This window comes from Streptomyces sp. NPDC085524, from assembly GCF_044541755.1.
In the GTDB taxonomy this organism is placed as follows: domain Bacteria; phylum Actinomycetota; class Actinomycetes; order Streptomycetales; family Streptomycetaceae; genus Streptomyces.
Genome location: NZ_JBITTH010000006.1, coordinates 159,343 through 215,316 on the forward strand (window position 1 = coordinate 159,343; position 55,974 = coordinate 215,316).

At 72.0% G+C, this 55,974-nt stretch carries 49 protein-coding genes and 1 tRNA gene; 20 read left to right on the forward strand and 30 right to left on the reverse strand.

The genetic code is table 11. The annotated features are described in order from the left end of the window. Positions 1–337: 337 nt before the first annotated feature. From topA to bldG, 7 genes are all read right to left on the reverse strand, one after another. Positions 338–3,142, reverse strand: a complete 2,805-nt coding sequence (topA, locus tag ACIGFK_RS11160; protein WP_376659091.1) for a type I DNA topoisomerase — start codon at positions 3,140–3,142, stop codon at positions 338–340. 302 nt (positions 3,143–3,444) lie between these two features. Then, complete coding sequence (locus tag ACIGFK_RS11165; protein ID WP_376659092.1) at positions 3,445–3,642, reverse strand: hypothetical protein; 198 nt, start codon at positions 3,640–3,642, stop codon at positions 3,445–3,447. A 126-nt stretch (positions 3,643–3,768) separates the two neighbouring features. Continuing rightward, positions 3,769–5,298, reverse strand: a complete 1,530-nt coding sequence (locus ACIGFK_RS11170) for a methyltransferase (RefSeq protein WP_376659093.1) — start codon at positions 5,296–5,298, stop codon at positions 3,769–3,771. A gap of 180 nt (positions 5,299–5,478) precedes the next feature. After that, the gene (locus ACIGFK_RS11175; RefSeq protein ID WP_376659094.1) at positions 5,479–6,039 is read right to left on the reverse strand and encodes a small secreted protein; all 561 of its coding nucleotides are present in this window, start codon (positions 6,037–6,039) and stop codon (positions 5,479–5,481) included. Positions 6,040–6,201: 162 nt separating this feature from the next. Continuing rightward, the gene (locus ACIGFK_RS11180) at positions 6,202–8,604 is read right to left on the reverse strand and encodes a sodium-translocating pyrophosphatase (RefSeq protein ID WP_376659095.1); all 2,403 of its coding nucleotides are present in this window, start codon (positions 8,602–8,604) and stop codon (positions 6,202–6,204) included. Between the two features lie 261 nt (positions 8,605–8,865). Continuing rightward, positions 8,866–9,306, reverse strand: coding sequence for an ATP-binding protein (locus tag ACIGFK_RS11185; RefSeq protein ID WP_386464499.1), 441 nt, complete (start codon positions 9,304–9,306; stop codon positions 8,866–8,868). A gap of 134 nt (positions 9,307–9,440) precedes the next feature. Continuing rightward, positions 9,441–9,782: an anti-sigma factor antagonist BldG gene (bldG, locus tag ACIGFK_RS11190; RefSeq protein WP_030199598.1), complete on the reverse strand. Its 342-nt coding sequence runs from the start codon at positions 9,780–9,782 to the stop codon at positions 9,441–9,443. Positions 9,783–9,863: 81 nt separating this feature from the next. Here bldG and ACIGFK_RS11195 point away from each other — a divergent pair, with 81 nt between their 5' ends. Further along, positions 9,864–12,335 (forward strand): DEAD/DEAH box helicase, encoded by a 2,472-nt coding sequence (locus ACIGFK_RS11195; protein ID WP_400051316.1) that lies wholly within the window; start codon positions 9,864–9,866, stop codon positions 12,333–12,335. Positions 12,336–12,591: 256 nt separating this feature from the next. Here ACIGFK_RS11195 and ACIGFK_RS11200 read toward each other — a convergent pair whose 3' ends face one another. The 7 genes from ACIGFK_RS11200 to ssd are packed head-to-tail and all read right to left on the reverse strand — an operon-like array spanning position 12,592 to position 17,536. Further along, positions 12,592–12,957, reverse strand: coding sequence for an Rv3654c family TadE-like protein (locus ACIGFK_RS11200; RefSeq protein WP_400051318.1), 366 nt, complete (start codon positions 12,955–12,957; stop codon positions 12,592–12,594). Beyond that, positions 12,954–13,283, reverse strand: a complete 330-nt coding sequence (locus ACIGFK_RS11205) for a TadE family type IV pilus minor pilin (protein ID WP_400051320.1) — start codon at positions 13,281–13,283, stop codon at positions 12,954–12,956. Before ACIGFK_RS11205 ends, ACIGFK_RS11200 begins: the two co-directional genes overlap by 4 nt. A 43-nt stretch (positions 13,284–13,326) precedes the next feature. Further along, positions 13,327–13,524 (reverse strand): DUF4244 domain-containing protein, encoded by a 198-nt coding sequence (locus ACIGFK_RS11210; RefSeq protein WP_376659100.1) that lies wholly within the window; start codon positions 13,522–13,524, stop codon positions 13,327–13,329. Between the two features lie 49 nt (positions 13,525–13,573). Beyond that, the gene (locus ACIGFK_RS11215) at positions 13,574–14,347 is read right to left on the reverse strand and encodes a type II secretion system F family protein (RefSeq protein ID WP_400051322.1); all 774 of its coding nucleotides are present in this window, start codon (positions 14,345–14,347) and stop codon (positions 13,574–13,576) included. After that, entirely contained in the window at positions 14,347–15,243 is an 897-nt protein-coding gene (locus ACIGFK_RS11220) for a type II secretion system F family protein (RefSeq protein WP_376659102.1), read from the reverse strand. Before ACIGFK_RS11220 ends, ACIGFK_RS11215 begins: the two co-directional genes overlap by 1 nt. Then, positions 15,240–16,388, reverse strand: a complete 1,149-nt coding sequence (locus ACIGFK_RS11225; protein ID WP_376659103.1) for a TadA family conjugal transfer-associated ATPase — start codon at positions 16,386–16,388, stop codon at positions 15,240–15,242. Before ACIGFK_RS11225 ends, ACIGFK_RS11220 begins: the two co-directional genes overlap by 4 nt. Beyond that, complete coding sequence (ssd, locus tag ACIGFK_RS11230) at positions 16,385–17,536, reverse strand: septum site-determining protein Ssd (protein WP_376659110.1); 1,152 nt, start codon at positions 17,534–17,536, stop codon at positions 16,385–16,387. The genes ACIGFK_RS11225 and ssd overlap by 4 nt, the downstream gene beginning before the upstream one ends. A 510-nt stretch (positions 17,537–18,046) precedes the next feature. On the opposite strand from ssd, the gene ACIGFK_RS11235 reads away from it, so the two are divergent. Further along, positions 18,047–18,922 carry an HAD family hydrolase gene (locus tag ACIGFK_RS11235; RefSeq protein ID WP_376659104.1) on the forward strand — a complete coding sequence of 292 codons (876 nt, stop codon included), beginning with the start codon at positions 18,047–18,049 and terminating at the stop codon, positions 18,920–18,922. 394 nt (positions 18,923–19,316) lie between these two features. Here the strand turns inward: ACIGFK_RS11235 and ACIGFK_RS11240 are convergent, their stop codons facing one another. Beyond that, positions 19,317–20,138 (reverse strand): oxidoreductase, encoded by an 822-nt coding sequence (locus tag ACIGFK_RS11240; protein WP_376659105.1) that lies wholly within the window; start codon positions 20,136–20,138, stop codon positions 19,317–19,319. A gap of 109 nt (positions 20,139–20,247) precedes the next feature. Between ACIGFK_RS11240 and ACIGFK_RS11245 the strand changes: the two genes are divergently transcribed. Then, positions 20,248–21,279, forward strand: a complete 1,032-nt coding sequence (locus ACIGFK_RS11245; RefSeq protein ID WP_376659106.1) for an ATP-binding protein — start codon at positions 20,248–20,250, stop codon at positions 21,277–21,279. Here ACIGFK_RS11245 and ACIGFK_RS11250 read toward each other — a convergent pair. After that, positions 21,233–22,540 carry a hypothetical protein gene (locus ACIGFK_RS11250; protein ID WP_400051325.1) on the reverse strand — a complete coding sequence of 436 codons (1,308 nt, stop codon included), beginning with the start codon at positions 22,538–22,540 and terminating at the stop codon, positions 21,233–21,235. The two genes, ACIGFK_RS11245 and ACIGFK_RS11250, sit on opposite strands and share 47 nt — an antisense overlap. Positions 22,541–22,830: 290 nt before the next feature. Here ACIGFK_RS11250 and ACIGFK_RS11255 point away from each other — a divergent pair, with 290 nt between their 5' ends. From ACIGFK_RS11255 to ACIGFK_RS11275, 5 genes are all read left to right on the forward strand, one after another. Further along, positions 22,831–25,158: a SulP family inorganic anion transporter gene (locus tag ACIGFK_RS11255; RefSeq protein WP_376659108.1), complete on the forward strand. Its 2,328-nt coding sequence runs from the start codon at positions 22,831–22,833 to the stop codon at positions 25,156–25,158. Between the two features lie 186 nt (positions 25,159–25,344). Next, entirely contained in the window at positions 25,345–27,342 is a 1,998-nt protein-coding gene (gene acs, locus ACIGFK_RS11260; protein WP_376659109.1) for an acetate--CoA ligase, read from the forward strand. A 216-nt stretch (positions 27,343–27,558) separates the two neighbouring features. After that, a complete protein-coding gene (gene nhaA, locus ACIGFK_RS11265; protein WP_376660732.1) occupies positions 27,559–28,968 on the forward strand; it encodes a Na+/H+ antiporter NhaA in 1,410 nt (469 codons plus the stop codon). Between the two features lie 71 nt (positions 28,969–29,039). Continuing rightward, positions 29,040–29,498 carry a phage holin family protein gene (locus ACIGFK_RS11270; RefSeq protein ID WP_400051327.1) on the forward strand — a complete coding sequence of 153 codons (459 nt, stop codon included), beginning with the start codon at positions 29,040–29,042 and terminating at the stop codon, positions 29,496–29,498. Further along, positions 29,495–30,463 carry an alpha/beta fold hydrolase gene (locus tag ACIGFK_RS11275; RefSeq protein WP_386464528.1) on the forward strand — a complete coding sequence of 323 codons (969 nt, stop codon included), beginning with the start codon at positions 29,495–29,497 and terminating at the stop codon, positions 30,461–30,463. Before ACIGFK_RS11270 ends, ACIGFK_RS11275 begins: the two co-directional genes overlap by 4 nt. A gap of 324 nt (positions 30,464–30,787) precedes the next feature. Here the strand turns inward: ACIGFK_RS11275 and ACIGFK_RS11280 are convergent, their stop codons facing one another. From ACIGFK_RS11280 to nth, 3 genes are all read right to left on the reverse strand, one after another. After that, a complete protein-coding gene (locus ACIGFK_RS11280) occupies positions 30,788–31,990 on the reverse strand; it encodes a MarP family serine protease (protein ID WP_376660735.1) in 1,203 nt (400 codons plus the stop codon). Positions 31,991–32,003: 13 nt separating this feature from the next. Continuing rightward, entirely contained in the window at positions 32,004–32,726 is a 723-nt protein-coding gene (locus ACIGFK_RS11285; RefSeq protein WP_376660736.1) for an NUDIX hydrolase, read from the reverse strand. Positions 32,727–32,897: 171 nt separating this feature from the next. Next, on the reverse strand, positions 32,898–33,797 hold the full coding sequence (gene nth, locus ACIGFK_RS11290) for an endonuclease III (protein ID WP_376660737.1): 900 nt from the start codon (positions 33,795–33,797) through the stop codon (positions 32,898–32,900). Between the two features lie 254 nt (positions 33,798–34,051). On the opposite strand from nth, the gene ACIGFK_RS11295 reads away from it, so the two are divergent. Together ACIGFK_RS11295 and ACIGFK_RS11300 are read left to right on the forward strand one after the other, a co-directional pair. Continuing rightward, positions 34,052–34,726, forward strand: a complete 675-nt coding sequence (locus ACIGFK_RS11295; RefSeq protein WP_003981529.1) for a Crp/Fnr family transcriptional regulator — start codon at positions 34,052–34,054, stop codon at positions 34,724–34,726. Positions 34,727–34,834: 108 nt separating this feature from the next. Continuing rightward, positions 34,835–35,641 carry a nucleotidyltransferase domain-containing protein gene (locus tag ACIGFK_RS11300; RefSeq protein ID WP_376660738.1) on the forward strand — a complete coding sequence of 269 codons (807 nt, stop codon included), beginning with the start codon at positions 34,835–34,837 and terminating at the stop codon, positions 35,639–35,641. A gap of 34 nt (positions 35,642–35,675) precedes the next feature. Here the strand turns inward: ACIGFK_RS11300 and ACIGFK_RS11305 are convergent, their stop codons facing one another. The 4 genes from ACIGFK_RS11305 to ACIGFK_RS11320 form a co-directional block, all read right to left on the reverse strand. Then, a complete protein-coding gene (locus ACIGFK_RS11305; RefSeq protein ID WP_376660739.1) occupies positions 35,676–36,524 on the reverse strand; it encodes an MBL fold metallo-hydrolase in 849 nt (282 codons plus the stop codon). Continuing rightward, positions 36,521–37,477: an NUDIX hydrolase gene (locus tag ACIGFK_RS11310; protein WP_400051331.1), complete on the reverse strand. Its 957-nt coding sequence runs from the start codon at positions 37,475–37,477 to the stop codon at positions 36,521–36,523. Before ACIGFK_RS11310 ends, ACIGFK_RS11305 begins: the two co-directional genes overlap by 4 nt. 266 nt (positions 37,478–37,743) lie before the next feature. Then, positions 37,744–38,220, reverse strand: coding sequence for a RidA family protein (locus ACIGFK_RS11315; RefSeq protein ID WP_376660741.1), 477 nt, complete (start codon positions 38,218–38,220; stop codon positions 37,744–37,746). After that, positions 38,217–38,378, reverse strand: a complete 162-nt coding sequence (locus ACIGFK_RS11320) for a DUF4177 domain-containing protein (RefSeq protein ID WP_007264966.1) — start codon at positions 38,376–38,378, stop codon at positions 38,217–38,219. The genes ACIGFK_RS11315 and ACIGFK_RS11320 overlap by 4 nt, the downstream gene beginning before the upstream one ends. 53 nt (positions 38,379–38,431) lie before the next feature. Between ACIGFK_RS11320 and ACIGFK_RS11325 the strand changes: the two genes are divergently transcribed. Together ACIGFK_RS11325 and ACIGFK_RS11330 are read left to right on the forward strand one after the other, a co-directional pair. After that, the gene (locus tag ACIGFK_RS11325) at positions 38,432–39,415 is read left to right on the forward strand and encodes an ArsA family ATPase (RefSeq protein WP_376660742.1); all 984 of its coding nucleotides are present in this window, start codon (positions 38,432–38,434) and stop codon (positions 39,413–39,415) included. Then, positions 39,412–40,701, forward strand: a complete 1,290-nt coding sequence (locus ACIGFK_RS11330; protein ID WP_376660743.1) for an ArsA family ATPase — start codon at positions 39,412–39,414, stop codon at positions 40,699–40,701. The genes ACIGFK_RS11325 and ACIGFK_RS11330 overlap by 4 nt, the downstream gene beginning before the upstream one ends. Before the next feature lie 29 nt (positions 40,702–40,730). Here the strand turns inward: ACIGFK_RS11330 and ACIGFK_RS11335 are convergent, their stop codons facing one another. Beyond that, positions 40,731–41,081 (reverse strand): WhiB family transcriptional regulator, encoded by a 351-nt coding sequence (locus ACIGFK_RS11335; RefSeq protein ID WP_030648100.1) that lies wholly within the window; start codon positions 41,079–41,081, stop codon positions 40,731–40,733. A 397-nt stretch (positions 41,082–41,478) separates the two neighbouring features. Between ACIGFK_RS11335 and ACIGFK_RS11340 the strand changes: the two genes are divergently transcribed. Further along, entirely contained in the window at positions 41,479–43,746 is a 2,268-nt protein-coding gene (locus tag ACIGFK_RS11340) for a transglycosylase domain-containing protein (protein ID WP_376660744.1), read from the forward strand. Between the two features lie 69 nt (positions 43,747–43,815). Here the strand turns inward: ACIGFK_RS11340 and ACIGFK_RS11345 are convergent, their stop codons facing one another. Continuing rightward, positions 43,816–44,277, reverse strand: coding sequence for a GatB/YqeY domain-containing protein (locus ACIGFK_RS11345; protein ID WP_376662450.1), 462 nt, complete (start codon positions 44,275–44,277; stop codon positions 43,816–43,818). A gap of 68 nt (positions 44,278–44,345) precedes the next feature. Between ACIGFK_RS11345 and ACIGFK_RS11350 the strand changes: the two genes are divergently transcribed. The 3 genes from ACIGFK_RS11350 (at position 44,346) to ACIGFK_RS11360 (ending at position 46,139) form a co-directional block, all read left to right on the forward strand. Further along, on the forward strand, positions 44,346–45,284 hold the full coding sequence (locus ACIGFK_RS11350) for a metallophosphoesterase (protein ID WP_376662449.1): 939 nt from the start codon (positions 44,346–44,348) through the stop codon (positions 45,282–45,284). Between the two features lie 34 nt (positions 45,285–45,318). Further along, positions 45,319–46,026, forward strand: coding sequence for a Pr6Pr family membrane protein (locus ACIGFK_RS11355; protein ID WP_400051334.1), 708 nt, complete (start codon positions 45,319–45,321; stop codon positions 46,024–46,026). 39 nt (positions 46,027–46,065) lie between these two features. Continuing rightward, positions 46,066–46,139 (forward strand) — tRNA-Pro (locus ACIGFK_RS11360). 134 nt (positions 46,140–46,273) lie between these two features. Here the strand turns inward: ACIGFK_RS11360 and ACIGFK_RS11365 are convergent. Both ACIGFK_RS11365 and ACIGFK_RS11370 read right to left on the reverse strand, forming a co-directional pair. Continuing rightward, positions 46,274–47,845 (reverse strand): M4 family metallopeptidase, encoded by a 1,572-nt coding sequence (locus ACIGFK_RS11365; protein ID WP_376656619.1) that lies wholly within the window; start codon positions 47,843–47,845, stop codon positions 46,274–46,276. A gap of 212 nt (positions 47,846–48,057) precedes the next feature. Further along, complete coding sequence (locus tag ACIGFK_RS11370) at positions 48,058–49,098, reverse strand: M4 family metallopeptidase (RefSeq protein WP_400051336.1); 1,041 nt, start codon at positions 49,096–49,098, stop codon at positions 48,058–48,060. A gap of 242 nt (positions 49,099–49,340) precedes the next feature. Between ACIGFK_RS11370 and ACIGFK_RS11375 the strand changes: the two genes are divergently transcribed. From ACIGFK_RS11375 to ACIGFK_RS11390, 4 genes are read left to right on the forward strand one after another with little or no spacing between them, the layout of a single operon-like run. After that, the gene (locus tag ACIGFK_RS11375) at positions 49,341–49,970 is read left to right on the forward strand and encodes an RNA polymerase sigma factor (RefSeq protein WP_376656618.1); all 630 of its coding nucleotides are present in this window, start codon (positions 49,341–49,343) and stop codon (positions 49,968–49,970) included. Continuing rightward, a complete protein-coding gene (locus tag ACIGFK_RS11380; RefSeq protein WP_400051337.1) occupies positions 49,967–50,839 on the forward strand; it encodes a hypothetical protein in 873 nt (290 codons plus the stop codon). Before ACIGFK_RS11375 ends, ACIGFK_RS11380 begins: the two co-directional genes overlap by 4 nt. 15 nt (positions 50,840–50,854) lie before the next feature. Further along, the gene (locus ACIGFK_RS11385) at positions 50,855–51,379 is read left to right on the forward strand and encodes a hypothetical protein (protein ID WP_376656614.1); all 525 of its coding nucleotides are present in this window, start codon (positions 50,855–50,857) and stop codon (positions 51,377–51,379) included. 41 nt (positions 51,380–51,420) lie between these two features. After that, the gene (locus tag ACIGFK_RS11390; protein WP_386464550.1) at positions 51,421–53,565 is read left to right on the forward strand and encodes a bifunctional polysaccharide deacetylase/glycosyltransferase family 2 protein; all 2,145 of its coding nucleotides are present in this window, start codon (positions 51,421–51,423) and stop codon (positions 53,563–53,565) included. Here ACIGFK_RS11390 and ACIGFK_RS11395 read toward each other — a convergent pair. The 3 genes from ACIGFK_RS11395 to codA are packed head-to-tail and all read right to left on the reverse strand — an operon-like array spanning position 53,562 to position 55,973. Further along, positions 53,562–54,065: a DUF5956 family protein gene (locus ACIGFK_RS11395; protein WP_376656612.1), complete on the reverse strand. Its 504-nt coding sequence runs from the start codon at positions 54,063–54,065 to the stop codon at positions 53,562–53,564. The two genes, ACIGFK_RS11390 and ACIGFK_RS11395, sit on opposite strands and share 4 nt — an antisense overlap. A gap of 9 nt (positions 54,066–54,074) precedes the next feature. Then, entirely contained in the window at positions 54,075–54,665 is a 591-nt protein-coding gene (locus ACIGFK_RS11400) for an HD domain-containing protein (protein WP_376656611.1), read from the reverse strand. Positions 54,666–54,671: 6 nt separating this feature from the next. Next, positions 54,672–55,973 (reverse strand): cytosine deaminase, encoded by a 1,302-nt coding sequence (codA, locus tag ACIGFK_RS11405; RefSeq protein ID WP_400051340.1) that lies wholly within the window; start codon positions 55,971–55,973, stop codon positions 54,672–54,674. Position 55,974: the final 1 nt, after the last annotated feature.

Sequence of the window (55,974 nt, forward strand, 5' to 3'; positions counted from 1 at the left end):
GTTCACCGCACCCCCCCCGGGGGGGGCGGCCTTTTTTTTTTTTTGGGGGGGGGGGGGGGGGCCCCCCCCCCGCGCCCGGCCCCGGCGGCCCCCGCGCGTACGGGCCGCTGCGCGGGGCCTTCCCCCACCCCGCCCCTTCCCGAAACCGGGGGCTCCGCCCGGACCCTCCCCCAGCTACCGCTGGGAGGTGCCCCCATCCTCAAACGCCGGACGGGCTGGATGGTGCGGCCGGACGCGGAAACGGGCAGGCCCCGTGCGGATCGCACGGGGCCTGCCCGAAGTCGGCCGAGGGCCGGAGCCCGGGGCCGGAAGCCAGCGGCCACCGGCCCGGTCGTGGCTACTCGTCCGCCGGAGCGGCCGTCGCCTTCTTGGCCACCGTCTTCTTGGCGGCGGTCTTCTTCGCCGCCGTGGCCGTGGTCTTCTTCGCCGCCGTCTTCTTGGCCGTGGCGGTCTTCTTCGCCGGGGCCTTCTTGGCGGGGGCCTTCTTCGCCACCTTCTTGGCCGGGCCCTTCGCCCGCTTCTCCGCGAGCAGCTCGTAGCCCCGCTCCGGCGTGATGGTCTCGACGTCGTCGTCCCGCCGCAGCGTCGCGTTCGTCTCGCCGTCCGTCACGTACGGGCCGAACCGGCCGTCCTTGACCACCACCGGCTTCTCACTGACCGGGTCCGTGCCCAGCTCCTTCAGCGGAGGCTTGGCCGCCGCCCGGCCCCGCTGCTTCGGCTGCGCGTAGATCGCGAGGGCCTCGTCCAGCGTGATCGAGAAGAGCTGGTCCTCGGTCTCCAGGGAGCGCGAGTCCGTGCCCTTCTTCAGGTACGGGCCGTAGCGCCCGTTCTGGGCCGTGATCTCCACGCCCTCCGCGTCCGCGCCGACGACGCGCGGCAGCGACATGAGCTTGAGGGCGTCGTCCAGGGTGACCGTGTCCAGGGACATGGTCTTGAACAGCGAGGCCGTCCGCGGCTTGACCGCGTTCTTGCCCGTCTTCGGCGTGCCCTCGGGCAGGATCTCCGTCACGTACGGCCCGTAGCGGCCGTCCTTGGCGACGATCTGGTTCCCGCTCACCGGGTCGGCGCCCAGCTGGAACTCACCGCTCGGCTTCGCGAAGAGCTCCTCCGCGTACGCGACCGTCAGCTCGTCCGGAGCCATGTCGTCCGGTACGTCGGCCCGCTGGTGGCCCTCGGCGTCCTTCTCGCCCCGCTCCACGTACGGCCCGTAGCGGCCGACGCGCAGCACGATGCCCTCGCCGACCGGGAAGGAGGAGATCTCCCGGGCGTCGATCGCGCCCAGGTCCGTGACCAGCTCCTTCAGGCCGCCGAGCGCGTCACCGTCGGCCGGAACGACCTCGCTCGCGTCCTCCGAGCCGAAGTAGAAGCGCTTCAGCCACGGCACGGACTGGGCCTCGCCCCGCGCGATGCGGTCGAGGTCGTCCTCCATCTTCGCGGTGAAGTCGTAGTCGACGAGCCGGCCGAAGTGCTTCTCCAGCAGGTTCACGACGGCGAAGGACAGGAAGGACGGGACGAGCGCCGTGCCCTTCTTGAAGACGTAGCCGCGGTCGAGGATCGTGCCGATGATCGACGCGTACGTCGACGGGCGGCCGATCTCCCGCTCCTCCAGCTCCTTGACCAGCGAGGCCTCGGTGTAGCGGGCCGGCGGCTTGGTGGAGTGGCCGTCCGCCGTGATCTCCTCGGCGGCGAGCGCGTCGCCCTCCGCGACCTGCGGCAGCCGCTTCTCGCGGTCGTCGAGCTCGGCGTTCGGGTCGTCCGCGCCCTCGACGTACGCCTTCATGAAGCCGTGGAAGGTGATCGTCTTGCCGGAGGCGCTGAACTCGGCGTCACGGCCGTCCGAAGCGGTGCCGCCGATCTTCACGGTCACCGAGTTGCCGACCGCGTCCTTCATCTGCGAGGCGACGGTCCGCTTCCAGATCAGCTCGTACAGGCGGAACTGGTCGCCGGTCAGACCCGTCTCGGCCGGGGTGCGGAAACGATCACCCGAAGGCCGGATCGCCTCGTGCGCCTCCTGCGCGTTCTTGACCTTGCCCGCGTAGACGCGCGGCTTCTCCGGCAGGTAGTCGGCGCCGTAGAGCTGCGTGACCTGCGCGCGCGCCGCTGACACCGCGGTGTCGGAGAGCGTGGTGGAGTCCGTACGCATATAGGTGATGAAGCCGTTCTCGTACAGCTTCTGCGCCACCTGCATCGTCGCCTTGGCACCGAAGCCCAGCTTGCGCGAGGCCTCCTGCTGGAGCGTCGTCGTGCGGAACGGGGCGTACGGGGAGCGGCGGTACGGCTTGGACTCGACCGAGCGGACGGTGAACGAGGCGCTCTCCAGCGCGGCGGCGAGCGCCCGCGCGTTCGTCTCGTCGAGGTGCAGCACCTCGCCCTTGAGCTGCCCGTTCGCGCCGAAGTCGCGGCCCTGCGCGATGCGCTTGCCGTCGACCGTGTTCAGGCGGGCGACCAGCGTCGAGGGGTCGGAGGCGTCACCGGCACGGCCGGTGGAGAAGGTGCCGGTGAGGTCCCAGTACTCGGCGGAGCGGAAGGCGATGCGCTCGCGCTCCCGCTCGACGACGAGGCGGGTGGCGACCGACTGGACGCGGCCGGCCGACAGCCGCGGCATGACCTTCTTCCACAGGACCGGCGAGACCTCGTAGCCGTAGAGGCGGTCGAGGATGCGGCGGGTCTCCTGGGCGTCGACCATGCGCTGGTTCAGCTCGCGCGGGTTGGCGACGGCGTCGCGGATCGCGTCCTTGGTGATCTCGTGGAAGACCATCCGGTGGACGGGGACCTTGGGCTTGAGGACTTCCTGCAGGTGCCACGCGATGGCTTCGCCCTCGCGGTCCTCATCGGTGGCGAGGAAGAGTTCGTCGGACTCGGCCAGCAGGTCCTTGAGCTTCCTGACCTGGGCCTTCTTGTCCGCGTTGACGACGTAGATCGGCGCGAAGTCGTGCTCGACGTCCACGCCGAGGCGGCGGACCTCGCCGGTGTACTTGTCGGGGACCTCCGCCGCGCCGTTCGGGAGGTCGCGGATGTGCCCGACGCTCGCCTCGACGACGTATCCCGGGCCGAGGTAGCCCTTGATGGTCTTCGCCTTGGCAGGGGACTCGACGATGACGAGTCGGCGGCCGCCCTTTGCGGTCTCGCTAGTCGGGGACAACTTGGCTCTTCTCTCCGGTCGGCACTCGGTCGCGGTACGGCGACGCTGCGGAGTGTGACGGTACAACCCGCCCCCGTGTCAAACGGGAGAAGCCCGCAACGGCCACTCGAACGGTAACCCGACAAGTGCCGGTTCTGCCGCCCGGATGCCGCGGCGGACCCTTCGCGATCACCGGGCCGAGTGGCCGGGGGGCCGTCTGGCCCCGCCCCGGCGACGGCTTCCGGATGTGGTCCCCCGGGTGGTTCCGCCCCGGGTGTCGCGTGTGCCCCCACCAGGGGATACGGGCGGCCTTCCGCCCCGCGTCAGAGCCGCGTGAGGCACCACGCGCCGAGGGCGATCGACACCCCGCCGCCGAGCAGTGCCAGTGGTACCGCCAGGACGGGGCGCACGCCCTCGGCCACCGGCGCGCCCTTGAGGACACGCGCCCCCGTCCAGGCCAGCAGAGCGGCTCCGAACAGCAGGAACACGGTCGCCGCGAAGATCGCAGGACCGGTGTCCATGCCGCTTCCCCCATCCCCCGGACCACTCTCGGGACCCCCCCGGATCCCTCTGGGCAGAACCCTTTCAGCCCCCGGCGTACAGCGGGCGAACCCCAGGTGACATTCAGGTTCCGCTCCCGGGCGCGGCTACGGCGCGGAGCCCGCCACCGGCTCCAGGAAGCCCTGCTCGACCAGCATCCGGATGGCCTCCGGCGTACGGTCGCGCAACACGACCGGGTCCTCCTGCATGAGCTGCGCGATCGCGTCCAGGATCCGGCCCGCGCTCAGTGAGCCGTCACACACTCCGGCGAAGCCCGCACCGACCGTGTCGACCTTGGTCGCGCGCCGCATTCCGCGGTTCTGCCGGAGCACCACGTGTTCCGGATCCTCCGCGCCAGGCGCCCCGACCTGCTCCTGGACCACCTCGGCGGCCAGCACGAAGCGGCCTTCGAGCAGGGCCGCGTCGTCGTGCTCGCGCAGGTAGTCCTGGCGGGCGAAGTGGGCCAGGACGGCCTCGCCGAGCGGCTGCTCCACCGAGTGCGGCCATTCCTCGACCACGATCGAGGGCTCGGCCGCGTCCGTCCGGCGCAGGGTGATCCATCCGAAGCCGACGGCCTTGGTCTTGCGGGCCTCGAACTCGTCCAGCCAGTCCTCGTAGCGCCGCTGGTACTCGGCGGGGTCGGTGCGGTGGTCGCCCGCGTCGCGCAGCCACAGCTCCGCGTACTGCGTCACGTCCTGCACGTCACGCTGCACGATCCAGGCGTCGCAGCCGCGCGGCACCCAGGCGCGGACCCGGTCGTGCCACTCCTCGCCCTCCACGTGCTGCCAGTTGCCGAGGAACTGTGCGTACCCGCCGGGGTTGAGGTGCGCGCCGGCCTCCTGGACCAGGGTCCGGCACAGGTCGTCGCCGCCCATGCCGCCGTCCCGGTACGTGAGCCGGGCGCCGGGGGAGATCACGAAGGGCGGGTTCGACACGATCAGGTCGTACGTGGCCCCGCCGACCGGCTCGAAGAGGGACCCGGCGAGCAGCTCGGCCTCCGGGGCCCCGGACAGCGCCAGCGTCAACCGGGTGAATTCCAGGGCCCGGGGGTTGACGTCGGTGGCGGTGACCCGGGTGGCGTGCTGGGCGGCGTGCAGCGCCTGGATTCCCGAACCGGTGCCGAGGTCGAGGGCCGAGCCGACCGGGATCCGGACGGTGATCCCGGCCAGGGTGGTGGAGGCGCCGCCCACCCCGAGGACCACGCCCTCCTCCCGGCTGCCGATCCCGCCGGCCCCGCCGACGGCGCAGCCGAGGTCGGAGACGATGAACCAGTCCTCGCCGTCCGGGCCGCCGTACGGGCGTACGTCCACGGTCGCGCGCACCGTGTCCCCGCCTTCGGCGGCATCGTCGCGCCGGAGCCACCCGTCGGCCAGGGCGGCCTCGACGGGCAGGGCGGCTGCGGCGAGCGCGTACGCCACGGGCTCCTGGAGCAGGAACAGCCGGACCAGGCTCGGCAGCGGGCCGTCACCGCCGTTCCGCGTGGCGCGCAGGGCGGGGACCGTCTCGCTGCGGGCGAGCGCGGCGTAGGCGGGGGCGCCGAGCAGGTCGAGCAGCCCGTCGGCGGTGAAGCCGGCGGCGAGCAGGGCGGTGCGCAGCTCGGCGGCGCGTTCGGGCGTGGGAAGGCTGCTGGTACTCACCCGTCCATTGTGGCCGCTGGGGGCGGTAATCCGTGCGCCGCGCGGGTGTGCTCCCGGGCGGCGCGCCGGACCCCGGGCGCGTCCGGGTGTACGGCAGGGCGGCCGGAGCCCTTCCGGGCCCCGGCCGCCCTGGCCGGCGTACTGTCCGGCCTGCTTGCCGGCTTTCTGCCCGACGCGGGGCTACTTGGGCGACGGCGCCGTGACCTGGCAGCCCTTCTGGGCGTTCATCGACTTGTCCAGGCCGCCCGACTTCAGCTGGTCGAGGGCGTCCTTGCCGCCCTTGGTGGCCTCTTCCAGGCCGCCCGCGAGCTCCTTGAGGCCCTCGGCGAACTTCGTCTGGTCCTTGGGGTCGAGGGCGTCCATCTTCGTCTTCAGGTCGGCGTAGCCCTTGGAGGTCGACTCGAAGCCCTGGACCGCCGCGCCGAGGGTCTTCTCGCCGTCCTTGACCGGCGGGACACCCGCGTTCTGCAGGGCACTGCCCATCGTCTTGTACGACTCGGACATCGTCGCGAAGGCGGCCGAGTCCGTCTTCTGGACGTCCTCGGGCTTGCTGCTCTCCGTCGCCACCCGCTTGATGTCGGCGTTGGCGGCCTCGATCTTCTTGAGCTCGGGCGACCACTGGTCACAGACCTTCTTGGCCCAGGCGTTGCCCTTCGCGTCGCTGTCATCCCCGCCGCAGCCGGACAGGACGAGCATCAGCACAGCACCGCCCGACAGCGCGGCCGCAAGCTTCTTGTTCACCGGATTGGTCCCTTCGAAGGCTCTCGGCCCGGAAGATACACGGCTCCCCTCCGGCGGCGTACAAAGGCGGACGGACGGCGCGTCAGTCCGCGCCGCCCGTCCGCCGTTCGGACGTACCGCCGGCCCTGCCCGGCTCCGCCCGTACCGCTCGTGGCGAGAAGGTCAGGAGACCGTCGCCGGGTCGGCCGACTGGGCCACCCGCTCGGCGGCTCCGCCCTCGCCGTCCTCGCCCACGGCGATGCCGCGGCGCTTGGACACGTACACGGCGGCGATGATGACGCCGATCGCGAGGACCGCGACGATCGCCCGGATTCCGGCGCTGGTGTCCTCGCCGAAGCTGAACTGCACGACGGCGGGGGCGATCAGCAGCGCCACCAGGTTCATGACCTTCAGCAGCGGGTTGATCGCGGGGCCGGCGGTGTCCTTGAACGGGTCGCCGACGGTGTCGCCGATGACCACGGCCTCGTGGGCCTCGCTGCCCTTGCCGCCGTGGTGGCCGTCCTCGACGAGCTTCTTCGCGTTGTCCCACGCGCCTCCGGAGTTGGCGAGGAAGACCGCCATCAGCGTGCCCGTGCCGATGGCCCCGGCGAGGAAGGAGCCGAGCGCGCCGACCCCGAGGGAGAAGCCCACCGCGATCGGGGTGAGGACGGCGAGCAGGCCGGGCGTGGCGAGCTCGCGCAGCGCGTCCTTGGTGCAGATGTCGACGACGCGCCCGTACTCGGGCTTCTCGGTGTAGTCCATGATCCCGGGGTGCTCGCGGAACTGGCGGCGCACCTCGTAGACGACCGAACCGGCGGAGCGGGAGACGGCGTTGATGGCGAGTCCGGAGAAGAGGAACACGACGGCCGCGCCCAGGATCAGCCCGACGAGATTGTTGGGCTGTGCGATGTCGAGGCTGAGGTTCATCTCCCCGGCCTTGGCGCCGACTTCCTTGACCGCGGTGGCGATGGCGTCGTTGTACGAGCCGAAGAGCGCGGCCGCGGCGAGCACGGCGGTGGCGATGGCGATGCCCTTGGTGATGGCCTTGGTGGTGTTGCCCACGGCGTCCAGGTCGGTCAGGACCTGCGCGCCGGCGCCCTCGACGTCGCCGGACATCTCGGCGATGCCCTGGGCGTTGTCGGAGACGGGCCCGAAGGTGTCCATGGCGACGATGACACCGACGGTCGTGAGCAGCCCGGTGCCGGCCAGGGCCACCGCGAACAGCGCGAGCATGATCGACGTGCCGCCGAGCAGGAACGCCCCGTAGACACCGAGGCCGATGAGCAGCGCCGTGTAGACGGCGGACTCCAGACCGACGGAGATGCCGGCGAGGACGACGGTGGCCGCGCCGGTGAGGGAGGACTTGCCGATGTCCCGGACGGGACGGCGGTTGGTCTCCGTGAAGTAGCCGGTGAGCTGCTGGATGAGGGCGGCGAGCACGATGCCGATCGCGACGGCGACCAGGGCCAGGACGCGCGGGTCGCCGGAGTGGTTGGTGATCGCGGCGTTGTCGACGCCGACGAGGTCCTTGTAGCTGGCCGGCAGGTACGCGAAGACGGCGATCCCGACCAGCACCAGGGAGATCACCGCGGAGATGAAGAAACCGCGGTTGATGGCGGTCATGCCGCTGCGGTCGCTGCGGCGCGGGGAGACCGCGAAGATGCCGATCATGGCCGTGATCACGCCGATGGCGGGGACGATCAGCGGGAAGGCCAGGCCCAGGTCGCCGAAGGCCGCCTTGCCGAGGATGAGTGCGGCCACGAGGGTGACGGCGTACGACTCGAAGAGGTCGGCGGCCATTCCGGCGCAGTCGCCGACGTTGTCGCCCACGTTGTCGGCGATGGTCGCGGCATTGCGCGGGTCGTCCTCCGGAATGCCCTGCTCGACCTTGCCGACAAGGTCGGCGCCGACGTCGGCGGCCTTGGTGAAGATGCCGCCGCCCACGCGCATGAACATCGCGATCAGGGCGGCTCCGAGGCCGAAGCCCTCCAGCACCTTGGGGGCGTCGGCGGCGTAGACCAGGACGACGCAGGAGGCGCCGAGGAGGCCGAGGCCGACGGTGAACATGCCGACGACGCCGCCCGTGCGGAAGGCGATCTTCATCGCCTTGTGGGAGACCTCGGTCAGGTCTCTGGCGGGCTCTCCCTCGGCGGGGGTGGCCTCGCGGGCGGCCGCGGCGACGCGGACGTTGGCGCGGACCGCGAGCCGCATGCCGATGTAGCCCGTGGCCGCCGAGAAGAGGGCGCCCACGAGGAAGAACGCCGACCGGCCCGCCCGCTGCGACCAGGTGTCGGCGGGGAGCAGGAAGAGCAGGAAGAACACGACGACGGCGAAGACGCCGAGGGTGCGCAGCTGGCGGCCGAGGTAGGCGTTGGCGCCTTCCTGGACGGCGGCGGCGATCTTCTTCATGCTGTCGGTTCCCTCGTCGGCGGCGAGCACCTGGCGGACCAGGATCTGCGCGACGACGAGTGCGGCGAGTGCCACGGCCGCAATGACGATCACGATGAGCCGATTGTCATCGGTGAGTACCGCGGATGCCAGATCGATCGTGTGATCCGGCGCATTGGGGGTGAAGAGCCCCGTCATTCGTCCTCCTTGACGTGATGAGCTCAAGATGTGGACGGATTGTAGGGAGCGCGCCCCGATCAAAACAGTACGCAGCAAACGGAATTGGCGTTCTCTTGCCCCTCACCAATAGATCGCGTCACTCCAATACCCTCGAAAGTGGTAATGGGGCAAAGGCATTGACGCCTGGTCATTGATCTACGGGCATGAAAAAGGCCCTGCTCAGCAGGGCCTTGATAAAGATCGGAAGATAGGACCGAATGCGCCCTGCGTTCCGTTGATCTAGTGAAGATCGGAGGACCCGGACACGGGCCAGCTCATCCGGATCGTGCCGCCGGACTCCCCGGTGCTCACCTCGACGTCGTCGACGAGCCCGCTGATCACGGCGAGACCCATCTCGTCCTCGCCGTCCCCGTCGGATTCCAGGGCGGCCTCGAGGCCGGGCACGGCGGAGTCCGGGCCGCCGCCCGGCCCGGGAACCTCGTCGCCGACCTCGATGGAGAACACCTTCTCCTCCTCGGTCAGCACGACCCGGACGGGCGCGGTCAGCCCGTTGCTGCGGTGGAGTCCGACGGCGCGCGAGCAGGCCTCGCCCACGGCGAGGCGGACCTCGTCGAGGACGGCTTCCTCCACGCCGGCCCGGCGCGCCACGGCGGCCGCGACCAGGCGGGCCGTCCGGACGTGTTCGGGCTGGGCGCTGAAGCGCAGTTCAACGGTGGCCATGCGCGTCCCCCTCGGACTACGGGCGTGCCTTGACAGGGGCCCGGGCCGACCGTGGCCCGGTACCCCCGTTCTCCTCGTCGGCTCCTCGCTGCCCCCAGGACGCGCCAGGGCGTCCCGCAGGCGGCCCGGAGCCGTCAGTCGGTGGCGTTGACGGCGTCTTCCACGGTGGTGTGGATCGGGAACACCTTGGTCAGACCGGTGATGCGGAAGATCTTCAGGATGCGCTCCTGGTTGCACACCAGGCGGAGCGAACCCTCGTGCGCACGGACGCGCTTGAGACCTCCCACGAGCACACCGAGACCGGTGGAGTCGAGGAAGTCCACTCCCTCCATGTCGACAACCAGGTGATAGCTGCCGTCGTTCACCAACTCGACCAACTGCTCGCGCAGCTTGGGCGCGGTATACACATCAATCTCGCCACCGACCGCCACGACCGTACGGTCGCCGACAGTGCGAGTCGACAGGGACAGGTCCACGGATCCTCCAGCACCTTGCTATCGAGCGGCGCCCCCCAGGGGCCTCCCCACCCGAAGGTAGGTGAGGGATCGGCTGCCGCGATGGCATTCAATCACTTACCGGCAGGCGCGCACGACGCCTTCGGACCATTGTCCTGCACGCCGATGACACACTCGGTTCCAATGGCCAATACTCACCGTCCCAGGCGGCCCACGCCACCCGCGGACCCTCGACCCACCCCCGGAGCGGTCCTCGACCGCTTGTCCCGGGGGCCTTCCCGGGCTGCGCGCATCACCCATACGGAGCACTTGCCCCCTCGGGAGGGCCGTCATGCCGTCTGGCCCGACCGCATCCGAACGGATGTAGTAGCCGCGATCCAGGCGGCCGGGATCGACCACCCGTATGAACACCAGGCCGCGGCGGCCGAGCACGCCCTCGACGGCGAGTCGGTGGTCGTCGCCACCGGCACCGCCTCCGGCAAGTCCCTCGCGTACCTCGCGCCCGTGCTCTCGGCGCTCGTGGACGGTGCCGGGGCCCCGAACGGGCGGGGTGCGACGGCCCTGTACCTGGCCCCCACCAAGGCCCTGGCCGCCGACCAGCTGCGGGCCGTACGAGGGTTGGCCCGCCCGCTGGGCCCGGCCGTCCGGCCCGCCGTCTACGACGGGGACACGCCCGTCGAGGAACGCGAATGGGTGCGCCAGTACGCCAACTACGTCCTGACCAACCCCGACATGCTCCACCGGGGGATCCTCCCCGCCCATCCGCGCTGGTCCTCCTTCCTGCGGTCCCTGCGCTACGTGGTGATCGACGAGTGCCACACCTACCGGGGGGTCTTCGGCTCCCACGTGGCACAGGTGCTGCGCCGGCTGCGGCGGCTGTGCGCCCGCTACGGCGCCGAACCGGTCTTCCTGCTGGCCTCCGCCACCTCGAGCGACCCGGCCACCGCTGCGTCCCGGCTGACGGGCGTGCCGGTGATCGAGATCACCGACGACGCCTCTCCGCGCGGCGAGGTGGTCTTCGCCCTGTGGGAGCCGCCGCTGCTCACCGAGCTGCGGGGCGAGAAGGGCGCGCCCGTACGGCGTACGGCGACGGCCGAGACCGCCGACCTGCTGACCGACCTGGTCGTCCAGGGGGTCCGCACCGTCGCCTTCGTGCGCTCCCGGCGCGGCGCCGAGCTGATTTCCGTGATCACCAAGGAACGGCTCGCCGACGTGGACCGCTCCCTGCCGCGGCGGGTTGCCGCCTACCGCGGCGGATACCTGCCGGAGGAGCGGCGGGCCCTGGAGCGGGCCCTGCACTCCGGCGAACTGCTGGGCCTCGCCGCCACGACCGCCCTGGAGCTCGGCGTGGACGTCTCCGGCCTGGACGCCGTCCTGATCACGGGCTACCCGGGCACCCGGGCCTCCCTGTGGCAGCAGGCGGGCCGGGCCGGCCGCTCGGGGCACGGCGCCCTGGCGGTGCTGATCGCCCGCGACGACCCGCTGGACACCTACCTCGTCCACCACCCCGAGGCCCTGTTCCGCCAACCGGTGGAGGCCACGGTCCTGGACCCGGACAACCCCTACGTCCTCGCCCCGCACCTGTGCGCGGCCGCGGCGGAGCTGCCGCTGACCGAGGCCGACCTGGAGCTCTTCGGCCCGGCGACCGGGGAACTCGTGCCCCAGCTGGTGGCGGCGAAGCTGCTGCGCCGCCGGGCCACGGCCTGGCACTGGACCCGGCGGGAGCGGGCCTCCGACCTGACCGACATCCGGGGCGGTGGCGGCCGCCAGGTGCAGATCGTGGAGGCCTCCACCGGGCGGCTGCTGGGCACGGTCGACGAGTCGGCCGCGCACACCGCCGTCCACGACGGGGCCGTCCACCTCCACCAGGGCCGCACGTACCTCGTGAAGCACCTGGACCTGGAGGATTCGGCGGCCCTCGTCGAGGAGGCGGACCCGCCCTTCTCCACCACCGCCCGCGACACCACCTCCATCTCCGTCCTGGAGACCGAGACCGAGGTCCCCTGGGGCCCGGGGCGGCTCTGCTACGGCTCCGTCGAGGTCACCAACCAGGTCGTCTCCTATCTGCGGCGCAAACTGATCACCGGCGAGGTGCTGGGCGAGGCCAAGCTCGACCTGCCGCCCCGCACCCTGCGCACCAGGGCCGTGTGGTGGACGGTCACCGAGGACCAGCTCGACGAGGCCCGGATCAACCCGGAGATCCTCGGCGGCGCCCTGCACGCCGCCGAGCACGCCTCCATCGGCCTGCTCCCGCTGTTCGCCACCTGCGACCGCTGGGACATCGGCGGCGTCTCCGTGCCGCTGCATCCCGACACCCTCCTTCCGACGGTCTTCGTGTACGACGGCCACCCCGGCGGCGCCGGCTTCGCGGAGCGCGCCTTCCACACGGCCCGCGCCTGGCTGACGGCGACCCGCGACGCCATCGCGGCCTGCGAGTGCGAGGCCGGGTGCCCTTCCTGCATCCAGTCCCCGAAGTGCGGCAACGGCAACGACCCCCTGCACAAGCGCGGCGCCATCCGCCTCCTCACCCGCCTCCTGGCCGAAGCACCCCCCGCCCCACCCCCGAAGCCCTGACCCTCACCACCCGGGGCCGGACCCGTGCCGGGACCCGGGGCCGGACCCGTGCAGGGCGCGTGCCGGTGCCAGGGCCCGGCCGGGGCGGTGCCACAGCGGCGGCGCGGGTCGTGCCGGGGTGTGGGCCAGGCGCCGTGTCGGGGCCAGGGCCGTACGGAGGGCAGGCCGTGCCGGGGTGTGGGCCTGCGCCTGGGGCCCGGGGCCTCTGCCGCGGGGCGGAAGCCCGGGCCCGGGTGTGGGCGGCGGGACGGGCGCCTCATGGCCCCGGGCTCTGCGGCTGCGGCGGCGGCGGCTCCGGTGCGGGGCCGGCGCGGGCCCGGATCGCCGGATCGAAGGGACCGGCCGCCACCCGGGCGGTGACCTCCGCGACTTCACCCTCCAGGACGCACCCGGACAGCCGCGCACCCTGCGCCCCGGCCACCCGCACCGCCGCCGCGCACGCGGGACCCGGGCCGTGGGCCCAGCTCGCCGCCGCCGCGAGGGCCGCCAGGTCCGCGGCGGCCGCCGCCCGGTGACGCGCCACGACCGCCTGGCCCAGCAGCAGCACCCCTCCGAACACCGCGCCCAGCACCGCCACCACCAGCACCGCCCACACCGTGGCCGAACCCCGGTCCCGGCTCACGGCGGCGGCCCCACGCTGTCCTCCGCCAGGGCCACCGCCTGCGCTCCGAGCCGCACCGGCACGTAGCCCGGCCCCGGCGCCCGCGCCTCGACCCGGACCCGCCAGAGGTCACCGGCCCGCTCCAGGTCCACCCGGGCCCCCGCAGGCGCCGCCGCCCGGGCAGCCGCCGCCGCGACCTCGGCCGGCTCCGACCGGGCAGCCGCCCGGGCACCGGCCCGGGCGGCGTCCACGCACCGGATCTGCGCGGCGGCCGCCATCAGCGCCCACACCAGCAGCGCCGCGAACAGCACCAGGGCCGGGATGACGAGGGCGGCCTCCGCGGTCACATATCCGCGGTCCCCCATTTCACGGCGTGCCCCGGATTCCCCCTCAGAACGGCACATCGAGCGCCTTCCCGATGGTCGACTGAAGGGCCGTCGAGACGACTTCGCTCGTCACGATCTTGTACAGAACCGCAGCGAACGCACAGGCCGCGATGGTGCCCATCGCGTATTCGGAAGTGGACATCCCGGCATCGCTCCGACGACCCCTCAGCGCCGCCCGTACACGAAACCCGATGATCTTCATGGCAACCTCCTGTTGTTTTCTTTTGCTGATGTGCGTGATCAATGTGGCGTCAGTTGTTCGAGAGAAGACCCGAGGCCATTCCGATCACCACCGGAGCGACCCCGATCGCGAGAAATGCGGGGAGGAAACACAGCCCCACCGGCGCGGTGACGAGAACCGCCGCCCGCTGCGCACGGGCTCCGGCCCGCCGGGCCCGGTCCGCCCTGAGGTGCGAGGCGAGGCGGGAGACCGGCTCCGCCGCGGGCGCCCCCGTACGGGCGGCCCGCTCCAGGCAGTCCGCGAGCGGCCGGGCACCCGGTATCTCCGCCAACCTCCCCCACCCGGCTCCCGGTTCACCGCCCAGCCGCAGCTCGGCGCCGGCCCTCGCCAGCCGCTCGCCCAACGGGCCGCCCAGCGACTCCCCCACCACCTCCGCGGCCTCCACCGGGCCGGCTCCGGCCGCCAGGCACGCGGCCAACAGGTCCGCGGCGAAGGGCAGCTGGCGCTCCGCCTCCCGTGTGTCCACCCCGGCGGGAGGCCGCTCCCAGGTTCCCCAGCGCCGCACCCCGAAGGCCGCCACAGCGCCCACGGCCGCCCCCGCCACCCCGCCGACGAGCACCCAGCCCGCCAGCAGCGCCCCGGCCGGCCCGGCCCAGCCCGCCACACCCCGCATCCGGAAGGGCGCCGCAGGCCGGCGGGGTCCGGGTACGGCCCCCAGCAGGACCGCGATCCTGCGCCGGGCGGCCCGTACCCGCATGCCCGCCACCACCGCCGCCAGCACGCACAGGGCCACCAGGGCCAGGCACAGCGTCATCCCCAGCCTGTGGACGGCGAGGCCGCCCATCACCGCTCCCCCGTCCGCACGATCCGCCGGCACCACAGCAGCCCCAGCGCCTCCAGCACCCCGCCCGCGACCAGACAGCCCCACCCCACCGGGGTGTGCAGCAGCACCCGCAGCGGATCCGCACCCAGACCCGAGCCGATGAGCAGCCCCACGAGCGGCAGCAGGGCGAGCACGACCGCCGTGGACCGCGCCCCCGCCAGCTGGGCCCGCAGGGACTCCTCCCGGTCCCGCTCGGCACGCAGGGCGCCCTCCAGCCGGTCCAGCCCGGCGGCCAGCCCCGCACCGCCGTCCACCGAGACCCGCCAGCAGGCCGCCATCCCGGCCAGCCCCTCGGCCCCGGACTCCCGCGCCGCCTGGCGCAGCGCCCCGGGCACGTCCCCGCCGAACGCCGCGGCGGCCAGCACGCCCGCCTCCGCCGCCCCCGGCCCGCCGGGGCCCGCCACCGTGCGCCGCATCGCCGCTGTCAGCGCCTGCCCGGGCTGGGAGCCGGCCCGCAGCTCCCCCACCACCGCCCCGCACAGCTCCGCCACCTCGGCGGCGCGTGCCACCCGGGCCCGCTCCCGGGCCCGGGTGCGCAGCCACCGCCGCACCAGCGGCACCGCGGCCGCTCCCGCCAGCAGCGGGAGCACCGACCCGCCGAGGAGCGCGACCAACAGCCCGGCCCCGAGGCAGGCCCACTCCCGCCGACGGGCCGCCCGCACCCGTACGGCGAGCACCCACCGCTCCCTGCGCACCGGCCCGCCCGCGACCACCGGCCCGGCCCCCGCGAGCACCAGCCGGGCCCGCCGGGAGGCCCGGTCACCCCCGGCCAGCACCCACGCGGCCGCTCCCGCGCACAGCATCCCGGCGAACACCGGCACCGACAGCACCGGCCCCAGCCCTGCCGACGCGCTCATCGCGCACCCCGCAGCAGGGGACCGAGCCGCTCCCAGCCCCGCTCCCGTACGAATCCGCGCGGAGCCCAGCGCAGCGCCGGTACGGTCACCACCAGCCCGGCGGCATCCCGCTCCAGCACGTGCACCTCGGCCACCCTGCGCCGCCCGGCCCGGTCCCGGGCCAGGTGCACCACCAGGGTCAGCGCGGCCGCCAACTGGCTGTGCAGGGCAGCCCGGTCGAGCCCGGCAGCCGTACCGAGGGCCTCGAGGCGGGCCGGTACATGAGCGGCGGCGTTCGCATGGACAGTGCCGCAGCCGCCTTCGTGGCCGGTGTTCAAGGCGGCCAGGAGGTCGGCGACTTCGGCACCCCGGACCTCGCCGACCACGAGCCGGTCGGGCCGCATCCGCAGCGCCTGCCGGACCAGATCCGCCAGGGTGACCAGGCCCGCGCCCTCCTGGTTGGCCGGCCGGGTCTCCAGCCGCACCACATGCGGATGGTCGGGGCGCAGTTCGGCCGAATCCTCGGCCAGCACGATCCGCTCACCTGGGCCGACCAGCCCCAACAGGGCGCTGAGCAGGGTGGTCTTGCCGGTGCCCGTACCGCCGGAGACGAGGAACGACAGCCGGGCCTCGACGATCGCCCGGAGCAGCCGGTGCCCTCCGGGCGGCAGCGTCCCCGCCGCGACCAGCTCTTCCAGCGTGAAGGCGCGCGGCCGCACCACCCGCAGCGAGAGGCAGGCCGATCCGACCGCGACCGGGGGCAGGACGGCATGCAGCCGGGTCCCGTCCGGCATCCGGGCGTCCACCCAAGGGCGGGCGTCGTCCAGGCGCCGCCCGGCGACGGCGGCCAGCCGCTGGGCGAGCCTGCGCACGGCCTGCGCATCGGCGAAGGTCACCCCGGTCAGCTCGAGCCCGCCGCCGCGGTCCACCCACACCCGGTCGGGCGCCGCCACCAGCACATCGGTGACCCCCGGGTCGGAGAGCAGCGCCTCCAGCGGGCCGGCTCCGACCAGCTCGGACCGCAACTCGGCGGCCGCCCCCAGCACTTCCGCATCACCGAGCAGCCTGCCCTGGGCCCGCAGGGCCGCCGCCACCCGCGCCGGGGTCGGCTCCGCCCCGCTCTCGGCGAGCCGCCTGCGCACCGCGTCCAGCAGCACCGCGCTCATGCCGCCACCCCCTGGGCGGGGCCGAGCACGCGCTGCCAGAACCCGTCGCAGAAGCGGGCCAGCGCGCCCCGCCCCTGACCTCCCGGCGGTTCCCCTTCGGCCACCCTCCCGGGGAGCCCCACCTCGACCGGCACCTCACCGGCCAGCGGCGCCCCCAGCAGCCCGGCCACGGATTCGGCGTCGAGCCCGGCCGGGCAGCGGCCCCGTACGACGACGCGCACGTCCCGGGCCGCCATCCGCACCCCGGCCGCCACCCGGCTCGCCGCGGCCACCGCCCGCAGCTCGCCCGGCACCACCATCAGCACCAGGTCGAGCTGGCCCAGCACCTCGGCCACGGCTTCGTCCACCCGGCGCGGGAGGTCGACCACCACGACCCCGCCGCGGCGCCGGGCGGCGGCCACCACCGACCGCATCGCGGCGGGCGGCACCACCACCCGGTCCCCGCGGTCCCAGCTGAGCACCCGCAGGGCGTGCAGTTCGGGCAGGGACTCCTCCAGGGCTCCGGCGCCGACACGGCCCCGGGAACCCGCGAAGTCCGGCCAGCGCAGCCCCTCCGCGGCTTCGCCCCCGAGGAGCACGTCCATGCCCCCGCCCAGCGGGTCCCCGTCGATCAGGATGGTCCGCTCCCCGGCGCGGGCCGCCCGCAGGGCGAGCGCGCAGGCGAGGGTGGACGCCCCTGCGCCGCCGCTGCCGCCGATCACCCCGACGGCGAGGGCGGGCCGCCCGGCGCCTTCCACCACGTCGGCGATGCGGTCGACGAGCCGGCCCTCGGCATCGGGGAGCCGCAGCACCTCCTCCGCGCCGATCTCCACGGCCCGCTGCCACACCAGGGGGTCGTCCAGCTCCCGGCCGACGAGGAACACCCCACCCCTGCGCGGCGCCCCGCGCACCCGGCGGGCCGCGTCGTCCCCGACGAGCACGAGCGGCGCGGACTCCCAACCGACGCCCGCGGCAGTCCCGTTGGACCCGCCGTTCCCACCGCCCTGCCCGGGCACCGCGTGGTGCACGTGCGGCTCGGCACCCGCGGCGGCGCACAGCCGCAGCAGGTCGTCGAGCAGCAGCGGATCCTCGGTGATGATCAGCGGTCGGCCGCCGGCCGGCTCCGCCCCGGCCGCCCCGGCCGCACGCCCAGGCGCGCTCCCGGCCACGGCCACGGCCCCGGCCGGCTCTCCCGACAGCGATTCCCACGACTTCGATCGAGCCACGATCTCCGCCCCCTTCTCCCTGCAAATCCGTACGCCGCGGACTTCACGGCCGGAATCACCGTGCAGCGATCGGGAAAAAGAAGTGGATCTTGCTCGAAAACTGTGGACAGCGGACCGATTGTGAATAACCCGGTCACCCTCACAGGTGAGTTCCGGAACGCGGCGGAACCACTACGCAGGGTCACGAGTCTGACGTGGCGGGGGCCTTCGCCGGGCAGGGCCCCGCACAAGGGGAAGGGCCGGGAGATGGTCACTTGGGGCCGAAGGCAGGGACGCGAACCGCGTCCGGACATGCGACGACCCCCGCCGGGGGGGAGAGCGGGGGTCGTCCCCACGGTCCGACTCGGGGGGGGAGGAGCCAGACCGGGTTAGCACGGTCGCGAACGATCCGTGACTTCCATGGTGTACCCGAGAGCCTTCTCAGGCAAACCCACGCGCCACACCTTACGCCGAATGGTGGGCGCATATGCTCGGGGCGTGGAAAATCAGCCCTTGCCGCACTCCTCGCCTCGTACCGCAGCCTTCTTCGACCTGGACAAGACGGTCATTGCGAAGTCGAGCACCTTGACGTTCAGCAAGTCCTTCTACCAGGGCGGCCTGATCAACCGCCGCGCAGTGCTGCGCACCGCATACACGCAGTTCATCTTCCTGGCCGGCGGCGCCGACCACGACCAGATGGAGCGGATGCGGGAGTACCTGTCCGCCCTCTGCAAGGGGTGGAACGTGCAGCAGGTGCGGGAGATCGTCGCGGAAGCCCTGCACGACCTCATCGACCCGATCATCTACGACGAGGCCGCGTCCCTCATCGAGGCCCATCACACCGCCGGCCGCGATGTGGTGATCGTGTCCACCTCCGGTGCCGAAGTGGTCGAGCCGATCGGGGAGATGCTCGGCGCGGACCGGGTCGTCGCCACGCGCATGGTCGTGGGTGAGGACGGATGTTTCACGGGTGAGATCGAGTACTACGCGTACGGGCCCACCAAGGCGGAGGCCGTGCGCGAGCTGGCGGAGTCCGAGGGCTACGACCTCGCCCGCTGCTACGCGTACAGCGATTCGGTCACCGACATCCCCATGCTGGAGGCCGTCGGGCACCCGCACGCCGTCAACCCCGACCGCGCGCTGCGCCGCGAGGCACTGGCACGGGAGTGGCCCGTGCTGGTCTTCGACCGGCCCGTACGGCTCAAGCAGCGGCTGCCCGGACTGTCCATGCCCGCGCGGCCCGCGCTCGTCGCAGCGGCCGCCGTGGGGGCGGCGGCCGCCACGGCCGGACTGGTCTGGTACGCGAGTCGGCGCCGGGCCGGTGCCCTGGCCGCCGCCGCATCCAAGTGAATGTCCTGACCTGCACCGATAGCGGCCGTCCGGTTCGCCCGGGCTCGTCCCGGAAAGTAAAAAGTGGAGCCAGGGGTTTCGCATGGAACCGAAGCGGAGTACAAATAAAGCAACGGCCCGCGAGACCAAAGAACATCCGAGAGGATCATCTTTAAAACGCAGTAAGGCCCACGGACCGAAGCATGAACGCCGAGCACCCACGCGACGTCGACCCGTCGATTACGGGCCAGCCGCACCAGGGAACGGGCAAAGTTCCCGACCTGATGGGCAACTATCGAGGACGCTTGGTAACTGGGCGTAAATGCCAGCGGCGACACCAGAGCAACATGGGTGTCGCCGCAACCCGTGTCCGGGCGAAAAACCGCAGGCCGGACCACCGGACGGGCGGCGGACCTCAGGCCGCGCCCCGCTGGAGGGCCTCGCAGACGGCCGTCGACTCACGCACGCCGAGCTCGACCGCCCGCCCGCAGTGGGCGATCCAGGCGGCCATCCCCTCGGCGGTACCGGAGACGTACCCCTCGAAGGCCGCCAGGTACGCCTCGCGCCCCTGCTCCGCGTGCCCGACCTCCGCCGGGCAGATCGCCTTCGGGTCCAGTCCGCTGTTGATCAGGACGATCCGCTCCGCCGTCCGCGCGACCAGGCCGTTGTACGTTGCGAAGGGGCGCAGGGCCAGCAGCTCGCCGTGCACCACCGCGGCCGTGATCAGCGCCGGAGCGGAACCGCCCGCGATGACCAGGCGGGACAGGCCGTCGAGCCGGCCCGCGACCTCGTCGGCGCTCGGCAACGGCAGGTCCACCAGGGGCTCGTCCACCGGCTCGCCCGCCAGCCGCGGGCGGCCCACGACGTCACCGTCCACCGTCGACCCCGAGGCCACCAGGTGCAGCCGCGCCAGGACCCGCAGCGGCGACTGCCGCCAGATGCTCAGCAGCTGACCCGCCTCGGCGGTGAGCCGCAGCGCGGCACCGACCGTGTGGGCCTCCGCCTCCGAACCGAAGTCGGTCCGGCGGCGCACCTCCTCCAGCGCCCAGTCGGCGCCGGACAGCGCCGCACTGGCGCGGGCGCCGCGCAGCGCGGCCTCCGAGGTGATCTCTCCGCTCCGGCGGCGCATCACGCGGTGCCCGTAGACCCGGTCCACGGCCTTGCGTACGGAATCCACGGAATCGGCGACACCCGGCAGCCCGGCCAGTGCGGCCAGCGGGTCAGCAGCGCTACTCATAAGTAAGGAGCCTACGCACTGCGCCCCCGTACCACCGACCCCTCCTTGGAGTGGTCTTCTTCACTCACCTTGACAACTCCCCGCATTCAACCCACTACGCTTGGTGAACATGAAGATCGCTTTCGTGGGAAAGGGCGGCAGCGGCAAGACGACGCTGTCCTCCCTCTTCATCCGCCACCTCGCCGCCAATGAAGCCCCCGTCGTCGCGGTGGACGCCGACATCAACCAGCACCTGGGCACCGCGCTCGGCCTCAGCGACGAGGAGGCCGCCCGGCTGCCCGCCATGGGCGCCCACCTGCCCCTGATCAAGGAATACCTGCGGGGTTCCAACCCGCGCATCGCGTCCGCCGAGACGATGATCAAGACCACGCCGCCCGGCCGCGGCTCGCGCCTGCTGCGCATCACCGAGGACAACCCGGTGTACGAGGCCTGCGCGCGGACGCTGCTGCTGGACGGGGAGCCCGTACGGCTCATGGCCACCGGGCCGTTCACCGAGGCCGACCTGGGCGTCGCCTGCTACCACTCCAAGGTCGGAGCGGTGGAGCTCTGCCTCAACCACCTCGTCGACGGACCCGACGAGTACGTGGTGGTCGACATGACGGCCGGCTCGGACTCCTTCGCATCGGGCATGTTCACCCGTTTCGACGTGACCTTCCTGGTCGCCGAGCCGACCCGCAAGGGCGTCTCCGTCTACCGCCAGTACAAGGAGTACGCCCGGGACTTCGGGATCACGCTCAAGGTCATCGGCAACAAGGTCCAGGGGCCCGAGGACATCGAGTTCCTCCAGGACGAGGCCGGCGAGGACCTGCTGGTGACCGTGGCGCACTCGGACTGGGTGCGGGCGATGGAGAAGGGCCGTCCGGCCGCCTTCGAGCTGCTGGAGGCGAGCAACCGGCTGGCCCTCCAGGCGCTCCAGGACGCCGCCGACGACTCGTACGCGCACCGCGACTGGGGCCGGTACACCGAGCAGATGGTGCGCTTCCACCTCAGGAACGCGGAGAGCTGGGGCAACGCCAAGACCGGGGTCGACCTGGCGGACCAAGTCGACCCCGATTTCCAGCTCCGCGAGGACGCGGCGGCGATGGACGCGATCCTCAGCCCTCGTCCGCAGCCCCATCGGCCGGCCCCGCAGCCGGCTTGACGCCCGCGGGGGCGGCCGGTTTCGCCGGCGGCCCCGCGGTCAGGAACTTCGCCCAGCCCTGCTTCGGCGCCTCGCCGACGTCGAGCGACCGCATCCACTCCAGGGTCTTCGGGTCCTGGGCGTCCAGCCAGTCCACGAGCTCCCGGAACGGCACGCAGCGGACCTCGGGCTTGGTGCACATGGTCTGGATGGACTCCTCGACGGCACGCATGTAGGTGCCGCCGTTCCAGGACTCGAAGTGGTTGCCGATGATCAGCGGCGCCCGGTTGCCCTGGTAGACGCGGTCGAAGGCCTGGCGCAGGCCGTCGCGCATCTGGTCACCCCAGTACGTGTGCTGCGAGGGGTCGCCCTGCGAGGTCGTCCCGGACTGGTTGACCATGTAGTTGTAGTCCATGCTCAGCGTGTCGAAGGCGCGGCCCGGCATGGGGACGAGCTGGAGCGGGATGTCCCAGAGGCCGTCCGTCTTCTTGGGCCAGATCTGCTTGCTGATGCCGCTGGAGTCGTAGCGGAAGCCCATGTCCTTGGCGGCCAGCATGAAGTTCTTCTGGCCTTCGAGGCAGGGGGTGCGGGCGCCGATGAGCTCCTTGTCGTAGTCGAACGGGAGCGCCTCCATGGCCTTCAGGCCCGCGTTCGTCTTCCAGTTCTTGACGAAGGACTTGGCCTGGTTGATCTCGCTCTTCCACTCGTCCACGGACCAGGTGCCGACGCCGCCGTCGGGGCCGCAGAAGTGGCCGTTGAAGTGGGTGCCGATCTCGTTGCCCTCCAGCCAGGCCGCGCGGACCTGGGTGGCGGTGTCCTTGATGCCCTGGAGGTCGCCGAAGCCGATGTCGGAGCGGCCGGATGCGTGCTGCGGGGCCGTGTAGAGGGAGCGCTTCTCCTCCGGGAGCATGTACACGCCGCTGAGGAAGTACGTCATGCGGGCGTTGTACTTCTTGCCGACCTCGCGGAAGTGCGAGAAGAGCTTCTGGCTGTCCTCGCCGGCCCCGTCCCAGGAGAAGACCACGAACTGGGGCGGCTTCTCGCCCGGCTTCAGCTTCTGGGGCTTCTGCACGTTGGGCTGGGGGCCGGTGTAGGCGGTCGAGCCGTCGCCGATGGGCCGGTTGACACTGCCCGGGGCCTCGGGGGCGGCCGCCCCCTTCCTGGCGTTCTGGGGGCCCGGGGCCGGGGACTTGGCGGGGCCCGAGGCGGTGCACCCGGCAACCCCCAGGGCCAGGGCCGTGGCGACCAGGCCGCCGGCGATCTTCTTCGTGGCGGCGATCATCCGCCCCACCTCTCCCTCGCAGCCATGGCAGAGCCATCGCGGTTCATCGCGGTTCCCACACGGGACTTCCGCGCCGCAACGTCCCATGCGGTCCGCTTTGAAGAAGGTGTGACAAGCCGGATAAAAGCATCAATCACCCTTTGGCGGTAATTCGTGGGCCATTTGCCCGTATTACCTTTCACCCGCCTTTACTCACCATTACCATTCGTTTACTGAGTGTTGAGACTCCCGCCGCTTCACCCCTCCCCAGACCAGACCGGGCCAGACCAGGCCAGAGGAGACGGGACCTTATGACTTCCCCTGCCAAATCCCTCCCCGCCAACCTCCCGGCCGACCTTTCGGCCTCGCTCGCGGTGTTCCTGATCGCCCTTCCGTTCTCGCTCGGCATCGCCCTGGCCACCGGAGCCCCGCTCCAGGCGGGACTGGTCGCCGCAGCGGTCGGCGGGATCGTCGCCGGGCGGCTGGGCGGCGCCCCGCTCCAGGTGAGCGGGCCGGCGGCCGGACTCACCGTGGTCTCCGCCGAGTTGATCCAGCGCTACGGATGGCGGACCACCTGCGCCATCACCGTGCTCGCCGGCTGCTGCCAGCTCGGGCTCGCCGCGCTGCGCACCGCCCGGTCAGCACTCATGGTCAGCCCGGCCATCGTGCACGGCATGCTCGCGGGCGTCGGCGTGACCATCGCACTGGCCAACCTGCACATCGTCCTCGGCGGCACCCCGCAGAGCTCCGCCGTGGCCAACGTCCGGGCCCTCCCGGGCCAGTTGGCCGACCTCCACCCGGGCGCACTCGGTGTCAGCGTGCTCACGCTGACCGTTCTCATCGCCTGGCCCCGGCTGCCCGGCCGGGCGGGGCAGGCGCTGCGCAAGGTGCCGGCCGCGCTCGCCGCCGTCGCCACCGCGACCGTCGTCGCCGCCCTCGTCGGGCTCACGGTGCCCCGCGTGGACCTGCCGTCCTGGCGCAGCCACGCACTGCCCGAGCTGCCCGAGGGCCCGGTCCTCGGGATCATCGCCGCCGTACTCACCATCACCCTGGTCGGCAGCGTGGAATCCCTGCTCTCGGCGGTCGCCACCGACAAGCTGATCGCGGCCGAGCGGAAGCGGGGGAACCGCCCGCCGCGCGCCGACCTCGACAAGGAGCTGCGCGGCCAGGGCGTGGCGAACATCGTCTCCGGCGCGCTGGGCGGGCTGCCGGTCGCGGGCGGGGCCGTCCGCAGCGTCGCCAACGTCAAGTACGGGGCCGTCAGCCGGCATTCGGTGATGCTGCACGGGCTCTGGGTGCTGCTCGCGGCCGGACTCCTCGTCCCCGTCCTCGACCTCATCCCGCTCGCCGCGCTGGCCGCCCTGGTCATGGCGCTGGGCGTGCAGATGGTCAATGCCACCCACCTGCGCACCGTCACCCGGCACCGCGAGATCCTGGTCTACGTCACGACGATCGTCGCCGTGGTGTTCGGCGGGGTCCTGGAGGGCGTGGCCATCGGGATCGCGGTCGCCGTGGCGCTGGCCCTGCACCGCCTCGCCCGGACCCGGATCACGGTGGAACAGCTGGACGGCGGGGTGCACCGGGTGCGGGCGCGCGGGCAGTTGACCTTCCTCGCGGTGCCCCGGCTGAGCCGGGCCCTGAACCAGATCCCGCACGACGGGCAGGCGCTGATCGAGCTGGACGGCTCGTTCATGGACCACGCGGCGTACGAGACCCTGCAGGACTGGCAGGACTCCCATGTGGCGCAAGGCGGTTCCCTGAAGGTGACCGGCCGCGCCAGTACGGCCGAGCGGCCCCGGAGCGGTCCGCAGCGCGGGGCGCACCAGTGCTGCCGGCCCTGGACGCCCTGGCAGAACCACTGCGACCACCGGCCGGCTCAGTCCGGTGCGGACGGAGCCGGCAGTGTGGAGGCGGCGGCCGCCGAGGCCCTGGAGTCGGCGGCCTCCCCGCAGAAGCGGCCCCGGAAGCGTGGTGCCGGTCAACTGGCCAATGGGATCGGCGCCTTCCAGCGCGACACCGCGCCCCACGTGCGGGACGAACTGGCCCGGCTGGCCCGCGAGGGGCAGCGGCCCTCGCAGCTCTTCCTCACCTGCGCGGACTCCCGCCTGGTGACCAGCATGATCACGGCCAGCGGCCCCGGCGACCTCTTCACCGTCCGCAACGTCGGCAACCTGGTCCCGCTCCCCGGAGCGGAGTCCACGGACGACTCGGTCGCCGCGGCCATCGAGTACGCCGTGGACGTGCTCAAGGTGGACAGCATCACGGTGTGCGGCCATTCGGGCTGCGGGGCCATGCAGGCCCTGCTCAACTCCGCTCCCGGGCAGCCGATGACCCCGCTGCGCCGCTGGCTGCGGCACGGCCTGCCCAGCCTGGAGCGGATGGCCAGCCGCCACCACGCCTGGGCCCGGATCTCCGGGCGGCTCCCGGCGGATGCCGTGGAGCAGCTGTGCCTGACCAATGTGGTCCAGCAGCTGGAGCACCTGCGGGCGCACGAGTCGGTGGCCAGGCGGCTCGCCGAGGGGACGCTGGAGCTGCACGGGATGTACTTCCACGTGGGCGAGGCCCAGGCGTACCTGCTGTCCGAGGGCGAGGACTTCTTCGACTGCAGGGTCTTCGACAGCGTCGGCCAGAACGCCTGACGAGATCCCCTGAGCACGGGGGGTGAACCGATACCCTCCCGTATCCGTGCAATCGTGTGGCCCCTTCTCGCACCCTGCAGCGGGAAGGGGCCTTCGCGCGCCGCTCCCGCGCGGCACCGAGGCGGAGCATAGGTCTAAACCAATTGTCGGCTACCCCTTGTCACCCGGGCCGCCGACTGATGAGCTATGCCCGGGGACACAACGGACACCCTGGGAAAGGGAGATCTCGTGAGCAATGAAAGCCTGGCCAATCTGCTCAAGGAGGAGCGGCGGTTCGCACCGCCCGCCGATCTGGCCGCCGCCGCCAACGTGAAAGAGGCTGCGTACGCACAGGCCGACGCGGACCGGCTGGGCTTCTGGGCCGAGCAGGCCCGGCGGCTGACCTGGGCCACGGAGCCGACGCAGACGCTCGACTGGACGAACCCGCCCTTCGCGAAGTGGTTCGCGGACGGCACGCTGAACGTCGCCTACAACTGCGTGGACCGCCACGTCGAGGCCGGCAACGGCGACCGCGTCGCCATCCACTTCGAGGGCGAGCCCGGCGACAGCCGCGCGATCACCTATGCCGAGCTCAAGGACGAGGTGTCCAAGGCGGCCAACGCCCTGACCGAGCTGGGCGTTCAGGCCGGTGACCGGGTCGCCGTCTACCTGCCGATGATCCCCGAGGCGGTCGTCGCCATGCTCGCGTGCGCCCGTATCGGCGCCGCGCACTCCGTGGTCTTCGGCGGCTTCTCCGCCGACGCCGTCGCCTCCCGCATCCAGGACGCCGACGCCAAGCTGGTCATCACCGCCGACGGCGGCTACCGCCGCGGCAAGCCGACCGCCCTGAAGCCCGCGATCGACGAGGCCGTCGCCAAGTGCCCGCAGGTCGAGCACGTGCTCGTCGTACGGCGCACCGGGCAGGACACCGCCGTCACCGAGGGCCGCGACGTCTGGTGGCACGACGTGGTCGGCCGCCAGTCCGCCGAGCACACCCCGCAGGCCTTCGACGCCGAGCACCCGCTCTTCATCCTGTACACCTCGGGGACCACGGGTAAGCCGAAGGGCATCCTGCACACCTCGGGCGGCTACCTCACGCAGGCGGCGTACACCCACCACGCGGTCTTCGACCTGAAGCCGGAGAGCGACGTCTACTGGTGCACCGCCGACATCGGCTGGGTGACCGGGCACTCGTACATCGTCTACGGGCCGCTCGCGAACGGCGCCACCCAGGTGATGTACGAGGGCACGCCGGACACCCCGCACCAGGGCCGGTTCTGGGAGGTCGTGCAGAAGTACGGCGTCACCATCCTCTACACCGCGCCCACGGCCATCCGGACGTTCATGAAGTGGGGCGACGACATCCCCGCGAAGTTCGACCTGTCGAGCCTGCGCGTGCTGGGCTCGGTCGGCGAGCCGATCAACCCCGAGGCCTGGATCTGGTACCGCAAGCACATCGGCGGCGACCGCTGCCCCATCGTCGACACCTGGTGGCAGACCGAGACCGGCGCGATGATGATCGCCCCGCTGCCGGGCGTCACGGAGACCAAGCCGGGCTCGGCGCAGCGCGCGCTGCCCGGGATCTCCGCGACCGTCGTGGACGACGAGGCCCACGAGGTCCCGAACGGCGGAGGCGGCTACCTGGTCCTCACCGAGCCGTGGCCGTCGATGCTGCGCACCATCTGGGGTGACGACCAGCGGTTCATCGACACCTACTGGTCGCGCTTCGAGGGCAAGTACTTCGCGGGCGACGGCGCCAAGAAGGACGAGGACGGCGACATCTGGCTGCTCGGCCGGGTGGACGACGTGATGCTCGTGTCCGGCCACAACATCTCGACCACCGAGGTCGAGTCCGCACTCGTCTCGCACCCCTCGGTCGCCGAGGCGGCCGTGGTCGGCGCCAAGGACGAGACCACCGGCCAGGCCATCGTGGCCTTCGTGATCCTGCGCGGCAGCGCCTCCGAGACGGACACCCTCGTCGGCGAGCTGCGCAACCACGTGGGCGCCACCCTCGGCCCGATCGCCAAGCCGAAGCGGATCGTGCCGGTCCAGGAGCTGCCGAAGACCCGCTCGGGCAAGATCATGCGCCGTCTGCTGCGCGATGTCGCCGAGGACCGCGCCGTCGGCGACGTCACGACGCTCGCCGACTCCTCGGTGATGAGCCTGATCCAGAGCAAGCTGCCGAGCGCGTCCAGCGAGGACTGAGACGACGGCTGAGACACGACGAAAGGGGCACCCGGCGCGCCGCGCCGGGTGCCCCTTTCGCGCATAAAGTGATGATCACCGGATATGCCCTCGCGTACACCCTGTAAAGTATTCAAAGCGTAAAAACCAAGCGTGAAAACCACAGGGTGCGCCGGGAAGTCTGGTCGGCAACGAGCTTCGCCATGCCGTCCAACCGACCCCCGGAGGTGCCCCGCTGTGGCCACGCCCGACCGCACCGACCACCAGAGCCGCAAGTTCCTCGGCCTGCTCTCGCTGCCCGAGCGGCGCTTCCTCGCCGATGCGCTGCGCGCCGAGACCGTCGGCGGCGTGCTCCTCCTCGTGGCCGCGATCACCGCCCTGATCTGGGCGAACACTCCGGGCCTGGCGGAGAGCTACAAGACCGTCAAGAACTTCCACATCGGCCCCGCCGCCCTCGGCCTGGACCTCTCGGTCCAGCACTGGGCGGCCGACGGCCTGCTCGCGATCTTCTTCTTCGTGGCCGGCATCGAGCTCAAGCGCGAGCTCGTCGCGGGCGACCTGCGCGACCCCAAGGCGGCCGCCCTCCCGGTCATCGCCGCCGTCTGCGGCATGGCCGTCCCCGCCGCGGTCTACTCCCTCGTCAACACCGCCGGCGGCGGTTCGATGGACGGCTGGGCCGTCCCGACCGCCACCGACATCGCCTTCGCACTCGCCGTCCTCGCGGTCATCGGCACCTCGCTGCCCTCCGCGCTGCGCGCGTTCCTGCTGACCCTCGCCGTCGTCGACGACCTCTTCGCGATCATCATCATCGCCGTGTTCTTCACGGAGGAGATCGACTTCCTGGCGCTCGGCGGCGCGTTCGCCGGCCTGGTCCTCTTCTGGTTCCTCCTGCGCGTCGGCGTCCGGGGCTGGTACGTCTACGTCCCGCTCGCCCTGGCCGTCTGGGGCCTGATGTACAACAGCGGGGTCCACGCCACGATCGCCGGCGTCGCGATGGGCCTGATGCTCCGCTGCCACACCAGGGAGGGCGAGGAGCACTCCCCCGGCGAGCACATCGAGCACCTGGTGCGGCCGATCTCGGCCGGACTCGCCGTGCCGCTGTTCGCGCTCTTCTCCGCCGGCGTCTCCCTCTCCGACGAGGCCATCGCCGAGGTCTTCACCCGGCCCGAGACACTCGGCGTGGTCCTCGGCCTGGTCGTCGGCAAGGCCGTCGGCATCTTCGGCGGCACCTGGCTGGCCGCCCGCTTCACCAAGGCCGAGCTGAACGACGACCTCGCGTGGCCCGACGTACTGGCCGTGGCCTCCCTCGCGGGCATCGGCTTCACCGTCTCGCTGCTGATCGGTGAGCTCGCCTTCGCCGACGACCCCGTACTCACCGACGAGATCAAGGCCGCCGTCCTGATCGGCTCCCTGATCGCCGCGGTCATCGCCTGCGTCCTGCTCAAGCTCCGCAACCGCAAGTACCGGGCGCTCACCGAGGCCGAGGAGCTCGACGAGGACCAGGACGGCATCCCGGACATCTACGAGCAGCACAACCCGGCGTACCACCTGCGGATGGCGAAGATCTACGAGGAGAGGGCCGCGGAGCACCGCCGCAAGGCCGAAGCGGCGGCCGGGGCCAGCAACGGGGCCGACCGTCCGGCATGATCTGACTGACGACGGAGGACAGCCGCCGGCGGCATACGCAGCACACCAGCAGACGACAAAGGGAGAGAGCGATGAGCGCAGTGGACCAAGGGGCGCAGGGAGCCGAGCGCACGCTGGGCCAGCTGGTCGCCTCGGCCACCGCCGAGATGTCCGCCCTGGTGCACGACGAGATCGCCCTCGCCAAGGTGGAGCTCAAGCAGGACGTCAAGCGCGCGGGCATCGGCAGCGGCGCCGCGATCGTCGCCGGGGTGTTCGTGCTCGCCTCCGTGCCGATGCTGAGCTTCGCCCTGGCGTACTGGATTCACACCTCCGGGCTCGGCCTCTCGTGGTGCTTCCTCATCGTCGCCGGGGTGTTCTGGGTGCTCGCGGGCGTGGTCGGGCTGATCGCCATGTCCAAGTTCAAGAAGGTCAAGCCGCCGGTGAAGACCATCGAGTCCGTCAAGCAGACCTCCGCGCTCCTCGGAACCGTCAAGCCGCACGCGCGGCCGGTGAGTGACCAGGCCGTGGGTGTGGCACGCTCGTCCTCATGACAGCGCCCACGCCGGACCCCAGCACTCCCCCCACTGCTGCCACGGCGGTACGGCTCGACCTCCCCGGCGGGAGAGCGGTGACGCACCGGGACGTCGCGGCCAACGGCGCCCGCTTCCACGTCGCCGAGGTCGGCGACGGGCCGCTGGTGCTGCTGCTGCACGGCTTCCCGCAGTTCTGGTGGACCTGGCGGCACCAGCTGACCGCGCTCGCCGACGCCGGATACCGGGCGGTCGCGATGGACCTGCGCGGGGTCGGCGGCAGCGACCGCACCCCGCGCGGCTACGACCCGGCGAACCTGGCGCTCGACATCACCGGGGTCGTACGGTCCCTGGGCGAACCGGACGCCGCCCTCGTCGGGCACGACCTGGGCGGGTACCTCGCGTGGACGGCCGCCGTGATGCGGCCGAAGCTGGTGCGCCGGCTCGTCGTCTCCTCGATGCCGCACCCGAGGCGCTGGCGTTCGGCGATGCTGTCGGACTTCGGCCAGACCAGGGCCAGTTCGCACATCTGGGGCTTCCAGCGGCCGTTCATCCCGGAGCGGCAGCTCGTCGCCGACGACGGCGCCCTCGTAGGGGAGTTGATCCGGGAGTGGTCGGGCCCCCGGCTGCAGGAGTCCATCACCGACGAGGACATCGCCGTGTACCGGCGGGCCATGTGCATCCCGTCCACCGCGCACTGCTCCGTGGAGCCGTACCGCTGGATGATGCGCTCGATGGCCCGGCCCGACGGGCTCCAGTTCAACCGGCGGATGAAGCGCCCGGTGCGGGTGCCCACGCTGCACCTGCACGGCTCGCTCGACCCGGTGATGCGGACGCGGAGCGCGGCCGGTTCCGGGGAGTACGTCGAAGCCCCGTACCGGTGGCGGCTGTTCGACGGCCTCGGGCACTTCCCGCACGAGGAGGACCCGGCGGCGTTCTCCACCGAGCTGGTGAACTGGCTCAAGGACCCCGAGCCGGACCGCTGACGGAGCCTCACATAACCGGCATAACCGGTATGACAAGCATTCAATTGCCTGGCGCATAGGCCAATTGGCCCCCGCATACGGGGTTACCGACCTTGGGGCACGGGCACAGCTCGGAGTATGGGCTGGACGTACGACTACGGTGACACCGCACACGAAGACCGCTCGGCCACCGCGCCGGGCACCCACGAGAGGGCCGGCCGGCACGGCCACGACCTCCGACTCGGGATTCCGCGCATCCTGCGCCGCCGGGCCCTGTGGGTCTCTGCGCGCCTGCGTCACCCACGGACGTAGGGGACGCCGAGAACGCCGGTGCCGCGGGGCGGGTCAGAGGGCGCAGCCCTGGGTGTCGATCCGCCGGTCGGCGGTCCTGCCGTCCCGGATGTCGTCGCGGATCTCGTCCACCGTCAGTGCGTAGCCGGTGTTCGGGTCGTCGAGGGACTTCGCGAAGACGACCCCGTACACCTTGCCGTCGGGCGTCAGCAGCGGTCCGCCGGAGTTGCCCTGGCGGACGGTCGCGAACAGCGAGTAGACGTCCCGTCGGACGGTGCCCCGATGGTAGATGTCCGGGCCGTTGGCGTTGATCCGGCCGCGGACGCGGGCCGCGCGCACGTCGTACGCGCCGTTCTCCGGGAAGCCGGCGACGATCGCGTCGTTGCCGCTCACCGCGTCCTTCTCGGTGAACTCCAGCGGGGGCGCCTTCAGCTTGGGCACGTCCAGGACGGCGATGTCGCGCGCCCAGTCGTAGAGCACGACCTTGCCGTCGTACAGCTTGCCCTCGCCGCCGATCTGCACGGTCGGCTCGGCGACCCCGCCGACGACGTGCGCGTTGGTCATCACCTTGCCGGGCGCGAAGACGAAGCCCGTGCCCTCCAGCACCTTGCTGCAGCTGGGCGCGGTGCCGACGACCTTCACGATCGAGCCCTTGGCCTGCTCGGTGACGGGGCTGGTCACGAGGTCCGGGTCCGGCGCCTGCACCTGGGGGATCGGCTCGTTCGAGAACGGGGTGAACACCTGCGGGAAGCCGTTGCGCTCCAGGGTGGAGCGGAAGTCAGAGAACCAGGTGTTGGCCTGGTCGGGCAGCACCCGCGAGACGCCGAGCAGCACCCTGGAGCTGCGCACCTCCTTGCCCAGCGTGGGGATCGAGGTACCGGCGACCAGCAGGCCGATCAGCCAGGCCACCAGGAGCATCGCGACCACGTTGACCACGGCTCCGCCGGTCGCGTCGAGCACGCGCGCCGGCGACCAGGTGATGCGGCGGCGGAGTCTGCTGCCGAGATGGGTGGTCAGGGCCTGGCCGACGGAGGCGAAGACGATGATCACGACGACTGAGATCACCACGACCGTGGTGGACACCTGGCTGCCGTTGTCCGTCAGCCGGTTCCAGACCAGCGGCAGCAGGGACACGGCGATGAGGCCGCCGCCCAGGAAGCCGATCACCGACAGGATGCCGACGACGAACCCCTGCCGGTAGCCGACGATCGCGAACCACACGGCGGCGACCAACAACAAGATGTCCAGCACGTTCACGTGGGTCACCGTCTCACGAGCGCCAGTCGAGCGGGACCTGCCGTGATCGGTCCCACTCTCGCTCCCAGCCCGCGAAGTGCAGGATCCGGTCGATCACCCCGGCGGTGAAACCCCAGACCAGAGCCGATTCGACGGTGAAACCCGGCCCCAGGTGGCCGCCCGGATGGACGGTGGTGACCCGGTGCTCCGGGTCCGTGAGGTCGGCCACGGGGACCGTGAAGACCCGGGCCGTCTCGGCCGGGTCCACGGCGCCGACCGGGCTCGGCGTACGCCACCAGCCGAGCACCGGGGTCACGACGAACTCGCTCACCGGGATGTAGAGCCGGGGCAGCACCCCGAAGAGCTGGACCCCGGAGGGGTCGAGCCCCGTCTCCTCCTCGGCCTCCCGCAGGGCGGCCCGCAGCGGGCCGGTGGTGGCCGGGTCGCCGTCCTCCGGGTCGAGGGCGCCGCCCGGGAAGGACGGCTGGCCCGCGTGCGAGCGGAGGGTGCCGGCACGCTCCATGAGCAGCAGCTCGGGACCGCGGGCGCCTTCGCCGAAGAGGACGAGTACGGCCGACTGCCGCCCTCGGCCGTCCTCGGGCGGCAGGAACCGGCTCAGCTGGCGCGGCTGGACGGAGCGGGCCGCCTCGGCGACGGGGGTGAGCCAGGCGGGCAGGCCGTGGGTGGTGACGGCGATGCCGCCGCCCTCCCGGCCCACCGTGCTCGTCTCGTCCTGCGTACCGCTACCGCGCGTCATAGGCATCCCTGTCCGTGATCTCCCGCACTGGCAACGCCGTGCGGGTACCGATTCGTTCCTCAGGTGCGGCGCCGCAGCCCGGGGCTGCGCAGCCGGGGCGCCGCTGCCGGGTCCGGGCCCCCGACGCCGCGCCCCGGACGCCGACGGGCCCGGATCAGCCCGGCCCGCGCCTCAGGAGCCCGCGCCGAGGGGCTGGGCCGGGAGGCCCGGGTAGTCCGGGGGCGGGGTCAGGCGCTGGCCGGGCTGGCCGCCCTTCTCGTACTTGAGCAGCTTCTTGGCCTTCTCCGGGTCGGTCTCGCCCTCCCCGTACGCCGGGCAGAGCGGGGCGATCGGGCAGGCGCCGCAGGCGGGCTTGCGCGCATGGCAGATCCGGCGGCCGTGGAAGACGACCCGGTGCGAGAGCATCGTCCACTCGCTCTTCGGGAAGATCGCGCAGATCTCCGCCTCGACCTTCTCCGGATCCTCCTGCTCGGTCCACTTCCAGCGGCGCACCAGCCGGCCGAAGTGGGTGTCGACGGTGATCCCGGGGACGCCGAACGCATTGCCGAGCACCACGTTCGCCGTCTTGCGGCCGACTCCGGGCAGCGTCACGAGGTCCTCGATCCGGCCCGGGACCTCGCCGCCGAAGTTGTCCCGCAGGGCCTGCGACAGGCCGAGCAGGGACCGGGCCTTGGCCCGGAAGAACCCGGTCGGCCGGATCAGCTCCTCCAGATCCTCGGGAACGGCCGCAGCCATGTCCTCGGGGGTCGGGTAGGCGGCGAACAGGGCCGGGGTCGTCTGGTTCACCCGCAGGTCGGTGGTCTGGGCGGACAGCACCGTCGCGACGAGCAGCTCGAAGGGATTGCGGAAGTCGAGCTCCGGATGGGCGTACGGATAGATCTCGGCCAGTTCGCGATTGATGCGGCGGGCCCTGCGCACCATGGCGAGGTGCGATTCGGCCCGCTTCGATCCGGCCCGCTTCGATCCGCCCTGCGCGGCAGCCTTCGGCCCGGGCGCTTTCTTGGCCGAACCTTTGCCCTCGGGGGCGGGTCGGGCCGCCGCGGACACCTTCTCGGGGGCGTGTTCGCCCACGGCTGAATTTTGGGGTCCCGTCACTCCTGCGGACCCCTTGGCCTGTGCTCTCACCGGCTTATTGGACACCCGGCCAGCCTAAGGCCGGGCGCTGACACCCGCCCGGACCTCAGGTAACACCACCCCGATTGGTCTCCCACCGCACAGCACGCGCCTCCGTCCGGCATCCTTAGTAGTGATTGATCGCACTGTTTGAGCCGTCCGGCAAAATGGGGGACCGGACCCCTGAGCTGGTCGACATAGGAGAGAGACTCGTGGACGACGTTCTGCGGCGCGCCCCGCTCTTCGCGGCGCTCGATGACGAGCAGGCCGCGGAGCTCCGCGCCTCCATGGGCGAGGTGACCCTCGCACGCGGCGACGCCCTGTTCCACGAGGGCGACCCCGGCGACCGGCTGTATGTCGTGACCGAGGGCAAGGTGAAGCTGCACCGCACCTCCCCCGACGGCCGCGAGAACATGCTGGCCGTCCTCGGCCCCGGCGAGCTGATCGGTGAGCTGTCGCTCTTCGACCCGGGCCCGCGTACCGCCACCGCCACCGCGCTGACCGAGGTCAAGCTGCTCGGCCTCGGCCACGGCGACCTCCAGCCCTGGCTCAACGCCCGGCCCGAGGTCGCGACCGCGCTGCTGCGCGCCGTTGCCCGCCGCCTGCGCAAGACCAACGACCAGATGTCCGACCTGGTCTTCTCCGACGTTCCCGGCCGTGTGGCGCGGGCGCTCCTCGACCTGTCGCGCCGGTTCGGCGTGCAGTCCGAGGAGGGCATCCACGTCGTGCACGACCTCACGCAGGAGGAGCTGGCCCAGCTCGTCGGCGCGTCGCGCGAGACCGTGAACAAGGCCCTGGCCGACTTCGCGGGCCGCGGCTGGCTGCGCCTGGAGGCGCGCGCGGTGATCCTGCTGGACGTGGAGCGCCTGGCGAAGCGGTCCCGCTGACGCCCGTCGTCACTCTTCGAAGGGGTCCTGCCCGGTTGGGCGGGGCCCCTTCGCGTTCGCGGGTGCGGCTCCCGGGGCCCCTGCGGGGGGACGGGGCACAGTAGCCGTATGGAGCACAGAGGTGTGGACGCGTACGGGTTCTTCGAGCGCGAGGGTTCGCTCGGGCAGGTGCAGGCCGAGTTCAGGGGCGTCGTCGCGGCCGCGCGCGAGCGGATCGCCGAGGCGTACGGGCAGCGGCTGCACAGCGCCTACCTGTACGGGTCCGTGCCGCGCGGGACGGCCCGCCCCGGGCGGTCCGACCTCGACCTGCTGCTCGTCCTGCACCACGAGCCCTCCCAGGACGACCGCGACACCACCGAGGTGCTGGCGCGCGGGCTCGACGAGGACTTCGCGGAGATCGACGGGGTCGGCGTCCTGCTCCACGGCAAGGCCCGGATGCTCAGCGAGGCGGAACGATTCGACCTCGGCTGGTTCCTCGCCTGCCTGAGCACCCCGCTGCTCGGCGCGGACCTGGCCGAGCACCTGCCGCGCTACCGGCCCGACAGCCTGCTCGCCCGCGAGACCAACGGCGGCCTGGCCGGGCTGCTGCCCGACTGGCGGGCCAGGGTGCGGGCCGCGGCCTCCCCGGAGGAGCGCCGGAAGCTGAGCCGGGGCTTCGCACGGCATCTCGTACGCACCGGATTCACCCTGGTCATGCCCCGGTGGGGCGGCTGGACCAGCGACCTCACCGAGTCGGCGGAGGTCTTCGGGCTGTACTACCCCGAGCGCGCGGCGCAGATGCGGGCCGCGGCCGCCGTCGCCCTGGATCCGGTGGCGGACCCGGCGGTGCTGCGCACGTACGTCGAGGACCTCGGGCCATGGCTCGCGGACGAGTACACGGCCCGGCACGGCACGAAGAGCCCCCGGCCGACGTGAGCGCCGAGGCCGGGAGCGGAGCCTGCAGCGGGGCCTAGAGCTCGGGGCCGCCGGGGATCAGGCCGTGCTCCTGGAGGTACTCCAGCTGCGCCCGGACGGACCATTCCGCCGCCGGCCACAGGGAGCGGTCCACGTCCGCGTACACGTGACGGACCACGGACTCCGGGGTGACGAAGCCGTTCTCCACGGCGGTCTCGACCTGCGCGAGCCGGTGCGCCCGGTGGGCCAGGTAGAACTCCACGGCGCCCTGCGCGTCCTCCAGCACCGGCCCGTGGCCCGGCAGGACGGTGTGCACGCCGTCGTCGACGGTGAGCGAGCGCAGGCGGCGCAGGGAGTCCAGGTAGTCGCCCAGACGGCCGTCGGGGTGGGCGACGACGGTCGTGCCGCGGCCGAGGACGGTGTCGCCGGTCAGCACGGCCCGGTCGGCGGGCAGGTGGAAGCAGAGCGAGTCGCTGGTGTGCCCGGGGGTCGGGACCACGCGCAGCTCCAGCCCGCCGGTCCGGATCACGTCCCCGGCGGCCAGGCCCTCGTCGCCGAGACGCAGCGCCGGATCCAGGGCGCGGACCTTGGTGCCGGTGAGCTCGGCGAAGCGGCCGGCGCCCTCGGCGTGGTCGGGGTGGCCGTGGGTGAGCAGGGTGAGCGCGATCCGCTTGCCCGCCTGCTCGGCGGCGGCGATGACGGCGCGCAGGTGCCCGTCGTCCAGCGGGCCGGGGTCGATGACGACGGCCAGGTCGGAGTCGGGCTCCGACAGCAGCCAGGTGTTGGTGCCGTCCAGGGTCATCGCGGAGGCGTTGGGGGCCAGGACGTTCACGGCACGGGTGGTCGCGGGCCCGGAGGAGACCACTCCGCGGGGCTGCCCGGGCAGTGCGCCGGCGGCGGTCACCGGGTGCTCCCGGGGCGGTCGGCGGGGCCGTCGGCCGGGGTGTCGGCAGGACCGTCGGCGGGCCCGAGGCTGACGCGCTTGGTGAACTCGTCGTGGCCCGGCCAGCTCAGGACCAGCTCGCCGTCCTCCATCGAGGCCCGGGCCAGCACCGGGGTGAGGTCCTTGCCCGCGGCCGCCGCGAGTGCGTCCGCGGCGCTCCCGTACGGCTCCAGGGAGCGCAGGGTGGAGATGGTCGGCGGCATCATCAGGAGCTCGCCCTTGTCGTACCCGGCGGCCGCGTCGGCCGGGCGGATCCAGACGGTCCGGTCGGCCTCGGTGGAGGCGTTGCGGGTGCGCTGGCCCTCCGGGAGGGCGGCGACGAAGAACCAGGTGTCGTAGCGGCGCTGCTCGAACTCGGGGGTGATCCAGCGCGCCCATGCCCCGAGCAGGTCGGAGCGGAGCCGCAGGCCGCGGCGGTCGAGGAACTCAGCGAAGGACAGCTCCCGCGCCACGAGGGCCTCGCGGTCGGCCTCCCAGTCGTCGCCGGTGGTGTCCCCGACGACGGTGTCCTCGCTGAGCCCGGCGAGCAGGACGCCGGCCTCCTCGAAGGTCTCCCGTACGGCTCCGCAGACGATCGCCTGGGCGGTACGGGTGTCCGTGCCGAACCGCTCGGCCCATTCGGCCCGGCTGGGCCCGGCCCAGCCGACCTGGTGCTCCTCGTCACGGGGGTCGACGCCGCCGCCGGGATAGGCGTACGCGCCTCCGGCAAAGGCCATGGAGGCCCGTCTGCGCAGCATGTGCACGGAGGGGCCGACGGGGGTGTCGCGCAGCAGCATGACGGTGGCGGCCCGCTTGGGTTCCACGGGGGTGAGGGAACCGTCCGCGAGCGCGCGGATGCGGTCGGGCCACTCCGGGGGGTACCACTGGCCTCCGGCGGGGGGCGGGGTGGGCTGCGCCTGCTGCTGATTCGGCATGGCGGGATGCTACGGCCATCCGGCCCGATGTTCGAGGCCCTCCCGCTGCCCGGGGCCCCCGGGGCCGCCTGTCCGGTGCGGCTCGAAGATGCGGGGCTCCGCCCCGTACCCCGCTCCTCAAACGCCGGAGGGGCTTGATTCCGCTGCCGTCATCCGGCCCGTGCCGGCCACTGCACGGCGCTCCGCGCCCGCTCCTCAAACGGCGCCGAGCCCGGTCGCACACCGCGGGGGCGTACGACCGGGCTCGGGGACCTCCCCGGAGGGGATCAGGCTCCGGCGACCAGTTCGACCAGGATCTCGACCTCGACCGGCGCGTCCAGCGGCAGGACGGCCACGCCGACCGCGCTGCGGGCGTGCACGCCCTTCTCACCGAGGACCTCGCCCAGCAGCTCGCTCGCACCGTTCAGCACGCCCGGCTGGGCGGTGAAGTCCGGGGCCGAGGCGACGAAGCCGACGACCTTCACGACGCGCGCGATCTTGTCGAGGTCACCGATGACCGACTTGACCGCGGCCAGGGCGTTCAGCGCGCACACGGCGGCCAGCTCCTTGGCCTGCTCCGCCGAGACCTCGGCGCCGACCTTGCCGGTGACCGGCATGCTGCCCTTGACCATCGGGAGCTGGCCCGCGGTGTAGACGTACGCGCCCGACCGCACGGCCGGCTGGTACGCGGCCAGCGGCGGGACGACATCGGGGAGGGTCAGGCCGAGCTCGGCCAGCTTCGCTTCGACGGCGCCGGTGCTCATGCCTTCTCCCTCTTGAGGTAGGCCACGAGCTGCTCGGGGTTGTTCGGCCCGGGCACGACCTGGACGAGCTCCCAGCCGTCCTCGCCCCAGGTGTCCAGGATCTGCTTGGTGGCGTGGACCAGCAGCGGGACCGTCGCGTATTCGAACTTCTTGGTCATGGGAGCGAGGGTAGTGCCTGCGGTCCGGGGCGAAGGAATTAGGCTCGGACGCTGTGAGCAGGCTCCAGGTGGTCAGCGGCAAGGGCGGCACCGGCAAGACCACGGTCGCCGCGGCACTCGCGCTCGCCCTCGCACGCGAGGGCAAGCGGACTCTTCTCGTGGAGGTCGAGGGCAGGCAGGGCATCGCACAGCTCTTCGGGACGGAGGCGCTCCCCTACGAGGAGCGCAAGATCGCGGTGGCGCCCGGTGGCAGCGGTGAGGTCTTCGCCCTCGCCATCGACGCCGAGCGGGCCCTGCTGGACTACCTCCAGATGTTCTACAAGCTCGGCTCGGCCGGCCGGGCGCTCAAGAAGCTCGGCGCCATCGACTTCGCCACGACCATCGCCCCCGGCCTGCGCGACGTGCTGCTGACGGGCAAGGCCTGCGAAGCGGTGCGGCGCAAGGACCGGGCGGGCCGGTTCGTCTACGACCACGTGGTCATGGACGCGCCGCCGACCGGGCGGATCACCCGCTTCCTGAACGTCAACGACGAGGTGGCGGGCCTGGCCCGGTTCGGGCCGATCCACAACCAGGCGCAGGCCGTCATGAAGGTGCTGAAGTCCCCCGAGACGGCCGTCCACCTGGTCACCCTGCTGGAGGAGATGCCCGTCCAGGAGACCGCGGACGGGATCGAGGAACTGCGGCAGGCCGGGCTGCCGGTGGGGCGGGTCGTGGTCAACATGGTGCGCCCGCACCATCTGGACGAGGACACCCTGCGCGCCGCCGCCGAGGACCACCGCGCCGGGGTCGCCCGGGCGCTGTCCCGCGCCGGACTCGGCGGCGCGCGCCGCGGCGGGCTCGCCGAGCGGCTGGTGGAGCCGCTGCTCACGCAGGCGGCCGAGCACGCGAGCCGGGTGGAGCTCGAGCGGGAGCAGCGCACCGTGCTGGGGGAGCTGGACGTGCCGACGTACGAACTCCCCCTGCTCGGCGCGGGGATGGACCTGGCCGGGCTGTACGAGCTGGCCAAGGAACTGCGCAAGCAGTCGGTGGGCGAATGAGCGAGGGGGTGGACACCGTGGGGCTGGACTCTCCGCCGCGTCTGGCGGTCGACGGGCTGCTCGACGACCCGGGGACGCGGATCATCGTGTGCTGCGGCGCGGGCGGGGTCGGCAAGACCACGACGGCCGCGGCGCTCGGCGTACGGGCGGCCGAACGGGGGCGGAAGGCGGTCGTGCTGACCATCGACCCGGCGCGGCGGCTCGCGCAGTCGATGGGGATCGACTCTCTGGACAACACCCCGCGCGAGGTCGGCGGCGTGGGCGCCGGCGGCGGCGCACTGCACGCCATGATGCTGGACATGAAGCGGACCTTCGACGAGATCGTCGAGGCGCACGCGGACGCCGAGCGGGCCCGGGCCATCCTCGCCAACCCCTTCTACCAGTCGCTGTCGGCCGGCTTCGCGGGCACGCAGGAGTACATGGCCATGGAGAAGCTGGGGCAGCTGCGGGCCCGGGACGACTGGGACCTGATCATCGTGGACACGCCGCCGAGCCGGTCGGCGCTGGACTTCCTCGACGCGCCGAAGCGCCTCGGGTCCTTCCTGGACGGGAAGTTCATCCGGGTGCTGATGGCTCCGGCGAAGGTGGGCGGCCGCGCGGGGATGAAGTTCCTCAACGTCGGCATGTCGATCATGACGGGCACCCTCAGCAAGCTGATGGGCGCCTCGCTGCTGAAGGACGTCCAGACCTTCGTGGCCGCGATGGACACGATGTTCGGCGGCTTCCGCACCCGCGCGGACGCGACCTTCCGACTGCTCCAGGCTCCCGGTACGGCCTTCCTCGTGGTCGCCGCGCCCGAACCGGACGCCCTGCGCGAGGCGGCGTACTTCGTGGAGCGGCTGGCCGCGGAGAAGATGCCGCTGGCCGGTCTCGTACTGAACCGGGTGCACGGCAGCGGCGCCGACCAGCTGTCCGCCGAAAGGGCGTTGGCCGCCGCGGAGAATCTTGAAGACGGCGGCATTGTCGATCACGCGTCCGGGAAAGCTGGACTTCGTGACCCGGCCGACGACGGCTCCCCCGACACCGGCGACGGCAGCCGCAACGGCAGCGGCGACCCGTCCGACCATTCCGCCGTCGTCGACGAGATCACCGCAGGACTGCTGCGCCTGCACGCGGAGAGGATGCAGGTGATCGCGCGTGAGCAGCGCACACGCGATCGCTTCACCTCACTGCACCCCGAGGTGGCGGTGGCCGAAGTGGCCGCCCTGCCCGGCGATGTGCACGACCTCGCCGGGCTGCGGGCCATCGGAGAGCGACTCGCGGCCGGGGTTCCGGCCGGAGCGTAGGCGTTCGTACGACGTGGCGGCCGTGTGGTCTACCCGGCTGCCGCGTACGTCTCGTACGGAACGTCGATCTCCGCATCTGCATCCATGGTGAGGATGCCCGTGCTGCGCTCGTACTCCGTGCGGGCGGTTTCGAGCAGCCGTCGCCACGAGGTGACGGTGGGACGCCGGCGCAGCAGCGCCCGTCGTTCCCGCTCGGTCATTCCGCCCCACACGCCGAATTCGACGCGATTGTCGAGCGCATCGGCCAGGCACTCGGTCCGCACCGGACATCCGGTGCACACCGCCTTGGCCCTGTTCTGTGCCGCTCCTTGAACGAACAGTTCATCCGGATCGGTAGTGCGGCAGGCTGCCTGCGCACTCCAGTCGGTAACCCAGCCCATCCCGGCGCCGTCCTCTCCCGAATCGAGGCTCCCCCACGGCGGTAGCGGCATATTCACCGCTGCCAGTTGAGGACGTTACGGAAGGCGAGCACAGTGCAACACCCCCGACGGGCCCAATCTTGAATGGTCCGAACGGACTATGGGTAAGCGGCAGATCACCCGACGGAGTGATCCGGCGACATGCCCGACCATTCCGGCGATTCGGATGAAATCGGCGGGGCATCACGAAGGCGCGGTCACAGCCGGGGGCGGGATTCGGACATGAGTCCACCCCATTCGGGAAGGGTGAAAATCAAGCCGGGGGGTTGATGTCGCACCGGACTGCTGTGACAGTTGGGGTCAGCTTAGGCCAAGGCATTCGCGTGTGTCCGGCGAATCAGAACGTAGGCTGCCCTCCATGGGAAAGAAGCGCTCGGGCGGCGGGCTCACGGGGAGCCAGCAGGCCGCCAAGTTCCTCGGTGTGTCCGTTCTCTCCGGAGTTGTGCTGGCCGGCATGGCGATTCCGGCAGCGGGTGCCCTGGGGCTCGCGGCCAAGGGCACGGTCGAGGGATTCGATGAGATCCCGGCCAATCTCAAGACTCCGCCGCTGAGCCAGCGGACCACGATTCTGGATGCCGAAGGTGGCTTGATCGCCACCGTCTATTCACGTGACCGGCAGGTCGTCCCGCTCACGGCGATCTCCCCGTACATGCAGAAGGCGATCGTCGCCATCGAGGACTCGCGTTTCTACGAGCACGGTGCGGTCGACCTCAAGGGCATCCTGCGCGCGGTCAACCGCAACGCGCAGGAAGGCGGCGCGGCACAGGGTGCCTCGACGCTCACCCAGCAGTACGTGAAGAACGTCTTCGTCGAAGAGGCCGGTGACGACGAGACCAAGGTGCGCGAGGCCCAGGAGAAGAGCCTCGGGCGCAAGATCCGCGAGCTGAAGTACGCGATCCAGGTCGAGGAGGAGCTCGGGAAGAAGAAGATCCTCGAGAACTACCTCAACATCACCTTCTTCGGCCAGCAGGCCTACGGGATCGAATCCGCGGCCCAGCGCTACTTCAGCAAGCCGGCCAAGGACCTGACCCTGGAGGAGTCCGCGCTGCTGGCGGGCGTCGTCCAGTCGCCGAGCCGGTTCGACCCCGTGAACGACGTGACCGAGGCGACCAAGCGCCGCAACCTCGTCCTCCAGCGGATGGCCGACATCAAGGACATCTCCCAGGCGGAGGCGGACGCGGCGAAGGCGAAGCCGGTCACGCTGAAGGTGACCAAGCCGAAGAACGGCTGCATCACCGCGGTCAAGGGCGCCGGGTTCTTCTGCGACTACGTGCGGAACACCTTCCTCGACGACGCCGCCTTCGGGAAGACCCGCGAGGAGCGCGCGAAGGTCTGGAACCAGGGCGGCCTGACGGTCCGTACGACCCTGGACCCGCAGTCGCAGGAATCGGTCAACGAGTCCATCAAGGACCACGTGGACCAGGACGACAAGGTCGCGACGGCCGTCACCCTCGTCCAGCCCGGCACCGGGCGGGTCCTCGCCATGGGGCAGTCGAAGCCGTACGGCTTCGCCAAGAACGAGACCCAGATCAACTTCTCGGTGGACAAGAAGATGGGCGGCTCGAACTTCGGCTTCCCGACCGGTTCGACCTTCAAGGCCTTCGTCGCCGCGGCCGCCATCGAACGCGGTCTGCCGCCGACGAAGACGTACCAGTCCCCGTACGACATGGACTACCCGAGCCCGGTGCAGACCTGCGGCGACAAGCCCTGGGTCAACACCGCCAAGGACCGGGTGGAGAACGAGACCGAGTCCGAGGTCGGCCCGTACGCGATGAAGGAGGCGATGGCCAAGTCGGTCAACACCTACTTCGTGGAGATGATCTCCGAGGTCGGCCTCTGCCCCGTCACCGAGATGACCACCAAGCTCGGCGTGGTCCCGGCCAACGGCGCCAAGCTCCCCGAGGTCCCGGCCATCGCGCTCGGCACCGAGGGCATGTCTCCGCTGACCATGGCCAACGCCTACGCCACCTTCGCCAACCGGGGCGTGTACTGCACCCCGGTCGCCATCGAGTCGATCACCGACGCGCACGGCAAGGCGCTGACGGTCCCGAAGTCCAAGTGCGACCGCGCGATGAGCGAGAGGACCGCCGACACCATCAACACGCTGCTGCTCGGCGTGGTCGACTCCGGTACCGGCCAGCAGTCGGGTCTGACCGACCGGCAGAGCGCGGGCAAGACCGGTACCACCGACAGCCGCTACAACGCCTGGTTCGTCGGCTACACGCCGAACATGGCCGGTGCGACCTGGGTCGGCTCCGGCGGCACCAAGCAGGTGTCGATGGAGAACATCACCATCGGCGGCCAGTACTACGACAAGGTCTTCGGCGGCGGCCTGCCCGGCCCGATCTGGAAGCAGGCGGTCTCCGGGGCGCTCTCCGGCCGCGAGGCACCGGGCTTCTCCACGGTGAACATCCCCGACGGCCCGAGCCCCATCGCCGGCGGCAGCAAGCCCAGCCCGGGCAAGCCGAACAAGCCCGGCAAGCCCGGCCGTGACGGCAAGCCCGGCGACGGGCAGCCCGGCGGGACGACGGCGGCCGGCGCCACCGGCGGCCCGGGCGGCGCGGGCGGGACCGACCCGCTCGGCGGGATCACCATCCCGCCCGGCGTCATCGGCGGCCGCGACTAGCCGCAGGACGGAAAGAGGGAGGGCCCCCGCCGGATCACCATCCGGCGGGGGCCCTCCCTCTTCGCGCTGCTAGGACAGCTGCTTCTTCACGGCGGCGGCGACACGCCCGCCCTCCGCGAGGCCCGCGACCTTCGGGTTCACGATCTTCATGACGGCGCCCATGGCACGCGGCCCCTCGGCGCCCGCCGCCCTGGCCTCCTCGACGGCCTGCGCCACGATCGCGTCGAGCTCGTCGTCGCCGAGCTGCTTGGGCAGGTAGGTGTCGAGGAACTCGCCCTCCGCGGTCTCGCGCGCGGCCTGCTCGGCACGGCCGCCCTGCGCGAAGGCCTCGGCGGCCTCACGGCGCTTCTTCGCCTCCTTGGCGATCACCTTGAGGACTTCCTCGTCGGAGAGCACACGGGCTTCCTTGCCCGCGACCTCCTGGTTGGTGATGGCGGAGAGGGTCAGTCGCAGGGTGGACGAGTGCAGCTCGTTCCGCTCCCTGATGGCGGTCGTGAGGTCTTCCTGGAGCTTGGCCTTGAGCGTGGTCATGCACATGAGTCTGCCAGGTGCGGGGGCGGTGGCGCCCACCCGTTTTCCGGGTCTGCGACGATGGGGCCATGCGTGCGCGTTACGGAGTACCCCTGAAGGCGGCTGCCGGAATCGCTGCGGTCGGGGCCGCGGGTGTGGCCTATGCCGCCGGTTTCGAGGCGCGGTCCTTCCGCCTGCGCCGGGTGACGGTCCCGGTCCTCCCGCAGGGGATGCGCCCGCTGCGCATACTGCAGGTGTCCGACATCCACATGGTCCGCGGGCAGCGCAAGAAGCGCGCCTGGCTGCAGTCGCTGGCCGGGCTGCGCCCGGACTTCGTCGTGAACACCGGCGACAACCTCTCCGACACCGAGGGCATCCCCGAGGTGCTCGACGCCCTGGGTCCGCTGATGTCCTTCCCGGGCGTGTACGTCTTCGGGTCGAACGACTACTACGGGCCCCGGCTGCGCAACCCCGGGCGCTACCTGATCGAGAAGGCCCAGGGCCGGCACGGGCTGAACGGCAACAAGCCGGTCGTCGGCGCCGTCCACAACCCGTGGGAGGAGATGCGGGACGCCTTCGACTCGGCCGGATGGATGAACCTCACCAACGCCCGGGCGCGGCTGAAGCTGGACGGCCTGGAGCTGGCCTTCACCGGTCTGGACGACCCGCACATCAAGCGCGACCGGTACGAGAGGGTCGCGGGCGGCCCGGAGACCGACGCCGACTTCTCGATCGCCGTGGTGCACGCCCCCTACCTGCGCACCCTCGAGGCCTTCACGGCCGACCGCTACCCGCTGATCCTCGCCGGCCACACGCACGGCGGTCAGCTGTGCATCCCCTTCTACGGGGCGCTGGTCACCAACTGCGACCTGGACACCAAGCGGGTGAAGGGCCTGTCCACCTACGAGGCGGCCGGCGAGCGCTCGTACCTGCACGTCTCGGCGGGCTGCGGCACCAACCGGTTCACCCCGGTGCGCTTCGCGTGCCCGCCGGAGGCGACACTCCTGACGCTCACCCCCAAGGCGTAAGGGTTCTGCCACCCTCCGCCGGTACGTTGATGCGATGACCTCACCGACGTACGCCGTCCAGGCGGTCTTCCGGGCCCTCATCGCCGCCGCGGCCGTGGTGGGGGTCGGGATCGAGCTCACCCACGGCAGCATCCCGGTCGTCCTGAGCTTCTTCACCGTCTGGACGAACATCGCGGTCGCGGTCGTCTTCTCGCTCTCGGCCGCCCGCACCTGGCAGCGCCGCCCGGACGTCGACCCCCTCTGCCGGGGCGGCGTCCTGCTCTTCATCCTGATCACCGGGCTGGTCTTCCACCTGGTCCTCGCGAACGCGTCGAGCCCCTTCAACGTGCTGGCGGAGCTGGACGGGCTGACCGGCGCGAAGGCCGTCGCCAGCCAGCTCCTGCACACGGTGACCCCCATCGGCGCGGTCCTGGACTTCCTCCTCCTCACCGCCCCGGGCACCCTGCGCCCGCGCCACGCCCTCCAGTGGCTCGCGTACCCGCTCGCGTACGTGACCTTCGCGCTGATCCGCGGCGCCCTGCTGCCCCCCGGCGCGAAGGCCCGGTACACGTACCCCTTCATCGACGTGGCCCAGTACGGCTACGGGCGCGTCGCCCTGAACGCGCTGGTCCTGGGCATCCTCTTCTACGCGCTCGGCCTCGCCCTGGTCGCGGCGGACCGCTACCGCCCGGCGTCCCCGCTGGCCCCGCGCCCGGCCCGTGAAAACCGGATTTCGTCTCAGGCCGCGGGTCCGCTAAAGTAAGCGATGTCGCCAGGACAGCACACGCTGCAAGGCGGCGATCGGGGTGTAGCGCAGCTTGGCAGCGCGCTTCGTTCGGGACGAAGAGGTCGTGGGTTCAAATCCCGCCACCCCGACTTCGTAAGACCAGACAGGGTCTGATCCACTCAGTGGATCAGACCCTGTCTGGCGTTTCCGCCGTGATCGACGGACGGCCCGGTGCCGGGGGCGGGACTCGCCCCCGGCACCGGGGTCCGTGCGGATCAGGGCGTCAGTTGACGTTGACGGCCTTCCACGCGGCCGCCACCTGCTGGTATTCGGTGCCGGTCGTGCCGTAGAGGTCGGCCGTCGCCTGCAGGGTCGCGGTGCGGGCGCCCGCGTAGTTGGTGGTCGACGTCATGTAGGTCGACAGGGCCTTGTACCAGATCTTGTAGGCCTTGGTCCGCCCGATGCCGGTCACGGTGGAGCCGTCGTAGGTCGGGGAGTCGTAGGACACGCCGTTGATCGTCTTCGCGCCGCTGCCCTCGGACAGCAGGTAGAAGAAGTGGTTGGCGACGCCCGAGGAGTTGTGGACGTCGAGCCGGCCGACGGTCTTCGACCAGTAGTCGGCGGAGGCCCCGTCCTTGCTCGGCTTGTCCATGTAGCGCAGCGGGCTGCCGTTGCCGCGGATGTCGATCTTCTCGCCGATGAGGTAGTCGCCGATGTCGGAGGAGTTGTTCGCGAAGAACTCCACCGAGGTGCCGAAGATGTCGCTGGTGGCCTCGTTGAGGCCGCCGGACTCGCGGCTGTAGTTCAGCTTGGCGGTGGCCGCGGTCAGGCCGTGGCTCATCTCGTGGCCGGCGACGTCCAGCGAGGTCAGCGGCTTCACGTTGCCCGCGCCGTCGCCGTAGGTCATGCAGAAGCAGCTGTCGGACCAGAAGGCGTTGACGTACGCGTTGCCGTAGTGGACCCGGGAGTAAGCGGCCTTGCCGTCGCCCGCGATGCCGTTGCGGCCGAGCTCCGCCTTGTAGAAGTCCCAGGTCACGGCAGCGCCGTACTGGGCGTCGACGGCGGCGGTCTGCCGGTTGGTCACCGTGCCGTCGCCCCACTTGTCGTCGGCGTCGGTGAAGAGGCTGCCGGTGCCGTTGGTGCCGCCGTTCAGGTCGTACGTCTTGTGGCCGCCGCGGCCCCCGTCGGTCAGCTCGTACGTCGAGCCGTTCAGGGTGGTGCCGATCGTGACGGAGCCCGAGAACTGGCTGGTGCCGGTGCCGGTCTCGATGGCCTCGTACGACCAGAGCTCGGCGCCCGTGGCGGCGTCCGTGACGACGTGGCGCTCGCTCGGGGTGCCGTCGGGCTGGGTGCCGGTGACGACCGACTCGTAGGCGAAGACCGGGGTGCCGGTCGCGGCCCAGACCACCTGGCGGGCGCCGGCGGGCGCGGCCTTCAGGGAGCGGGCGGCCGCGGGGGCTATGCGGGCCTCGGTGCTCTTGGTGGTCTTGCGGCTGCCGTCCTTCTTCTGGTGGACGACCAGATCTCCGCCGAGCACGGGCAGGCCCGCGTAGGTGCGCTCGTAGCGGGTGTGGACCGTGCCGTCCGCGTCCTTGATCACGTCGCGGGCCACGAGGCGCTCCTCGTCGGAGAGGCCGATGGCGCGCGCGGTGCCGGCCGCCTCGCTCTGCGCGGCGGAGATCGCCTGGGCGCGGGCGGAGGCGGACTGCGTGATCGCGGTGGCTCCGGCCTCGCGCTCGGCGGCGGCGTTGGCGGAACCGCTCTGGACGGCGAGCGCGACCATCGCCGCGGACCCGACGAGGGCGGCGGTGCGCAGCACACGGGTCCGGCTGCTGGAGGTGGGGGATGAGGACATCTGGTGGGTCACTCGTACTCCTTCGTTGCCGTGGGGGCGGCTGCGAGATTGCCAGGAAGGAGCCAGTGTTTGACAGGTATGCAACAAGAATTTGACCTGTTGTTGTCCGGAGAGGGGACTCCGATGTCCGCTCAACGGTCAAAAACGGACCATTCCGCTTGGCCCCGGGGCCGGTTGGACCCCGGGGCCGGACGGGTGGCGTCGACCGGCCGTCAGACCCCGGGGATCTGGCGGGCCTTGAACGCCGCGCGGACCGAATCCGCCGCGCTCTTGCCGTACATGCGCTCGGCGGTCGCGACCGTCTTCAGCGCCGCGTCCGTGAAGCTGGTGTCGGGCGCGAAGCCGAACTGAGCGTTCACAATGATCCGGTCGGCGGTCCTGGCACCCAGGGCGCCCCGGATGTCGAAGAGCGCACGGGACCAGATCTCGCCGTCCGCGTGGACCTCGCCCTCCAGGTCCGCGTAGACCTTGGAGCCGTCGATCCGGCGCAGGCAGTGCGGGGTGCCGCTGTACGGGACCGAGTCCCAGTCGGCGACGCAGGCCAGGTCCGTCTTGCGGGGCCAGCCGTAGCGGGCGTCCGCGTTGGCCCCGACCTCGACGGCCAGGTAGTCGCCGAAGGCCTCGCCGATCGCGCCGGCCTCCGGGGAGGTGCCGAAACCGGGGACCTGGGCCTCGTGGACCGCGTGGCCGTACTCGTGGACGATCACCTCGGCGTCCTCGGCATCGTCGACGCCGCCCTTGCCGAAGCGGATCTCGTCCTTCTTGTCCGTGAAGAAGGAATTGTCGGCGCCGTACTGGTTGATGCGGACCGGCTGCGCGCGGTCGTTGGCCCCCGGAAGCTCCGAGCCGAAGCCCAGACCCTGGAGGTACTCCTGCGCCTCGTTGACCCAGAAGTAGGCCATGACCTGCTCGAACTGGTCGTCGCGGCGGTTGTAGGAGGCCGCGTCGGCGACCTTCGCGGAGGCGCCGGTGTCCGACCTGACGTAGGCCCACTTGCCCGACAGCCCGCCGCTCGCGTCGAGGTTGCGCAGGGCGGCGGTGGCGTAGGCGGAAGCGGGCACCGCGGTGGCGGAGTCCTTGGCATCGGCGAGCGTCTGGTCGCCGGAGGACTGGACGGGGTTGACCATGAAGACGCGGCCCTGGGGGAGGGATGCGCCCGGGGTGGACGCGGACGCCGAGGCGGGTGCGGCCAGGGCGATTGCCACGGTGGCGGTGGCCGCGGCGATCAGGCCGCTGGGTATACGGCGAGGCATGAACATCCTCCTGTGAAGGGCGTGATGTGCCGGAAGAACGTGCGTGGCGTGGTGCGGACGTGATCCTTGCTCAACACGGCGGGATTTGGCCAGGCCTTGACGGCGTGCTCCTCGCTCGAACATCAGGTGATATCCGGCTCATCGGGTGAACTGCCGGATTCATCTGACGCATCATGTCCCGCGTGCACAGTGCGGAGGAGTTCGGCGGAGCCGACAACGAGGCAGGACGACGCCCGGGAGACATGTCCGGGGAGGTCAGAGCGGCGCAACAGGGGGACGAGGCGGCCTTCCGGGCGCTCTTCCGACAGGTGCAGCCGGGGCTGCTGCGCTATCTGACCGTGCTGGTCGGGGAGGAGGCCGAGGACGCCGCCTCCGAGACCTGGCTGCAGGTCGCCCGCGATCTGGGGACGTTCCACGGGGACTTCGACGGGTTCCGCGGCTGGGTGACGGCGATAGCCCGCAACCGGGCGCTCGACCTGCTGCGCCGGAAGCGGCGCCGCCCCGTGGCCGATCTGCCCGTCGAGTACCTGCTCGACCGGCGGGCCCCGGAGGACACCGAGTCGAGCGCACTGGCCACCGTCGCCACCGGCGAGGCGCTCGCGCTCATAGCCCGGCTGCCCCGCGACCAGGGGGAGGCGGTGCTCCTGCGCGTGGTCATGGACCTGGACGCGGAGAGCGCGGCGCGGGTGCTGGGCAAGCGGGCCGGTGCGGTGCGGACGGCGGCGCACCGGGGCCTGCGCAAGCTGGCCGGCCTCCTCGAACAGCGGAAACAGCGGGAAGCGGAACCGGGCGGCGTTCAGCAGCCGCTCGAGGGGACTTTCACCCCGGGAGTGACACCGACGACGTCTCCGACGCTGAAGGATGCGAGATGAGCACCAACCGATCCCGCCGGATCGACCGCGACACGGCCGAGCAGCTGCTCGCCGGCGCCGGGGCCGGCGCCGCACCCGGTCACGACGCCCTCGCCGAACTGCTCGCCGCTGTGTCCGCTCCTGCCGCATCCGCTCCCGCGGGCGGCGGTGAACTGCCCGGCGAGCAGGCCGCCATGGCGGCGTTCCGGTCTGCCCGCCGGTCTGCCCGTCTCACCCCTGTTTCATCCCATACATCGGCTTCTGTCGCCCCCCGCAAGCGGAAGATGCTCACACCGGCGATGCTCGTCGGCGCCCTGACGGCCGTCACCCTCGGCGGTGTCGCCGTCGCCACCGGGACCGGCCGTCTGCCCGCCGCCCTGGGCGGCAAGCCCGCGAGCAGCGCCCCGGCGCCCGCCGCCTCCACGCCCGCCTTCAAGGGCGGGGAGCCGACCGCGGGGACCCTCGCCGGCCCCGCGGAGTCCGTGCCCGCCGATCTCGCCGAGCTCTGCCGTGCCTACGCCGCGGACGGCGTGCCGAGCCTGCGCAAACCCTCCGAGCTGCTGTCCGAGCACCGGTTCGCCCCGCTGGTCGCGGCCGCCGGAGGGCCCGCCGCCGTCGCGGGCTACTGCGCGCCGGTCCTGGGCGGCGGCCAGGAAGAGACGCCTGCCGAATTGCCGGTCCCGCAGCCCACGGACGGCAGGCGCGAAGCCTCCCCGAGGCCCGACAAGACCGACAAGACCGACAAGAGCAGCAAGACCGGCAAGCCGGAGGCGACGAAACGGCCCGAGGAGCCGGTGCCCGCCCACACCACCGGCCCCCGCCCGACCGGTAAACCGGACCCCGGCCCGACGCAGCCCCGCAACGACGCCCCGACCGACCGCACACCGTAGAGGCAGATCCCACCGATGCGACCACAGCCGGGTTACGCGGACGACGACACGCTGGAGCTCCCGCGGATCACCGTGGGCTCCCCGAGCGCGGCGGAGGCCGAGCCGAGCCCCGTCTTCGTGGACTCCTCGGGCCGCCGCCAGCGCCGGGTCCGCCGACTGGGGTGGCTGCTCGTCGTGCCCGCCGCCGCTTACGTGGTCCTCGTACTCAGCTCGCTGTTCGGCGGGCCGACGCTCCGCTCGCCGTTCCTGCCCGCCCCGCGCGGTGCGGACGCCGCGCCGAGCAAGGCGCCCGCCGCCGAGCCCCAGCCGTCTGCCTCCACCGCACCACGCCGCTCGGCCGTCCCCGTCGGCGCCACCTCCAAGGCCCCCTCCTCCACGGCCCCCGACAAACCCGCGGCCGGGCCCGGATCCGGGACGGCCCCCACCACCAGGCCCACCACGGCCGCGACCGGGGCCGCCCCGAGCCCCGGATCCAACGGCCACGGCAGACCGACCTCCCCGCCCGGGCAAGGCGGCGGCAAACCCACGGCCAAGCCGTAACCCCCCACCAGATCTCCCCCAGCCAGGAAGCACTCCCTCCCGTGTCGAAGAACCGGCGCCGCCACCCCAGCGGGCGGCACAGCACGGTGCGCAACGTCCCCCTGCGCACCCACTGGCTGCTGCTGACCGCGCTCGTCATCACCCTCTCGGCGGCGCTGCTGCTCCAGGGCTACGCCCAGCACATGTTCGACAGCACCCCCGACGGGGAGGCCCGCAAGACCGGTTCGTCGGCGTCCGTGCCCGAGCAGGTCCGCTCGGGCGGCCCCGTCGTCGAGGGCGCCGCCGGGCGGGTGGCCGGCCCCGGGCCCCGCACGATCGCCCTGACCTTCGACGACGGCCCCGACCCGGTCTGGACCCCGAAGATCCTCGACGTACTGCGCCGCAACCAGGTGCCCGCGACCTTCTTCACCGTCGGCACCCAGGTGTCCGCCCACCCGGAGCTGGCCCGGCGGATCGTCGAGGAAGGCCACCAGATCGGCGTCCACACCTTCACCCACACCGACCTCGGTGCGGCCTCCGCGTGGCGGCGCTCCCTGGAGCTGCGCGAGAGCCAGCTCGCCATCGCCGGAGCCGCCGGCGTCACCACGCCCCTGCTGCGGCCGCCCTACTCCTCGACCAACGAGGCACTGAGCGACGCCGACTGGGACACCGTGGTGCAGGCCGGGCAGAAGGGCTACCTCACCGTCCTCACCACCCAGGACAGCGAGGACTGGCGCCGCCCGGGCATCGAGAAGATCGTCGCCAACTCCACCCCGAAGGGCACGGACGGCCAGATCCTGCTGATGCACGACGCGGGCGGCGACCGCTCGCAGACCGTCGCGGCGCTGGAACAGCTCCTGCCCGACCTCAAGAAGGCCGGGTTCCGCTTCGCCACGGTGAGCGACTCCGTCGGCCTCCCCTCCCCCGTGAAGCCCGCCTCCACCGCCGACGAGTGGCAGGGGATGGCGCTCATCGGCGCCCTGCGCGCCAGCGGCTGGGTGCTCGACCTGCTCGGCTGGCTGCTGTGGGCGGCCGGCGCCATCAGCGTGCTGCGCGCGATAGCGGTGTTCGTCGCCGCGCGCCGTCACGTCCGCATGCGCCGCAGGCCGTGGGGCCGGCCGGTCACGGAGCCGGTCAGCGTCATCGTCCCCGCCTACAACGAGAGCGCGGGGATCGAGGCGGCCGTCCGCTCGCTGCTGGCGTCGGACCACCAGGTGGAGGTCATCGTCGTCGACGACGGCTCCACCGACGGCACCGCCGACCTCGTCGAATCCCTGAACCTGCGGGGCGTACGCGTCATCCGCCAGCAGAACGCCGGGAAGCCGGCGGCGCTCAACACCGGCATAGCCGCCGCTTCGTGCAATCTGGTCGTGATGGTGGACGGGGACACCGTCTTCGAGCCGGACGCGGTCCGCATGATCGTCCAGCCCTTCGCCAACCGTCGGGTCGGGGCCGTTTCCGGCAACGCGAAGGTGGTCAACCGCGGCGGCCTGCTCGGCCGCTGGCAGCACATCGAGTACGTCGTCGGCTTCAACCTCGACCGGCGCCTCTTCGACCTCGCCGAATGCATGCCCACCGTGCCCGGCGCGGTCGGCGCGTTCCGCCGCGAGGCCCTGCTGCGGGTCGGCGGGCTCAGCGACATCACCCTTGCCGAGGACACCGACCTCACCATGGCGCTGTGCCGGGACGGCTGGCGTGTGGTGTACGAGGAGCGGGCCATCGCCTGGACCGAGGCCCCCGCCTCGCTCGGCGCACTGTGGAAGCAGCGCTACCGCTGGTGCTACGGCACCCTGCAGGCGATGTGGAAGCACCGGGGCGCCCTCACCCAGCGCGGCCAGGCCGGGAAGCTGGGCCGGCGCGGCCTGCTCTACCTGCTGATGTTCCAGGTGCTGCTGCCGCTGCTCGCGCCCGTCGTGGACGTCTTCGCCGTATTCGGCCTGATCTTCCTCGACCCGGTCCACATCATCGGCCTGTGGTGCGCCTTCCTGCTCCTCCAGACCCTGATGGCCCTGTACGCCTTCCGCCTCGACGGGGAACGGCCCGGGCCGCTGTGGAGCCTGCCGCTCCAGCAGTTCGTCTACCGCCAGCTGATGTACCTGGTCGTCATCCAGTCGGTGTTCACCGCGATCGCCGGATCCCGCCTGCACTGGCAGCGCATGGAACGCTACGGAAGCCTCCACGTCCCGACGAACCAGCCCGCTCCCTAGGCCAGCGCTCCCAGTTCCGCGCGGACCAGCGCCAGGAGTTCCGGCGAGGCGGTCCGGGCGTCCACCCCGCGTGCGGCGGCCAGCGCCTCGAGGTGGCCGAGGAGTTCGGCGAGACCGCTGAAGGGGCCGACCGGGCGGAGCAGCCAGAGGCGGCCGCCGGGCCGGGGCGGCAGGCCGAGGGCGGCCACGGCCGCGTCGGTCTCGGCGTCGAGTTCGTGCAGGTCGGCCTCGGGGAGCGGGGCGGCCTCGACGCCGGTGATGTGGCCGTGGCCGTCCAGCGAGGTCTCCACCGCCCAGTGCGTGGACCGGTCGGGGATCCAGGTCCGGGCGGCCGGAGGCCATACGTACGGGAGGAACACCCAGCGCAGCTCCTCCGGCGCGGGCTCCCAGCCGAGCACCTCCAGCTCCCGCATCTCGGGGAGCCGGTCCGGGTCCAGTTCGCTGCGCCCGGTGCGGCGCAGTGCGAGCGGGTGCGGTGTTCCGTCCTCGTCCCACGACATGCGGGCACGCTATCCGACGCGGTCCATGGGGTTGGACATGATGCGCCCCGCCGCGCCGCCCGCGACGTACGCGGCCGCCGCGCAGGCCGGCTTGCGGGCGGCCTGGTCCTCGACGAGGGCGAGGAAGGCGGCGCCGAAGCCGAGGCGGGGGCGCTCCTCCAGGAGGGCCTCGGTGAAGGCGGGGTCGAAGTCGGCGAGGCGCAGCCCCGAGACGTCGGCGCTGGTGCCGACCTGGAGGAGGTGGCTCTCGACGTCTTCGGCGGCGCTCACGTCGTCCCGCATGTGCAGGACGATCACCTCTTCGGCGCGGGCGCGGCGGGCCGGCGGCCAGCCCAGACCGGCCGTCAGGACGCGGGCGACGTGCCCGCCGGCCTCCTCGAAGGGCAGGGTGTGGCTGTCGAAGGGCGCGGTCAGGCCCATGTCGTGGAGCAGGGCGCTGACGTAGAGGAGTTCGGCGTCGTAGGCGAGGCCGTGGCGGTCGGCGTACTCGGCGCCGAAGGCGTACGAGCGGACCGAGTGGTTCAGGAGGGCCGCGTCGGTGTACTCCGCGGCGATCTCGTAGGCGGCTCGGGCGGCTTCGGTATCAAGGGTCCACGTCATGGGGCGTCAGCGTAGGCGGCGGCCGAAGTCGACCTCCGACGGGGGTTCCCCGGGCCAGTTGAGCCGGGTGGGTGCGGGCGGGGTCTCGGCGAGGACGGTGCCCCGGGAGACCACGTAGCGGGGGCGGACCTGGCGGCGCACCGCCTCCTCGGGCGAGGGCGCCGGGAGCAGGACGAAGGAGGCGGGGGCGCCTGCGGTGATGCCGTACTCGGCCTCGGACAGGCCCAGCACGCGGGCCGCACGGTCCGTCACCATCGAGAAGGCGACCTGGATTTCATCGGCGCCGGTGAGCTGGGCGGCGTACAGGCCGACGAGGGCGGTCTGGAGAGGGCTGGCGGTACCGAGCGCGTTCCAGGGGTCCATGACGTCGTCGTGGCCGAAGGCCACGTTGACCCCGGCCGCCAGCATCTCCTTGACCTGGGTGAGGCCGCGGCGCTTCGGGTAGGCGTCGAAGCGGCCCTGGAGATTGAGGTTGGCGAAGGGGTTGGAGACCAGGTTGATGCCGGAACGGGCGAGCAGGCGCTGGAGTTTGAAGCTGTACGCGCCGTTGTAGGAGCCCATGGCCGTGGTGTGGGAGGCCGTGGCCCGCTCGCGCAGGCCCGAGCGCAGGGCGAGGGTGGCCAGCACTTCCACGAACCGGGACTGCTCGTCGTCGATCTCGTCGCAGTGCGCGTCCACGCGCAGCCCGTGCTCCTCGGCCAGCGCGAAGGCCGTCCTCAGCGAGGCCACCCCGTCCTCGCGGGTGTCCTCGAAGTGGGGGATCGCGCCGACCACGTCCGCGCCGCGGGCGACCGCCTCGCGCAGCAGCGCCTCGCCGTCCGGGAAGGAGACGATGCCCTCCTGCGGGAACGCCACGATCTGCAGGGTCATGAAGTCCCGCACGCGGTCGCGCACCTCGAGGAGCGCGTCGAGGGCCGTGAGCGAGGGGTCGGTGACGTCGCAATGGGTGCGTACGTGCAGCACGCCGTGGGCCGCCTGCCAGCGCAGCACCTCGGTGGCCCGCGCGATCACGTCCTCGCGGGTCAGGGTCTGCTTGCGCTCGCTCCAGCAGGCGATGCCCTCCCACAGGGTGCCGGAGGCGTTGGGGCGCGGTTCGCCCGCCGTCAGGGCGGTGTCGAGGTGGATGTGCGGCTCGACGAAGGGGGCGGAGAGGAGGCAGCCGTGGGCCTCGACGAGGATGCCCGTGGCCGGCGGTTCCTTCTGGTCGTCGTACGGAACCACCCGTGCGATGCGGCCGTCCTCCCCGACCTCGATGTCGGACAGGCCATCTGTGTGCAGCAGCCGGGCGCCCCGGACGATCATCCGCATG

What these genes read in the sequence shown, in the direction of transcription:
- ACIGFK_RS11385 (WP_376656614.1), top strand. Translation starts at nt 50,855, where the DNA reads ATGCGACCACAGCCGGGTTACGCGGACGACGACACGCTGGAGCTCCCG.
- acs (WP_376659109.1), top strand. Translation starts at nt 25,345, where the DNA reads ATGCCCGGGGACACAACGGACACCCTGGGAAAGGGAGATCTCGTGAGC.
- ACIGFK_RS11270 (WP_400051327.1), top strand. Translation starts at nt 29,040, where the DNA reads ATGAGCGCAGTGGACCAAGGGGCGCAGGGAGCCGAGCGCACGCTGGGC.
- ACIGFK_RS11300 (WP_376660738.1), top strand. Translation starts at nt 34,835, where the DNA reads ATGGAGCACAGAGGTGTGGACGCGTACGGGTTCTTCGAGCGCGAGGGT.
- ACIGFK_RS11240 (WP_376659105.1), bottom strand. Translation starts at nt 20,138, where the DNA reads ATGAGTAGCGCTGCTGACCCGCTGGCCGCACTGGCCGGGCTGCCGGGT.
- ACIGFK_RS11365 (WP_376656619.1), bottom strand. Translation starts at nt 47,845, where the DNA reads ATGTCCTCATCCCCCACCTCCAGCAGCCGGACCCGTGTGCTGCGCACC.
- ACIGFK_RS11165 (WP_376659092.1), bottom strand. Translation starts at nt 3,642, where the DNA reads ATGGACACCGGTCCTGCGATCTTCGCGGCGACCGTGTTCCTGCTGTTC.
- ACIGFK_RS11255 (WP_376659108.1), top strand. Translation starts at nt 22,831, where the DNA reads ATGACTTCCCCTGCCAAATCCCTCCCCGCCAACCTCCCGGCCGACCTT.
- ACIGFK_RS11275 (WP_386464528.1), top strand. Translation starts at nt 29,495, where the DNA reads ATGACAGCGCCCACGCCGGACCCCAGCACTCCCCCCACTGCTGCCACG.
- ACIGFK_RS11210 (WP_376659100.1), bottom strand. Translation starts at nt 13,524, where the DNA reads ATGAAGATCATCGGGTTTCGTGTACGGGCGGCGCTGAGGGGTCGTCGG.
- ACIGFK_RS11345 (WP_376662450.1), bottom strand. Translation starts at nt 44,277, where the DNA reads ATGACCACGCTCAAGGCCAAGCTCCAGGAAGACCTCACGACCGCCATC.
- ACIGFK_RS11220 (WP_376659102.1), bottom strand. Translation starts at nt 15,243, where the DNA reads ATGAGCGCGTCGGCAGGGCTGGGGCCGGTGCTGTCGGTGCCGGTGTTC.
- ACIGFK_RS11285 (WP_376660736.1), bottom strand. Translation starts at nt 32,726, where the DNA reads ATGACGCGCGGTAGCGGTACGCAGGACGAGACGAGCACGGTGGGCCGG.
- ACIGFK_RS11355 (WP_400051334.1), top strand. Translation starts at nt 45,319, where the DNA reads ATGACCTCACCGACGTACGCCGTCCAGGCGGTCTTCCGGGCCCTCATC.
- ACIGFK_RS11235 (WP_376659104.1), top strand. Translation starts at nt 18,047, where the DNA reads ATGGTGGGCGCATATGCTCGGGGCGTGGAAAATCAGCCCTTGCCGCAC.
- ACIGFK_RS11380 (WP_400051337.1), top strand. Translation starts at nt 49,967, where the DNA reads ATGAGCACCAACCGATCCCGCCGGATCGACCGCGACACGGCCGAGCAG.
- ACIGFK_RS11350 (WP_376662449.1), top strand. Translation starts at nt 44,346, where the DNA reads ATGCGTGCGCGTTACGGAGTACCCCTGAAGGCGGCTGCCGGAATCGCT.
- ACIGFK_RS11250 (WP_400051325.1), bottom strand. Translation starts at nt 22,540, where the DNA reads ATGATCGCCGCCACGAAGAAGATCGCCGGCGGCCTGGTCGCCACGGCC.
- codA (WP_400051340.1), bottom strand. Translation starts at nt 55,973, where the DNA reads ATGCGGATGATCGTCCGGGGCGCCCGGCTGCTGCACACAGATGGCCTG.
- ACIGFK_RS11330 (WP_376660743.1), top strand. Translation starts at nt 39,412, where the DNA reads ATGAGCGAGGGGGTGGACACCGTGGGGCTGGACTCTCCGCCGCGTCTG.
- ACIGFK_RS11185 (WP_386464499.1), bottom strand. Translation starts at nt 9,306, where the DNA reads ATGGCCACCGTTGAACTGCGCTTCAGCGCCCAGCCCGAACACGTCCGG.
- ACIGFK_RS11225 (WP_376659103.1), bottom strand. Translation starts at nt 16,388, where the DNA reads ATGAGCGCGGTGCTGCTGGACGCGGTGCGCAGGCGGCTCGCCGAGAGC.
- ACIGFK_RS11320 (WP_007264966.1), bottom strand. Translation starts at nt 38,378, where the DNA reads ATGACCAAGAAGTTCGAATACGCGACGGTCCCGCTGCTGGTCCACGCC.
- ACIGFK_RS11370 (WP_400051336.1), bottom strand. Translation starts at nt 49,098, where the DNA reads ATGCCTCGCCGTATACCCAGCGGCCTGATCGCCGCGGCCACCGCCACC.
- ACIGFK_RS11375 (WP_376656618.1), top strand. Translation starts at nt 49,341, where the DNA reads ATGTCCGGGGAGGTCAGAGCGGCGCAACAGGGGGACGAGGCGGCCTTC.
- ACIGFK_RS11395 (WP_376656612.1), bottom strand. Translation starts at nt 54,065, where the DNA reads ATGTCGTGGGACGAGGACGGAACACCGCACCCGCTCGCACTGCGCCGC.
- ACIGFK_RS11195 (WP_400051316.1), top strand. Translation starts at nt 9,864, where the DNA reads ATGGCATTCAATCACTTACCGGCAGGCGCGCACGACGCCTTCGGACCA.
- ACIGFK_RS11315 (WP_376660741.1), bottom strand. Translation starts at nt 38,220, where the DNA reads ATGAGCACCGGCGCCGTCGAAGCGAAGCTGGCCGAGCTCGGCCTGACC.
- ACIGFK_RS11340 (WP_376660744.1), top strand. Translation starts at nt 41,479, where the DNA reads ATGGGAAAGAAGCGCTCGGGCGGCGGGCTCACGGGGAGCCAGCAGGCC.
- ACIGFK_RS11335 (WP_030648100.1), bottom strand. Translation starts at nt 41,081, where the DNA reads ATGGGCTGGGTTACCGACTGGAGTGCGCAGGCAGCCTGCCGCACTACC.
- ACIGFK_RS11400 (WP_376656611.1), bottom strand. Translation starts at nt 54,665, where the DNA reads ATGACGTGGACCCTTGATACCGAAGCCGCCCGAGCCGCCTACGAGATC.
- ACIGFK_RS11180 (WP_376659095.1), bottom strand. Translation starts at nt 8,604, where the DNA reads ATGACGGGGCTCTTCACCCCCAATGCGCCGGATCACACGATCGATCTG.
- ACIGFK_RS11245 (WP_376659106.1), top strand. Translation starts at nt 20,248, where the DNA reads ATGAAGATCGCTTTCGTGGGAAAGGGCGGCAGCGGCAAGACGACGCTG.
- ACIGFK_RS11310 (WP_400051331.1), bottom strand. Translation starts at nt 37,477, where the DNA reads ATGCCGAATCAGCAGCAGGCGCAGCCCACCCCGCCCCCCGCCGGAGGC.
- ACIGFK_RS11215 (WP_400051322.1), bottom strand. Translation starts at nt 14,347, where the DNA reads ATGGGCGGCCTCGCCGTCCACAGGCTGGGGATGACGCTGTGCCTGGCC.